Source organism: Erwinia artemisiae, assembly GCF_051400835.1.
Classification (GTDB): Bacteria; Pseudomonadota; Gammaproteobacteria; order Enterobacterales; family Enterobacteriaceae; genus Erwinia; species Erwinia aeris.
In genome coordinates, this window is the sequence record NZ_JBLFFM010000014.1 from 1 (window position 1) to 57,671 (window position 57,671).

Consider the following 57,671-nt stretch of genomic DNA (forward strand, 5'->3'; position numbering starts at 1 on the left):
TTCATGCGCTGGGGTTTGGTGTCGAAATCTGGGGATGGGCCGGTAAAGACATTGATGCGCTGGCCGCCACCGGCGCGCGCTTCACCTCCATGACAGGCTATCTCAGCGGTAATCTGACCGATGACGACGATATCCGGCAGCTGCTGCAAAGCGCTGAAGCCTCGCTGGCGATCGCAGAGCGGCTACGGTGTCCGGCTTTAAATCTTCACGGAACCGGTCTGGATGACAAAGGATTACCGGTAAAACCGGTCGAGGTGGTGACTGGTGCGATGTGGCTTAAGGCTGTGGAAACCTTACGTCAGCTGGCGCGAATGGGCGAACGCGCCGGACGAATATTTACGCTGGAAAACCTCAATCTGCCCGTTGACCATCCGGGAACGCCGTTTGCGTTGGCGGCCGATACGCTGGCGCTGGTCAGCGCCGTTAACAGCCCCGCGCTGAAAATGAATCTCGACCTGTATCACGCACAGATCGGCGAAGGCAACCTGATTGAGCTGATCCGTAAAAGCCAGAAACATATCGGTGAGATTCAGGTAGCTGACGTACCGGGCCGTAAAGAGCCCGGCACCGGTGAGATCAATTACAAGGCGGTGGCGCGAGCGCTTCGGGAGATTGACTATCACGGCACGGTCGCGCTGGAAGGCTGGGCATCGGATGATTCGGCAGCGGCGCTGGAGGCCTTCCGCGAGGTCTTTACGCAGTAGTTTTCGCGGTAACTGGCGCTCTGTGAGCGCCTTTTACTCAAAAATTGCGATATGCTCACCTCCTGCCCGTGCAGAGGCTTTAACGGCGCCGCAAGCTGCGTAATCCCAGCCAGGCCACGGCAGCAACGCCCAGAATGGTCAATCCGGGGTTGTTGACGTTCAGATTAAGCGCACGCTGCTCCGCTTTTTCATCAAAACGGCCGTGACTGCGGTGCAGTCCTTCGACGGACTGATGCAGGTTATCCGGCCGGCCAGCGACCTCCGGCTCCTCGGTAATCTGGCCGCTCCAGCCCTGTTTTGCCATCATACGATCCAGCAGGCCCGGGAACAGCATATTGCCCACGATGGACTGGAATGTGGAACGCCCGACCCACACTTCCCGCGGCGCATGGCGCGCGGCTTTAAGAATGGCTCTGGCGGCGACCTCCGGCTGGAAAATGGGCGGCATAGGCTGAACGGTGTTGCCCATTTTGTTACGCGACCAGTCAAACTGAGGGGTATTAACGCCCGGCAGATGCACCATAGTCAGCCGAATCGAACTGTTGTTATGCAGCAGCTCGCTGCGCAGCGAATCCGTAAAGCCCCTGATTGCCGCTTTGGCCGCGCAGTAAGCGGACTGTAGCGGAACCGAACGATAAGCGAGCGCTGAGCCTACCTGTACGATAATCCCCTCGTCACGTTCCCCCATCAGCGTTAGCGCAGTACGGGTGCCGTGAACGCAGCCCAGATAGGTCACATCGGTGACGCGCTGGAATTCTTCGTCAGTAATTTGCGTAACGGGCGCCAGCACGGTCAGCATGGCTGCGTTAACCCAGACGTTGATCGGACCAAGTTCGGCTTCGATTTTACGACCGGCCGCCAACAGCGCGCCGCCGTCTGCCACATCTACTGCCGCGCCCGATGCCTGTACACCAAACAGTTTTAACTCTTCAATAGTCTCTTTTACGCTTTGTTCACTACGGCCAATCACCGCTACCGCATAGCCTGCTTCAGCAAAGGCCTGTGCGCTGGCGCGTCCTACGCCAGAAGTCCCACCTGTAATTACCGCTACTTTTTCCTGCAACATATCTGGCCCTCATAAACCGCTGCGTCACAGCCGTCTGATAAATAAAAAATGATAAACGCACGAATTTTCGTTAACAGAGTATGGCAGGCTGCTGAAAAATAGCTGGTTGATTGCAGAACAGGGATCAATAAATGGAAGGAACGCCTGCTGTCCTGCCGCATTGTGCGCACGAAGATGACTGTAGTCAGCGAGCTCCCGAGAGCAGTCCATCTCGAGCGATATAAAGCATTAATATCATTTCGTAGGTGACCAACCGCCGCTCTCAGAATGAAGAAAACGCCCTTCCTGGTTTCTGCCGGGCAGTTTCCGCTTAACCACTGGAGCGAGTAAAAAGGCGTAAACGTTTGACCACTGCGGAAAGTAATAAACCACTATGGGGAGTAATAACCACTATAGTGAGTAAAACGGCGGTAAAAATGTACCCACTCTGGTGAGCGCGACCTTTAATAGCGAGGCGTACAGCGGGTCTGGCCAGAGTCATATTTTGGTAAAGCCAGGCAGGAAGGTATTTGAGCCAGCTTTTTGGTCAAATCTGGTTCAACAACCACTATAGTGAGATCCGTCTCTCATTATAGTGGTTGCTCATCTGACATAGCGGTAACTTACAGGAGCAAGCTGACACTCACCACAGCGGTTACTGACGCTTTTGCTCGCTACAGTGGTTAGGGCTTTTTACCGCTGCGGATCTTTTCTAACAGTTCCAGCTCTTCTCGCGAAAGCATAACCATTTCGCCCTGCGGCACGGTTTCCTCAATCTCGTCCTCAGGCAAATCGGGCAGGCCGAGCGGGATTTCTGCCGGTCTGAGCTTTGGCCGCCGGTAGTGGATGACGAAATAGACGATTTTGCCTCGCTTAATCTCCGTGTAGTCCAGGTAGCCGATCTCCCTCAGCTGCTCCATCGCTTTACGGACGGTCGCGTTTTGCGTGATGGTACGCGAAGTAAGGTTCAGGCGAGCGCGCAGGCGGGCCATGGATATGGGCGCTGGTGAAGGCGGCAGGCTTTCGATAAAAGTATAAAGGGCCTGTGCAGACTCTTTACGGGACAGCTCGTTGATGGCTCTGAGCTGAAGAAGCACCTTTTTATCGAACTGATAGAGCTCAAAAATCTTGGGATCGGCCTGGAGAGTAACACTGTCGGTTTTAGTGCTGTATTTGGCTGACTGCACCAGATGCGTGACGTAATACTCCCCTTCTTTGTTGCTGAACTGAATAGTATTGGTCGCAATGCGGGTCAGGGAAGCATCCAGACGGCTTCTCAGCTTCGCTGAGGAGCGTACAGAAGGGATACCGCACAGTTTAGCGAAATCAACGAACGGCAGCGTTACGCTGTCTCCCAGCACCTTATATTTGGCAAAGGCATGGATAATGCCGACCCAGGTTTTGAAATCGTTATCCATATCAAGCCGGGCGCCGGTTATCCTGATATTTTCATACCCTTCAGATTTAACGATCGACAGCTGTTTCAGCTCGTCAGTGACATCCATGGTCGACATCTGGTTTTTTCTGCCCCGCGCCGTCGATTTAAGCGTGGGTACAAACAGCCCAAGCCGCATCAGCGCCACCGGCTGAACGGTATTGTTACTGTTAGGAGTCAGGTTGATAACCTCTCCCGTCTTCTTGTCCGTTTCACAAAAAGCTGCATCTATCTGACTGATTTCTTGTTCTTTTTTCGGCATTTTACAAACCCGTGATATGAACAAGCGATATTCGCCGTTACTGGTTACAGTGGATACTAACACTCACCGTAGTGGTCAGGCTACTTGCTATAGTGGATTTGTTACTCTCTACAGTAGTTGTTTTACTTACCACAGTGGTTAACGATCCCTTCTCAGGCCAGTTACGGCAGGCCTTGCGAAGCGCGGGGATCTTTATGGGTCTTTCTGGTTCTTTTTGTGATCTGTTATTGGATCGAACCAGTGGATAAAAAAATCCTATTTTCAGGAACCTGTGGATAGCTATGAGTTAAAGCTGTATCCGGATAATACAAAGGTTCAGCAAACCCGCTACAGGCAATGCTACAGCGGCAACTGCTTAATCATCAGTTATCTACAGGCAAATTGGCATGATACTCACTACAGTGGTTTTTAACTACTGTCCAGCGTGGATGTTTTACTCGTTATAGCGGTTATTTAGCTTATTACAGTGGTTATTTTGCTCACCACAGTGGATAGTAACCCCCTTCCAGGACAGGCCAGATAAGGGCTGAGCGACTCCGGGGATCTCTTAGGGATCTTAGAAGGATCTATTCAGGATCGATTGATTGGATCTGGCCTGTGAATAATAAGGAAAAACTGGCTATCACTATTGGTACACTACGCCTCTTACCACCTTTTGATGTTCGATATCAAAACTAAGACCGCAGCATGGTCTGACTGATTTGAAAAAATAGATAAGTGCTTTCAACTGGCAGCGACTTTTCGCATATGCAAGGGGATCACAGCGGATAAAATGTACTAATAAACATTGGCTTTAGTTGCACATTAAGGCACCGCTAAAAAAGCAATATATGCATTGAGAGAACCCATGCCACAATAATCAGCTACGCTGACAATACTTCCCATGCCAGGATTTTAACCTTGCGCCCGGGAAACCAGACTCTCGTTTTTAATGCGTTATGCCCTGACTGACCGCCTCTGGCTAACCGCTTGTGACTAAAAGCTTATATTGCGGTTTGCTGAATAAACGGGAATTCAAAAAACAGGGTCTGATATACGCTCAACATGGGGAAGGCTTATGATTGTTGTGGATTCACTGGAAGCAGGCGAAGGCAACTGGATCAACGAGCCCGATAACTATTCACTGGAAAATGGAAAACTACAGTTAACTACCGCGCTCAACACGGATTTCTGGCGTCAAACCTATTACGGTTTTCAGCGGCATACCGGACATGCGTATGGATTTTACGTGGAGAACGACTTTACCCTTCAGGTAAAAATCATGGCGAATTTCTGCCATCTGTATGACCAGGCAGGTATTTTTTTGCAGGATGACGAACATCATTGGGTTAAAGCTGGGATTGAATTTAATGACGATCTGTCATCTATAGGGTGCGTGGTTACGCGTAAAACCTCTGACTGGTCAACCGGTCTTTTTCCCGGCGATCCGCAAACTTTCTGGATGCGCACTACGCTGGAAAACGAGGCCTTAAGGATCCAGTATTCGACAGATGGTAAAAAATGGCCGCTGCTGAGGCTATGTCACTGGCCAGATATAAAAAATCGTTTTATCGGCGTGATGGGCTGCACCCCGGAGAGAGAAGGACTTGAAATAACATTTGACGAGTTCAGGCTCGGGTCTCCTTTGAGTAAATCGCTTCACGATTTGACATGAATTCGTATCAGGATCCCGGCAAAAAAGCCATAACTTTGTTCAGGCTATAAGAGGCGAACAGAAAAAACTTACGCTAAGGCTGCAAGCATTTGCATTTAATGCAGGGTATCAAGTATTTCTTGGCTTAATGTTTGCCATTCTTTCTACCCTGGTCCGTTTGTGCTTCTGCAGGAAAGGTATCCCACAAATGATTTGAGTTCATTCTGCCGATCCTCCGGATGCAGACGGCAAGACTTACTCTCCGGCGCATCCGGAAGCTATTTCACCAGTCCAAACCCCAGCGGTTTCCTGAATTGCGGTAACTAACAGAACTTTCTACGCACGTTCATCGGATCTCTCTTAATGATATCGAGCTCCCAGAGGTCGTCGTTCAGCAGTTTGCAGGACAGGTTAACCCTGATGGAAAAGACATCATAACGAGGCGCATGCTCAACCACTCACTGTTGTGATGGACAACATTGAGCTTGCACCGGAAAGCGTGCCCACTATCGCTAACAACGTAACGCATGGAAAGGCGAAATGCCTTTTTCATCCTCATCACACATTCGCACCATTGTTTGCCCTACCCTGGATTCAATGATGCCGGTTTACGCCGGATAGCAAATCTTTCTATAGCGCTTCCAGGCCACCTGATTTCAGGTTGAGCGTCAATTAAAATGATTACGTACAATTTTTTTTTGCCTGGCTATTTTTTGTTGTACGTTGGCCGGGTGTATGTACAATTGTTTTTGCTGAGATGCCCGTTCAGGCAAGGGATTATAACCGAGGAATAATGATGAAACGCGATTACGGTGGTGTTGGTACGATAGCTTTGAGAGCAAGTTCTTTACTGCAGGCGATGAGCCGGGATATTGAGGAGCAGCGGAAAGAGTTTAACCTGACAGAGTACCATCAGACTTATACTCGCAATGCAGTGGCAAAGCTACCTAAACTGAGCCGCCGTATCGTCGAACAATCCATGAAAGAAATGGAAGAACAGGGTTATGATTTCAACAAAAAGCAGGTCGGTAACGTTGAACAATATGCATTAACAATTCAAAACGTTATAGATATCTATGCGCATCGCAAAATTCCTAAATACCGGGATATACATCAGGAACCTTATGTGATTTTTGTGGTAAACCTGAAAGGTGGGGTATCGAAGACCGTCAGCACCGTAACGTTGGCACATGCACTACGTGTACATCAGGATTTGTTGCGTCATGATTTGCGGATTCTGGTAATAGATCTCGACCCTCAGGCATCAAGCACCATGTTCCTGGATCATACCCACAGTATCGGGTCGGTTCTTGAGACTGCTGCGCAGGCTATGTTGAACGATCTTGATGCGGAAACATTACGCGAAACCGTCATCCGCCCGACGATCATCCCTGGCGTGGATGTGATACCGGCATCCATTGATGATGGTTTTGTGGCCAGCCAGTGGGAGTCACTGGTTGCAGAACATCTGCCCGGCTCAAAGCCTTCTGAAGTCCTCAGGAAAAAAATCATTGACCGTGTTGCTGACGACTACGATTTTATTTTTATCGATACCGGCCCTCACCTCGATCCGTTTTTGCTTAATGGCTTGGCGGCCAGTGATTTACTGTTGACGCCCACTCCACCGGCACAGGTCGATTTCCATTCGACGCTTAAATATCTGACCCGCTTACCTGAAATGCTGGAGCGCCTGGAAGAAGAAGGCGTCGAACCGCGTTTAAGCGCAAATATCGGGTTTATGTCCAAGATGACCAATAAGCGCGATCATGAAACGTCACACAGTCTGGCGCGGGAAGTTTATGCAAGCAGCATTCTGGATTCATCCTTGCCGCGCCTGGATGGATTTGAGCGCTGCGGTGAATCATTCGATACGATAATAAGTGCAAATCCGGTGTCTTATCCCGGTAGCGCAGAAGCACTAAAAAAGGCCCGTACAGAAGCCGAACGTTTCACAAAGGCGGTTTTTGACCGAATTGAGTTCATCAGGGGAGCCGCAGAATGAAAAAGGTATTAGCACGCGGGCGTGTACTGGGAAACAGCAGTTCTGAGTTTGCCAAAATGCTCGAAGGGGAAGGTAATTTCAGGACCTTTACGCTTAAATCAGGTAAAACCGCAAAATTTGTCAGTACCGTTGTGTTTAGCGGAGATATCGAGGCTAAAACATTTGTTGACTCAGCTGTTAACGGGCGTGATCAAACCATGCTTACGCCTGAATCAGTTAGTGATATCTCGCGTACCATTAAGCTGCAACAATTTTTTCCGGCTATCGGTCGCGAAGTCGGTGGGCGTATCGAAATATTGGACGGTACACGCCGGCGTGCCGCATGTATTTTTAGCCAGACAAAATTTGACGTACTGGTCACCAAAGACGAGCTCAGCATTGCAGACGCGCGCCAACTGGCTATTGATATCCAGACAGCACGGGAACACAGTTTACGCGAGCTGGGCAAACGTTTTGAGATGATGTACGACAAAGGTATGTCCAAGGACGAAATAGCACGAGCGGAAAATATCTCTCCAGCTAAAGTTACGCGCGCGTTCCAGGCTGCTGCGGTTCCTGATGAGATGGTCGCCGTATTTCCCGTGATCAATGATATCTCCCTGGCTGACTACCAGTTGCTTCTCAAGGTGGCTGAAGATGCTAAAAATAAAGGAATGCCTGTTGCTGAACTGATGAAAAAGGTCAGGCAGCAGATTGCAGAGACTGAGGGGGCAAGTACGGATAAAGCGAAAATTATTGCGATAATTCGTGCTGAAAGTAAGAGTTTAAAACAGGCAGTGGGTAAGCAGGTTGAAACAATAAAACTGCGCGAATTTGCCGATCGTCGTCAATATGCCAGAAAGAAAACTGACCTGAAAAAACGTCTGGTAGTCTACGAGTTCTCCCGAATTTCACCTGCTTTACAGGCGGAGATTGATGAGGCAATAAAGCAAATAATGCAAAAAATGCCTGGCGGTGAATAGAAAGTTTATCAAGTGCCGGGCGATCCCGGCATCGTCTGCCAGTCAAATTGTCCCGCCAAAAATTCGCATGTAACTGACTGAATTTTAATTTTTTTCTCGGATCCTTTCATACTGAAAGTCCCGAGGTTTTTTTCTGAGCCTACAGATAACTTCATCAGCGAAGAGGTTGAGCGGCGTGTATTTGGAAAGCATAACTGTCTTAAATAGTATCATTTATGCCGCGCCAGAATGCATCGCTCATTATGCAGCCACTCATAAAATTTTCCCGCAGAATTTATGTACTTAACTTTATGATAAATAAATTATTTTTTGATTTCTTTCATATTGAAAGTCCCACTATGATCTTCTGTTTTGGTTTGTAGATTTCGTATTAATCCTTGCCTGTAGTGCACTAGGTGCGGTTTCGACGCTGCGCCCTCTGCTTGCTGCGGGCAGATTTGTCGGCATCGCATAGGTCGGAACACAGACAACTTTAATCCGGCAGGATGTCTTTATGCACATCACACTTTTTCATGCATTGGCGCTTGTCACAAATATATCTGCGCTGGAGAAGCGGGCATTATGTGACTTAAGGGTGCAGATATATGTGCCTTCAATGTGGAACGAGCAAGCATCTGAGCTACACACTATGGGCATAAGAGGATACGTATTTATCTGGCAGCCAGGATAGTTGTAAGTTTCCAAAGCCACGACTGGCACAGAAACCGGGATCTAATTAAGCTCTGTCAGACGGGATATGTACTCTATACGCGTCACAACGATCCGGATTTCAAACCAAAACCGATGCGCATACGTGCGCGTTCTGAAAACCGCCAGGTGCTGGATGTCCTGTCCCACACACTGGTTGCAAACTGCGATTACAATCCCGACAGCGATTATCCGTCTGAAATCATGGCGCCATTGAAGCATATCGATGTGGCAAGGGGTATGCTTCAGGTTTATGAAAACGGACGTAAAGCCTGTAACAGCCCGCCTGAAGCTTTATCAGTACATGAACAGCTGCGCTACGTTATCGTGCTGCACGAGAAGGATAATGATAGCGGCCCGAACAAGCCATTGCGTCTTTGGTTGTCTGAAAAATTTTTGCGTTATGCGGCATCTCTGGAGAAGAGAGCCGTGCCTGACCTGGCCAGTTCCGCAACTAGGCTATCAGTACAGACCTGGCGAGGTAGGAGCAGGACAAAGTCATCAGGCAGGCGAGCCGGAAAAACGCAGCCGCCAGAACGGGGAACGTCTGGATGAACTGCTGAATGAAACGGCAGGGCAGGTTGGTTCCCTTGCGGTAGCCAAAGCGGGCAGAAAGAACGGCCATTACCATACTGGGTCGCCTGATCATCGAAAATAATGGTTCAGCAGGTCATCGCGCTGGAATCGGTGCTGAAAACCGAACAGCCGAGGCGCCTGAATACCGATCCGGAACCCTATACTGTCCTCCAGCCTTAACATTGCCCTTTATTAACTTACTGCAGTCGGGCGCGGTTTTGCGCTGGCACCGTAACATAAATTCAGCTTTGTCAGGTTTCACTAAACTAACCCCTTTTCTTATGCCTTTTACCGCATGAGTAGGTCATGTTGAAACCGAAAAATGGCGAAGGGGCATCTGAAAAGCACTTAACTTCGATACATGAGATTAGCGTCAAAAAGTAGGGCCGGTTAGCTATTAATTTCGAATATTAATACTTAACACAGCATGCCCTTCAAAAAGGGAGTATCTTTCGTGCGTCAGAGACAGCACTAAAAAGGTCGCTCTCTCCACTTAGTTACCGGCATAAAATCTCGCTCTATTAAAAAACTTTCGCAGTAGCTATGAAAATTAAGGTAGTAAACTGTATACGGATGGCATCGTCTATAACAGAATTAGTTACAGCATCCATAAAGTCTTTTGGTAACCTCTACGTACATCCCGATACCCGGATCCGCTTCTCCCCACTGAGAAGCCGTACCGCTCCGGGCCATAGGCTTGGGACAGACTTGGCTTTAAATAGGATGCTGTAACTAAAATCAGTACTGCTTTAAGATGGATAGAGGCCTTGCCATGATCACCCCGATGGCGCACAAGGGGTTCTTCACCGGTACTGGCAGCTCTGACTTTGCAGCGAGGAGGGTTGGTGAAATATGTCAAACCGTAGCCGCCTTTGCCGGGCTACGGTACTACTCACCGACAAAACGGCATTTAAAATCTCCTGACGCTTTCAGGCGACATCAATGGATTGGTATCGAAAGGCTTGTTATACCCGAGCGCTCCTCAGAAGCCTATACCAGACCTTATAAGTACCGCATCCGGGAGGACTGACAACGCCGCTGCCGGTCACGACAATGCGCTTTTGAATTTCAGGCGCCACAGGTTAAACCTCCTCACTAAATTCGATATAGTAAAGGGCGTGATCCCTTCTTCAGAGATCACGCCTGATTAAGCGCTATGGTCGCTTCAAGGCTTCTTCGTCAGCAGAGGTCGGTTTATCAGGACGAATGTTGAACCAGATTGCGTACATAGCGGGCAGGAACACCAGCGTGATGATGGTGCCGCCCAACGTACCGCCAATCAGCGTATAGGCCAGCGTTCCCCAGAACACGGAATGCGTCAGCGGAATAAATGCCAGAATGGCAGCCATTGCCGTCAGTAACACCGGGCGGGCGCGCTGTACCGTTGCCTCCACCACCGCATCAAAAGGTGCCAGCCCTTCCTGCTCATTATGGTGGATCTGTCCTGTCAGGATCAGGGTGTTACGCATCAGGATGCCCGACAGGGCAATCAGTCCAACCAGTGCATTAATGCCAAACGGCTGGTTAAAGAGCAGCAGCGTGGGCACTACGCCGACCAGTCCCAGCGGCGCGGTAAGAAAGACCATCACCATCGCTGACATCGACCGCACCTGCAAAATGATGATTAGCAGCGTCATGGCGATCATAATCGGGAACAGCGGCGCCATCGCTTTCGTCGCTTTACCGGATTCTTCAATCGATCCCGCCTGCTCAATGCGGTATCCGGCCGGAAGCTTATCGATGACCGGCCGCAACGCTTTCATCATTGCCGTAGAAACATCCGGCGGCTGCAGGTTGTCGGCGATATCTCCCCTTACGGTAATGGTCGGAGTACGATCGCGACGGCGCAGAACAGGATCTTCCATTCGTACCTCAACCTCGCCTGCCTGAGAGAGCGGAATGCGCTGGCCGGAAGCCCCCACTAAGGTAAAGCCCGCTATTTTTGCCGGATCGAGCCGGATATCACCTGCAGCCCGTCCCATCACCTGCACCGAACGGATATCCTCCCGCACAGAGGTGATCGGAACCCCTGAAAGCAGAAACTGAAGCTGCTGCGCAACCGCGTTTGTTGTCAGCCCTACCGCCTGAAGGCGGTCCTGATTAAGCGTGAAATGCAGCGTCGGTACCCGTGGCCCCCAGTCGGTGTTGACGGTTCTCATCATCGGGCTGGCCTGCATCACCTTCTCTACCTTATCTGCAATTTCACGCAGGGTGGCGGGATCCGGCCCCATAACCCGGTAGGCCACCGGATAAGGTGAATACGGACCGAACACCAGTTGCGTCACGCGTACGCGCGCCTCAGGCGCCAGACCGCCGGCTGCCGCTTCGCGCAGGCGGAACTTAAGCGCCTCACGTGCATCCTGGCTGTCCGTCAGCACGACAATTTTCGCAAACGACGGATCGGGAAGCTCGGGCGCCATGGCCAGATAAAACCGCGGCGGCCCCTGCCCGATGTAGGAGGTGACGATTTTTGTCTCTTTCTGCTTTCTCAGCCAGGCTTCAATTTTCGCCGTGGTGGCGCTGGTCTCCTCAACAGAGGTGCCATAAGGCATCTGAACCTCAATCAGCACCTCCGGGCGATCGGAAGTGGGGAAAAACTGTTTTTTCACCAGCCCCATCCCGAGAACAGCAACGGCAAAGAGGGCAATAACGGTGCCGGCCACCAGCCATTTTTGCGCGATAACGCGGGTCAGCACCCGTCGAAAGCGGTTGTAATGACGGGTGTTGTAGAGGGCCGTATGCCCTCCCTCTACCGTTTTGATTTGCGGCAGCATCTTCACGCCCAGATAAGGCGTAAACACCACCGCCACAACCCAGGAAGCAATAAGGGCGATACCTACAATCCAGAACATATTGCTGGTGTATTCACCTGCTGTGGACTGTGCAAAACCGTTAGGCATAAAACCAACGGCGGTAACCAGCGTGCCGGCGAGCATCGGGGCGGCTGTGTGGCTCCAGGCATAGGCCGAGGCTTTGATCCGGTCATAGCCCTCTTCCATTTTCACCACCATCATTTCAATGGCGATGATGGCATCATCAACCAGCAACCCGAGCGCAAGGATCAGCGACCCCAGGGTGATACGGTCAAAGTTTTTGCCGGAAGCCTCCATCACCATGAAGACAATAGCCAGCGTTAACGGCACGGCGGCCGCGACCACAATGCCCACGCGCCATCCCATACTGACGAAGCACACCACCATGACCACCAGCAGCGCGACAAAAAATTTGATCATGAACTCATCAACAGCGGAGCTGATGTTGACTGACTGATCGGTGACCTTGGTCAAGGTCATGCCGAGCGGCATACCCTCATTGATTTTGGCCGTTTCAGCATCCAGCGCGCTCCCCAAATCCAGGCCGTTCCAGCCGTCCCGCATGATGATGCCCAGCAGCAATGCCGGTTCACCCTGATTACGGATCAGGAAAGTCGCCGGATCTTCATAGCCACGCTCAACGGTTGCGACGTCAGAAAGTTTCAGGGTTCTGCCCTGCGCAACGATGGGTGTTTCCCGAATTTTTTCCAGTTTATCGAAAGCGCCATCAAGGCGGATAAAGACCTGCGGTCCCTGGGTATCAATTGAACCGGCGGGTGTCAGTACGTTCTGGCTGTTGAGGGCGGAGAAAATATCCTGAGGAGAAATGCCCAGCGTGGCCAGCCGGTCGTGGGAGAACGAGACAAAGATACGTTCCGCCTGCTCCCCGATAATATTGACTTTCTTGACCCCTGGGACATGCAGAAGGCGCTGGCGCAACGATTCCGCATCGCGGACCAGCAGTCGCTGTGGTTCCCCTTTTGCTTTCAGCGCAAAGAGCGCAAAGGTCACATCGGAAAATTCATCATTAACCATCGGCCCGATAACACCAGCCGGCAGGTTTTTGTTTTCATCACCCAGCTTTTTACGCGCCTGATAGAATTCTTCCTGCACTTGTGAAGGCGGCGTACTGTCCTGCAGTGACAGCAGGGTAAAAGCCAGTCCGGGACGCGTGTAGGTTTCACTCCGGTCATACCACCTGAGCTCCTGCATGCGTTTTTCAAGCGGTTCGGCCACCTGATCCTGCATTTCCTGTGCGGTAGCGCCCGGCCAGGCAGAGATAATCGTCATCTGCTTGACGGTAAAAGGGGGATCTTCAGCCCGTCCCAGTTCGAAAAATGAAAGAACGCCCGCGACCGTAATCAGGATGATCAGGAACAGGGTGATTGAGCGCTCACGAACCGCAAGCGCTGAAAGATTGAATCTTCCCTCGCTCATAGCTGGCTCCCGGCGACACGGGTGTCGCTTTGTTCCATGCGGACGGCCTCACCGTCATGCAGCAAATGCGCACCCAAAGCAACCACCTGCTCGCCTGGCCTGAGGCTACCCGTTATCCTTGCCGCATCGTCACCCAAACCCAGCACCTGAACGGACCGCCATGACACTTTGGCGGGTTTACCTGAAATACTCCAGACACCCGGCCCTTTTCCTGGATCATAGATTGCCGCTAAAGGTACCTGCATCACCTGCCGGGCTGCTTTATCTTCTGCAATATGGAGCGTAACGGTAGAACCCAGTGGTGCGCCTGCCAGCGTCCCTTCCAGCACATATCTCGCCTCAAAGGTGCGCGTCACGGGATCGGCCGCATCGGAGAGCTGGCGCAGCTTCGCAGGAGACGACTGTTTTCCACCACCGTATAACGTTGCATTAGCCTCGCTTCCGGGAGCCGGGCGTAACGTCTCGGGTAGCTGCACAACCGCTTCGCGCTGGCCTGCTCTGGCCAGCCTGACCACAGGCTGCCCTGCACTGACGACCTGGCCCGGCTCGGCCAGCGTATCCATGACCACGCCATCGGCGTCGGCCAGCAGCACGGCATAACCCGTTGCGTTTTGTGCCACTCTGGCCTGTGCCTGAGCCGCACTGAGCTCAGCTTTTGCCGTATCCGCTGCGGCTTTTATCTGGTCGTAGGCCGATGCCGATACGGCGCCTGTAGCGACCAGGCCACGATAACGCGCCTCATCATCAGCCGCCTGTCTGGCACGAGCCTGTGCAGCCGCGACGGTCTGAAGCTGAGCCTGTGCCTGCAGACGCAGGTCAACAGGATCCAGACGCATCAAGGGCTGGCCACGCTTAACGGTCTGGCCGGTATCAACCAGGCGTTCAAGGATCTTTCCCTGAACTCTGAAACCAAGGTCGCTTTGAACGCGTGCGACAACAACGCCGGTAAATGCGCGGGAGGTATCGACAGCACTCACTACGGTTGCGGCTCTGACCAAAGGGGGCTGAGTACGTGGATCGCTGGCGTCGGAAGGCTCGCCGCAGGCCACAAGGGCAAGCGGCAACAGGCATACGGCAAAGGTGGCAGGTTTAAGCCTGTGCATGGATTCCCTTTTTGATTTAACAGGACGGTGACGGCATTCTCAGGCTAGTGACCATTAATGTCAATAGTCACAAAATCAGGGGGCAGGCTTCTCAGTATCAGTGATGGCGGGAGCGCAGCAGCAGCCGGCGTCTTTTAGGGCTGAACCGGACAGATATAAGGCCGCACAACCGGATATATTGCATGTGCAGCCTCGTCCGGCAGCGTTATTCGTTAAAAATCTCCCGCCTGCCGCCCGTTAGCCATGATGTGCTCATTCAGTGGCCGCAGACGTGCTCAGTGTTTGCAATGCGGGCGCCTGACAGAAGATATTACCCACCGATTGCTACTCAACGGATTAAGGATTACGTGGAATATGCAGACTATAAGGATCCTGTCGGCCTGGGTGAGCTGGCGAAAAAATTTTATTGTTCTGGCATTTCAAACCGGAGGGACTGGCAATTCTTGCGCAGATGCAGGCTCTGATACCCTGGCATAACGCCTCTGATCCCCTTAATCAGAAAACCGCTACTTATCCCGAAAGCCAGGCAGAGAATAAACTTCTTTGCAGGACTGGCGGGATCACAATTAAGACGTTTAATGACGATATAAAACCCTTCACGGATTTTCTCGTCGGGGCTTCTCAGCCATCGGCTAAAAGAGATGAAACGGTTCAGGCCCTGGCCGGCAGCCATGGGTTCTGGAAGCATGATTTCAGCATTGCAGAAGACAGCAAAACGCATGAGCCCTTTTAATTATTACCCGGGATCCGGGGCTTTATCTTCCGGTTAAAATTTATGCAATGAACAAAAAGAGGTGGCAGAGGTAATTCTTTACGCCTTTAATATCAAAACCAGGTGCGAAAAAGGCATTAAAAATAAAACTACTTGTGACGATACAGGATTTTAAACAGGCCTCGAACGTACCAGCAGGACGGAAATACCATCAGCGATTTGTAGAATTCATGGTTATTTTCCGTTCCTGCTGTTCAGTCAGGCCGGGGTTAAATTACGCCAGCGTATCTTACGGCTGGCCTGTTTTTTTCTGGTATTGTGCCATTAAATATTTCTGCTATTTCGGAAAGATAGCAAATGAGCATCATGTTCGCTTTCCGTGATGGTTCCCGTTACGCTGCTGGAGACAGTTGCACCAGTAGTCAGGCCCAACAAGGCCATACCGGGATTATCTCATTACGCTACTCTGGCAGGCTTTTTTCAGGATTGCCCATCACCATTGCGACGACCAGCCGTACCGCATCTTATAGCGAATAGCGTTTCCGCCTGTGGCAGTGAATTAAGCAGTAATGCCTGTAAACCCTACAGCAATGTACTTTACGGCTACATTTATGCACCGCGTAGCGACAGGCAATAAGGAAAAACCTGAATCGAAACGAACTATAAGTAAGGCTGATTCTACGGTTCATCATTTCATGTTATGTTGCATTGCCTGCAAAAACAGAATTCGTAAGAATCAAAATGGATCTCTATGGATAAAACAATTTATCTTGTCGACGACGATGAATCCGTCATTAGCTCGCTGCAAAATCTTCTCAGGTCGGAAGGCTATCTGATCTCGGCCTTTACCCGCCCGTCAGATTTCCTTGAGCAGAGAGATTATCCTACGCCTTGTTGTCTGATAGTGGATTTGAATATGCCCGGATTTGACGGTTTTGATGTTTCCGTACACCTTACCGCTCGCGGCCATGTTATCCCCACCATTTTCCTGACCGGCTACGGCACTATTCCGCTCACGGTCAGGGCAATGAAGGCCGGCGCGTTTGAATTCCTGACCAAGCCCGTTATGCCGGACGATTTACTGCGGGTGGTTGCTGACGCGCTTGCGCTGTCTGAAAAAAGCGCGGTTATCTCCCAGGAAAAGCTGGAAATTACCGGTCGATACGCTTCGCTTACTCCCCGTGAAAAAGAGCTGATGCAGTTTGTTCTTCTGGGGCTGCTGAATAAACAGATTGCCGCGGAAATGGGCATCAGTGAAATAACGGCAAAAGTGCATAAGCGCAGGGTAATGGAGAAAATGAAAGTCCGGTCGGTCTCAGAACTTGTCAGAACGGCGGAAAAGCTGGGGCTGCTGCAGGAGATGTAGTCATCCCGGCCCTCTTAAGACGCTCCCGCACGGGGCGGGAGAATATTGAGGCTTACACAACCCCCTCAACCGGCAGGGTAAACCAGAACAGACACCCGCCATCCAGGCGGTTTTCCGCCCGTAGTTCTCCTCCGTGGCGTTTAATTATCTCTTTGCTGATAGTCAGCCCCATTCCCATTCCTTCCGCTTTCGTGGTGTAAAAAGAATCGAAAATCTTTCCTGTTACTTCTTCAGACAGGCCGATTCCGTTATCGGCAACCTCAATACGGATAAGATCGCTGGCGGGATGGGAAGAGGCGATCCGTAAAGTACGCGCGCCGGCATTATTGGCCATCGCTTCAATAGCGTTGATAACCAGGTTAAGCAATACCTGCTGAATTTGTACGCTCTCGCAAAAAACCTCGTCATTTCTGGCAGTCAGATCCAGCTCCAGGGAGACGAAACGGCGTTCAAGCTCGAGCCGGGAGAGAACAATAATGTCTCGCGTAAGGCGATGCATTTTTGCTGGCGCAAACTTTGCAACCTGATTACGTGTGAGCGCCTGAAGACCGTGAATAATATCACCGGCCCTGCGGCCTTCACGGATGATTTCATCAAGGCTTTTGCTGGCGTTTTCCAGATTAGCGGGGTCGCGTTTAAGCCACCGCTGGCTGGCACCGGCGTTGGCCACGATAGACATCAGCGGCTGGTTGATTTCATGTGCGATAGAAGAGGTTAGTTGCCCAACGGTGGTTGCGCGTGCGACGCGCGCCAGTTCCGCCTGAGCGATCCTGACCGCATCCTCTGACTGGCGCTGTGCGGTAATATCCGTAAGCGTGCCGAAATACTCCGCTACTTCCGGCCAGTTTTCATTCGGCTCGCCGATCCCTTTAATGTAACGGCACTCCCCATCATCGCGGACAATCCGAAACTCTGCCTGCATGGTAACGCCTTCACGCACGCTGGTTTCGATCAGCTCTCTGAGGCAGGCAATATCATCCGGATGTACGCGCCGCTGGAACTCGGCCATGGAGGTCGCGACCTGCTCCGCAGGCAGCCCCATGATGCGTTTATATTCATCAGAGATGTACTGGATATCGGGCTCCAGATGCCAGTGCCAGGTGCCGGTATGGCTGATTTTTTCCCCGAGCATCAGCGAGGTCTGGCTGGCGCGAAGCTGCTTTTCAATTTTGCGGCGCTGAATGTTTTCATCGACCAGTTCAGCGTACAGACGGGCCGTTTCCAGCGATACCGCAGCCTGTGCCCCGAGCATGGCAACGATCCTTGAGTGATCGGCGGTGAACACGTCGGGCATTAACCGATTTTCCAGATAAAGCACGCCTACCATCTGCGCCTGTCTGAACATCGGTACGCACATGACCGCCGCGCCGGACGCCACCAGATAGTTATCCTGGCTGAACGGGCTGAACACTTCTGGCTTACCGGTACGGATTTCCTGGCCGGTACGGATCACGGCAGAAAGCACCGAAAGCGGAAGGTCGGTTGCTACGGGCAGCTCCCGCACGATTTTAACCTTAACCCCTTCCGTGGTCGTGGAGGCTCTTGCCTGAATCTCGGGCACATTGCCGTCAATCAGGCGGATCAGCATGCAATGCTGCGCCCCGGCACGCTCCACCAGCATCATCATCAGGATATGGATAAGCCGATCCAGATTGATTTCTTCTGTGAGGGCCCGCATTACGGTCACCATGCTCTGCAAATCGCTTGTGACCGCACTCTGCTCAAAAGATACGGTGCTCAGCGCAGTCCGGGACGTGTGGCTGGCGAGGGCCGGATACTGCGCTTCCAGCTGGCGAACTTTGGCGCCTGCTCCCCAATGCTCCCAGGCCGCCATGGCGCCTTTAATATAGGCATCACCGGCAAACGCCATCTCCCGGGCATACGCCATACGCGCGGCCAGTTCGCAGGCAAGGCCGTTGATATGATGAAATTGCCCCTCATGGGACAGCGTGATAGCTCGTTCAAACTGCTCCGATGCCCGCGCCGTTTCACCTTCAAGGCGAAGCAGCTCCGCGCGCAGCAGCGCCTCCTTGTCTGAAAACGTTTTCGCGTTTTCATTTGACCATGTCACGATCCTGTCGAGGTGCTTCCCTAACTGTAGCCGTAACGCGTCGGTCACAGAGCCGGAGCTGAGCGGTATCGTGACCGAAAGCGCGCTGTAAAGATGAAAATCGAGCATATGCACATGCCCCGGGATCAGCGCGGTAAACGGCTCGGCCTCTTTAAACCACCGTTGTGCGTCGGCGTATTCGTTCGCAAAAAAATGCGCCATCGCTTTATAAAGACGCAACCAGAACTGCATCAGATACATGGGTTCAACGGCATTTTCAGGTTTAACCACCGCCAGCACCGGCGTGACGAAATGATTACCGGTGAAGAGGCCGTCCCTGGGCTTACGCAGAAAAAGAACGTAGTCCAGCTGCATCCCGAGGATCACTTCAACGTCTTTATACTGCGCCTTTCTGACAAACAGCAGTCCGCGCGTAATTGACGTATGCACCCCGTCAAGATGGTCGCCGCGGGCAAGATAGTTCATGATGAGATGGCGCAACGCCAGGCAGGCAGATGTGCGATCGCCCGTTTCCACCCCAACGTCGAAAGCGGCTTTTGCCCGTTCAATGGCATAGGTCAGCGGCATCGTCCAGACGCTGACCTGATCCAGCGGCAGCAGCGTACGGGCTTTAAAACTGACGAAGTCATGCTTATAGACCAGCTCCCGCGCCAGAAGCGTGCTGGCAAAGCCACGACTGTATTCATCATAGCGATCGCCACACACCACTCCGTACCAGGAGAGGGCCAGCGTCGAAGCTCCGCTCAGGCCGTGCGCCATCGACAAATGCAGCAGCCTGCACAGGATTATAAAATGCAGCCGCGGATTAATGAAGGCGGCAAAGGTGCTGGCGCTGGCCAGCAGATCCATCACGGCTTCCGTGTTTTTGCAGGTAACCAGCGGCAGAGAACGGAAACGGGTATAGGGATTTTTCCCTACGTCCTCCTTCAGGACGATCCTTGCTTCATCACACTCTTCCTGAGCCGGGTTGCGGTTCAGCTGGATGCCAAACACCGCAAGCCAGGCGAGCGCCGTTTCCAGCGCAAGCTTGCTGTCCGACTGGCGCATATGAATTTCGGCAATCAGGCAGGCGGCCTCCGCTTTGTCCGCGACTTCACCAGGCGAAGCGTGGATCGCCGCGCTTAATTTCAGCGCGGCTGGCAGATTACCGTTCAGGAACTCACACTCCGCTTCTTCAAGCAAAAATTCGCCGCTTTCTGCCTTACCCGCGCCCTGGTTAAGCAAACGAGCGGTTTGCAGGTAGCGCAGCGCTGAAATATAGTCGCCCATGGTTTTGGCGCGCCTGCCGGCTTTAAGCAGCAGCTGACAGAACCGCGCTGCATCTGGCGTAAGAAGAGAAAGCGTTTTGACAGCAAGCAGATGATGCGCCGCCCGGAAAAGCAAAGCGTTGGTAACATCAAGGCTGGATTCGTGAATGTAATAAAGCGCAGCAGCGCAATGGAAGCTGTCTTTATCTTCATCGTTCAGAAGATTAAGCGCCGCCTCGTGCATGGTGTCATGCATAAAGGCATATCCCGCCTCATTCAGCGTTATCAGCCGGGCCGTGACGGCCGGCAGAAGCGTTCGTTCTATTTCCGAAACGGGAACAGTGATAATCCTGCTCAACACGTCCAGCCCGCCAGCGCTGCCCAGCGACGCCAGCCTGCCCAGAAGATGCCGGGTCGGCAGCGGCAACGAGGTCAGATGCCGCAATACGCTGGCTGCAACGTTCGCCGTATAGTGGCAGTTTCTGAGGGCCTGCGGATCGCAGCTCCATTTTAATGGCGCATGATGGGTAATCAGCCCGTCCCGAACGGCCTGACGAAAAAATTCTCGGGTAGCGAGCGGATTACCGGCCGTTTTTTCGTGGATCACCCGGGCCAGTTCGCTTGTTGCCGAGCTGCGGGTATGAAAAAGTCCCGCAAGCCAGTCGGCGATGTTTTTTTCGGAAAGCGGTTCCGGCGTGATATCGGTAATGCGGACCGCACAGGCCCGTATACGATTCAGGTTGCCGGCGATGGTAGGACAGGGCAGCGAGACGCTGTCACGATAGGTAATCACCAGCAGCAGGGGAATATCTTCGCTTAAGCTCAGCAGATTCTGTAACAGGAGCAGCGTAGCCCGATCGGCCCAGTGCACATCGTCGATAAGCATGACCAGCGGCCGCCCGGAAGCCGTAAACGCCTTGACCAGGCTGCAGGCTACAAGATTGAAGCGATCTTTTGCATCAAGGGGATGCGAGTGCATCTGAACGGCGGCTTTCTGGTTGAGAAGGATGCCCAGCTCGGGAACCAGGTTAACAGCCAGGCCGGCATATTCTCCCAGCAGGCGCGTAATGTGGGTTTTCCAGCGCGTCATTTCCTGGGTGGGAAGGCCCAGCACATGGAGAGTCAGCGTCCTGAATGCGGCAGTAAAAACGGCATAAGGCAGGACAGGCGAATGCTGGTCTGCCTTCACGACGGTAAGCAGCGCTTTCTTATGGCGTAGTAATTTCAGCGCAGATCCGATTAGCGACGATTTCCCTGCGCCGGGCACCCCGCTTATCGCCACCAGACTGTGCTTGCCGCTGCTGCTGACCTCATCAAAAGCCGCCAGAATATCGGTTGCCTGCGGATGATCTGTACACAGGCTATCGGGTGAATAGTCCGCCGGCTGTGAATCTTGTAGCCCGAGCGTAAAAGATGCAATCATGCCGCCCGGCATCAGCGTGGCCGCACACCGGCCGAGATCGGCGAGGACGCCCTCAGCCGTCTGATAACGGTATTCCGGCGATTTGGCCAGCAGCCTGAGAATAATTGATGACAGAATAAGCGGGACGTCAGGACGAATAAGGTGGGGCGGTAACGCTTCCGAGGCAATATGGTGATGCACCCATTCGGCGTGCCTGCCTTCAGCGCTGCCGTAGGGCAGCCTGCCGGTCAGCAACTCATAAAGCACGATCCCCAGACTGTACAGGTCGCTTACCCGACTGACGGGATGGGCAGAGCGGGAAGTGTGTTCCGGGGACATGTACGCCAGCGTTCCACCTGCCACCGGCAGACGAGGATGCTGAAGTAGATCGTTGTCGATGAATGACAGCCCAAACCCGCCAAGATAAACGGTTCCGTTATCGTTATAAAAAAAGTTTGCCGGCTTGATGTCGCCGTGCACCAGCCCCTGCTGATGCATGCTGCCCAGCGTATGGCAGAGCATTGCGGCGCTGCCAAGAAAGTCGGGAATGCCGCCGGGCGGCATACACAGCATATCCGCCAGGGTACGATAATTAAACGTCCTGTAGATCAACGCATAGCGGCCCTTAAAAAGGGTATGCCGCTGGGGCTTCAAAGCCCAGCTTTCCGCCAGGCTGGCGCGAAGGGCATACTCGTTTTTAAGCAGCTGTGTGACGTGGAAAACCGCCTCTTCACTGGCTGCCGTGGCCAGCACAAAGGTTTCGCCGGTGGTGGCGTGTCGGCACAAAAGCCAGTCGATATTGCCCTCCTGCGCCAGCTGGCTAAAAGCAATATCCTCTGACAGCATCACTTCATCGCTTTCTGCGGCATTCAACTCCTGCGGATCCATACTCATTGAGGGGCAGCCTTTGAGGAGAACTCCTGACGGATGTGTTCAAACAACGTATCAATTTCGATGGGCTTTGGCAAAAACGCGATGGCGCCCAGATGAACCGCATACCGCAGCATGTTTTCATCGCCGCTGCCGGAAATGATAATACCCGGCGGCTTTTCCAGCCGCCGGGTAAGATTGATAAAAAGCTCAAAACCATCCATGCCCTGCAGTTGCACATCGATAATAAAAAGCGCGGCAGTCGCCATCGCTGCTTCATCGCCAAGAAGAGATTCTGCCGACTCGAAGGCATCGGTAAGATAACCTTCAGACTGAAGCAGGTTGGTCAGGCCATTGCGGACAGAACGTTCATCATCGACGACGACGATGCGCTGCGGCAGCTGCATGCTATGTTCCTTTATAAAGCTAAGGCCTTGGTGAGGCGCTTCCCTGGAAGGTTTAGTCGCCCGAAGACGGTGGGTTGTCGCCAATTTTATGGTGATACTCATGGCGAAACCAGCGCAGGTTAACGGGCTGACGGCTAAGCAGACGTTTTATCAACGGGATAATATGTTCGCCGATCTGCATGCCTGCCAGGCCTGCCAGCGCAACGAACGGCGGCGCCGGAGAGCTCACGTCCAGAACGGCGTAAATAACGCCTGCCAGAACGCCGACCGCCAGCGAAACAGAATAGGTCTTTAACATATCAGCCTGCCTGTTTTGCGATAAGGGATGGCGATACCGGGCTTTTCTCGGTGACGGCCTGGATGTGTAAGCCAGAGGGTGCCCGGGCTATTGGTACATTGTTCAGCAGCTTTCCGCCCAGCGTGCTGCCGATGACCATGCCCAACAACCCGACAAGCGCCACGGCAGGCGGAGCAGGAGAGCGGACTTTGAGCAGCGAATAAACCAGCCCAATCAGCGCGCCCGCGCCCAGAGAAATGATTAAAGGACTCACAGATCCTCCTTTCCAGGATAGCCGGCCAGCCCGGTAAGGGGCCAGCCGGATCGATTAACGTACCGGTGCGTGTACTGGCGCCAGGGTACGGTGCTCGCTCTTCTGACGAGAAGGCGCTTTGTGCACCATGGTGTAGGCGTAGTCGACGCCGATGCCGTAAGCGCCTGAATGCTCTTTGGCAATGTCCATAACGGCGTTGTAAGTGTCTTTGTGCGCCCAGTCACGCTGCCACTCCAGCATCACCTGCTGCCAGGTCACCGGGATCACGCCAGCCTGGATCATGCGCTGCATCGCATAGTCGTGCGCTTCTTTAGTGGTGCCGCCGGAGGCATCAGCCACCATATAAATTTCGTAATCGCCTTCCAGCATGGCGCACAGCGCAAAAGTGTTGTTACAGACTTCGGTCCACAGGCCGGAAACCACAATCTTCTGCTTGCCGTTGGCCGCCAGCGCATCACGAACTTTCTGGTCATCCCATGAGTTCATTGAGGTGCGCTCAAGAATGTCCTGGCCCGGCAGCGCGTCCAGCAGTTCCGGGAAGGTATGGCCGGAGAAGCTTTCGGTCTCAACGGTGGTCAGTACGGTCGGAATGTTGAAAACTTTGGCCGCTTTAGCCAGCGCAACGACGTTGTTTTTCAGCACCTGACGATCGATCGACTGGACGCCAAAGGCCATCTGGGGCTGCTGGTCGATAAAGATAATCTGGCAGTTCTGCGGCGTCAGTACTTCAAGTTTACGGTTAGTCATGTTTTGGCCCATTGAGGTGAGTGTTCCGAAGGAAATACGGCGGTTAATCAACGGCCCTGAAAACGTTATCAAATGCCGTCGTTACGCCGGGTAACTGTCTGCTCGCAGTGTAAGAACCTTTTTATTTTCAAACTATTATCTATAGGTATAACTATACGAACGTATACTTATCCCTTTGTATAACTAGACGCTCTCCTGGCCTCCTGAACATAATCCAGCCATCCCACCAGCCTGCTTTACGGCAGGAAAATTCTCTGTCCGCAGTGGTTACCGCCGCTTCGGCACTCTCATTCAGGAGCTTTTATGGTTACCCTTGGTAAAGCCGACGTCATTCTCACTAACGGCCGATTTCACACCGTCGATCGCGAAAATCCTGTTGCCGATGCCGTGGCCATCCGCGACGGTAAGTTTCTGGAAGCAGGCAGCCTGGCGGAAGTCATGCAGCATCACTGCGAAGGCACCAAAGTCATCGACCTGAAGGGCCACGTTGCCGTGCCGGGCCTGAACGACTCGCATCTGCACCTGATCCGCGGCGGCCTGAACTACAACCTTGAGCTGCGTTGGGAAGGCGTGCCTTCCGTTTTTGACGCGCTTCGTATGCTTAAAGAGCAGGCGCTGCGCACGCCGTCGCCTCAGTGGGTACGCGTAATAGGCGGCTGGACCGAGTTCCAGTTTGCCGAGCGCCGCATGCCAACGCTGGATGAAATTAACGAAGCGGCGCCCGATACGCCGGTATTCGTTCTGCACCTGTATGACCGCGCGCTGCTCAACCGCGCCGCGCTAAAAGTCGTGGGCTATACCAAAGAGACACCGAACCCGCCGGGCGGTGAGATCCAACGCGACAGCAACGGTAACCCGACAGGGATGCTGATCGCCCGCCCTAACGCCATGATCCTTTACGCCACGCTGGCAAAAGGGCCAAAGCTGCCTTTAGAGCAGCAGGTAAACTCAACCCGCCAGTTTATGCGTGAGCTGAACCGGCTTGGCCTCACCAGCGCTATCGATGCGGGCGGCGGTTTCCAGAACTATCCGGAAGATTATGCAGTGATCGCCGAGCTGCATGAGAAGCAGCAGATGACCATTCGCATCGCCTATAACCTTTTCACTCAGCGTCCGGGACACGAGCTGGAGGATTTTGAAAAGTGGACGGACATGCTTACGCCGGGCCAGGGCAGCGACTATTTCCGCCACAACGGCGCGGGTGAAATGCTGGTTTTCTCTGCGGCCGACTTCGAAGACTTCCTGGAGCCGCGTCCGGATCTGGCGCCGGGCATGGAGGATGAGCTGGAGCGCGTGGTTCGTCATCTGGTGGAGCACCGCTGGCCGTTCCGCCTGCATGCCACCTATGACGAGTCGATCGGCCGCATGCTGGACGTCTTCGAGAAGGTCAACCGCGACATTCCGTTTAATGGCCTGCACTGGTTCTTCGACCATGCCGAAACCGTCACCCAACGCAATATTGACCGTATTAAGGAGCTGGGCGGCGGTATCGCGGTACAGCATCGCATGGCGTTCCAGGGAGAATACTTTGCCGAACGTTACGGCATCGAGGCTACCCGGCATACGCCGCCGGTGGCGCGCATGCTGGAAACCGGCGTGCCGGTCGGTCTTGGCACCGACGCCACGCGCGTCGCCAGCTATAACCCCTGGACCGCGCTCTACTGGCTGGTCTCTGGCCGCACCGTGGGCGGGATGCAGATGTATGACGTCAATGCCCGGCTGGATCGCGACACCGCGTTAATGTTGTGGACACAGGGCAGCGCCTGGTTTTCTAACGAACAGAATAAAAAAGGCCAGATCAAAGCCGGCCAGCTGGCCGACCTGGTGGTACTGAGCAAGGATTACTTCAGCGTGCCGGATGAAGAGATCAAGGGCATTGAGTCGGTACTGACCGTAGTCGATGGCAAAATCGTTTACGCTGCCGGCGCTTTCAGCAGCGAAGCGCCGCCGTCGATACCGGTATTGCCCGAATGGTCGCCGGTGGTAAAGGTGCCGGGCCACTATCGCAGCGCGCCGCCAGCCACGACAGCGCGTGTGGGAATGCAGCAGATGCCTCATCAGTGCAGCGGCCCGTGCGGCGTGCACAGCCACTCGCACGGTATCGCCCGTGGCGCTAACCTGCCGGTATCCGAGGAAAACGCCTTCTGGGGGGCGCTCGGCTGCAGCTGCTTTGCGTTCTGATAATGATGAAACCTTTATTTTCTCAGCCGCCCCGCATCGATGCGGGGCTGTTCTTCCTGCGCCTTACCGGCTGCCTGCTGTTGCTGTATGTACACGGCCTGCCAAAGGTATTCCATTTCAGCGAAGAACTGACGCGTATCGAGGATCCCCTTGGCCTCGGTCCTTATATGAGCCTGCTGCCGGCTATTTTTGCCGAAGTGATTTGCCCGCTATTTATCCTGGCCGGCGTATTCACACTCCCTGCCTGCCTGGCCGTTATCGGCGTGCTGCTGGTCGCCATGGTGTTTGTTCATCCTGACTGGAGCATGGCGGAAGGTCAGTTTGGCTGGCTGCTGTTGATTATCTTCACCACGCTGGCCATAACCGGCCCGGGACGGTGGCGGCTCGGTGGCGGTACGCGAAGAGAGGTACGTTATGGCGCAGGTTAACGATATTAACGATGTGACCGGGAGCGAGGAGATCGCTCCCGCTCCGGCGATCGCGTCCCCCTGGCAGCCGCTGCGTCAGCCGGTGTTTCGCATGCTGTGGCTCGCCACGGTTGTCTCCAATATTGGCTCATGGATGAACGATGTGGGCGTCAACTGGACTATGCTGACGCTCAGCGCCGATCCGCTGAGCGTGGCGCTGGTTCAGGCGGCAAGCAGCCTGCCTATGTTCCTGTTCGCGCTGCCTTCCGGCGTGCTGGCCGACATTATCGATCGCCGTAAATACCTGCTGTTTTCTCAGCTCTGGGTATTCATCGCGGCTGCGGGTCTGACAGTGCTTTCGTTTACAGGGCACGTCACCCCACTGGTGCTGCTGATCGCCGCCTTCCTGATGAGCATGGGCGCCGCCATGAGTTCGCCGCCTTTTCAGGCCATCGTGCCGGATCTGGTGAAAAAGGCGGAGCTGGGGCCGGCTATCGCGCTGAACTCGCTGGGTATTAACATCAGCCGCGCCATCGGCCCGGCGCTCGGCGGGCTGATCCTGTCTTTTGCGGGGCCGTGGATGGTGTTCCTGCTCAACGCCCTCTCCGTGCTGGGCGTCGCCTGGGTGCTTTACCGCTGGAAAGAATCCCCCAACGTGCAGCGCCTGCCGCCGGAGCATTTCTTTTCGGCGGTGCGCGCGGGCCTGCGCTACGTGCATGCTGCGCCGGTGCTGCGTAACGTGCTGGTCCGCACCGTGGCGTTTTTTGTGTTTGGCAGCGCCGGTTGGGCTTTGCTGCCGCTGGTTGCCCGTCGCGAACTCGGTCTGGGACCCGGCGGCTACGGCATTATGCTGGCCTTTATCGGCGTAGGCGCCATCTGCGGGGCGGTGCTGCTGCCTCGCCTGCGCAAGCATTTCAGCGCCGATCGGCTGATGGTGCTGGCCAGCCTGCTGTTTGCCATGACCCTGCTGGCGCTGGCGTTTATCCGCCATTTCTGGCTGCTCAACGCCTTTGAGTTCTTTACCGGCTTTGCCTGGATCACCGTGCTCTCCACCCTGAATCTGGGGGCGCAGCGCAGTGCGGCAAGATGGGTTAAAGCGCGTGCGCTGGCTGTTTATCTGACCGTGTTCTTTGGCTCGATGACCGTGGGCAGCGCGGTCTGGGGGCAGCTGGCTTCGCGCTACGGCATTCCGCTTTCGCTGTGCACCGCAATGCTGGGGATGGTGCTGGCCAGCCTTACCGTGCTGCGCTGGCGACTGGATAAGGATCCGGATCTGAATCTGGACGTCAGCGAGCTCAGCGAGCCGGTTCCGACGCTGAACATTCATCACGATCGCGGGCCGGTCAGGGTGAGCTACGAATATCAGATCCGCGCAGAAGACGCGCACGCGTTTACGGTCTGTATGCAGGACATGAGGCGCGTTCGCCGTCGCGGCGGCGCCATAAACTGGGCGCTTTATGAAGATATCTTCCAGCCCGGCATTTTCGTTGAAACCTTTGTGGTCGGATCCTGGATGGAGCAACTGCGGCAGCTTGAGCGCTACACCATGAACGATCGCAAAATTCAGAGCCGTGTTTACGCATTTCACCAGGCCGAACAGACGCCCGTTGTACGGTATCTGATTGCGCCTGAATAACCGCTGCTTTTTCATTCAACATCGCAAGGAAAAGACAATGAGCACGATTAAAACTGCTGACGGTACGCAAATTTACTTTAAAGACTGGGGCAAGGGTAAGCCGGTGCTGTTCAGTCACGGCTGGCCGCTGGACGCGGATATGTGGGACAACCAGTTGAACTTTCTGGCTGAAAACGGCTATCGCGTCATCGCTTTCGATCGCCGCGGCTTTGGCCGTTCGGATCAGCCGTGGACCGGCTACGATTACGATACTTTCGCCTCGGATATCAACGAGCTCATCACCAGCCTTGATTTGCAGAAGGTGACGCTGGTCGGCTTTTCGATGGGCGGTGGCGACGTTGCGCGTTATATCAACAACTACGGCACCGCGCGCGTGGATGGCCTGGTGCTGCTTGGCGCGGTAACGCCCGCCTTCGGTAAGTCCGATGATTTCCCGCAGGGCGTCGACCAGTCCGTTTTTGCCGGCATCCTGGCGGGATTGCGCCAGGATCGCGCGCAGTTCATCAGTGATTTTGCCGTACCGTTTTACGGCACTAATGCCGGCCAGACGGTTTCAGAAGGCGTACTGACCCAGACGCTGAATATTGCGCTGCTGGCTTCGCTCAAGGGCACGCTGGACTGCGTTAAGGCATTTTCCACCACCGACTTCCGTCCGGATATGGCGAAAATCGACGTGCCCGCGCTGGTTATTCATGGCAGTAACGATCAGGTGGTGCCGTTTGAATCAACCGGCAAGCTTGCCGCGGAGATGATTACAGGCGCGCAGCTGAAAGTGTATGACAATGCGCCGCATGGCTTTGCGGTCACCCATTCCGACCAGCTGAACGCGAATCTTCTGGCATTCCTGAAATCCCTTTAAGGACAGCGTAAGGCCCTGGTTTTAGGCTTATACAGGAGCACAGACCGGCTTTTCAGCCGGTTTTTTGCTTCGTGCTTCTCTTGCACGGGCAGCTGCAGACCTGCAGTCGGAAACCGGCACATCCGGAAGGAAATCACCTGCAATAACGTTCAAAGCCAGCCTCGCGCTGGCTCAGAGATCTTCCTGCGAAGCGAATCTCTCCAGAGCCGGGCCGTCAAGCCGGTATCGAACCCATTCGCTCAGAGGAAGCGCATCAATACTGCGGTAGAAATCTTTGGCTGACTTATCCCACTCCAGAACGTTCCATTCGATCCGGTTACAGCGGCGGCTAACGGCCAGCTGAGCGATATACTGCAACATGGCTTTTCCTGCGCCTCGTCCCCGGTAATCAGGAGTCGAATAGAGGTCTTCCACGTTAAGGCTGTAGCGACCTGGCCAGGTTGAATAGCCCAACGAGATAACCGCATAGCCGGCAATATCCCCCTCAATCTCGCAGAGATAGGCCTCCGCTGCGGTATCGGCAGAAAACAGGAACGTTCGGATTTCGTCAACATCTGGCATAGCCTCCGGCGGGCTTTCGCGGTAAACGGATAAGCCATTTATCATATTACAGATAGCATCCATATCTTCCGGACCGGCCTGCCGAATAATAACGCTCATAAACTTTCTCTCACCAATATAGTTTGCTGCCTGCAAGGATAATCGGTATTGTTCGATGAAATAAGTGCAATAAAATCAATGGCAGGTGAATTTCATGCATCATGTACTACGGCGTCTTGATCTCAACCTGTTGCCGGTTTTCGATGCTGTTTACCGACACCGCTCGGTCAGGCTTGCCGCCGCTGAACTTGCCATGAGCACTTCAGCGCTGAGCCATGCTTTGACGCGCCTGCGTGAATTTCTCAAGGACCCGCTATTTTATCGTGAGGGGCATAAGATGTGCCCCAGCGTATTTGCCTGCCAGCTGGCGCCTTATATAGCGGGATCGTTATCCACGCTCAATCAACACCTCAGCCCGTTACAGCCCTTCGATCCGCTTGCAAGCACGGAAACGTTCAGAATTGCCGTGACGGATTACACCGCCTTTTGCATATTTCCCGGGTTAATGAAGGAAACAGAAAAAATGGCGCCGGGCATTACTTTCGAGTTGTGCCATTTGCCATATAACCCAGCGCTAAAGGAATTGCTGGCAGGCGAAATTGACCTCGCGTTGAGTTTCAGCGAAGCGAATGAGGGTAAACATCAGGATTTAGAAGAGGTTGATTTATTTAGCGATGAGTTTGTCGTTATCAGTAATATTAATCGACTCAGCATGACGCTGGAGGACTACCTGTCAGCAGGGCACGTAGTGGTCACCCCGTGGAATGAGAAAAAAGGTTTACTGGATGCACACCTCGCGCGTCTGGGGCTGGAACGCAGGATCTCCCTGAGAACGCCATCGATGCTTGCTTCGCCACATATTATTGCTGAGAGCGATCTGTTGATGGCCATTCCTGCCTTTGTAGCCAGCAAGATTGCCGAGCTGGCCAGTATTAAAACCTTTCCCTTACCTTTTTATGCGCCTCCTTTTACGGTAAAAATATATTCTCACAAACGAAGCGGTAAAAAATCATCTACCGACTGGCTTAAAAAAGTTATTTTGCAAAGCATAAAAGAGAAAAAATAGCTTAAAACCTTCCATACGAGGTTGATGGTTTAGCATTACCCTGACTTAATTTTAAGAGCCTGCTCTGATATCTTTTTCCCCGAGGCGGCGGAGTTAGTAGCAAGGTAAGGGTTTTCATTCCAGCAATAAACCTGGGGAATAGTGTATTACAGGAAAAACGGCCTGATTTTTATTACTATCCACCGTAAAACACCGGCCGTTTTTTTTTGCTTCTCTTTATTTAGAGGGCACCCGGGTTTTCTACGCAGATAGACGAATAATTAAGCCATGCGCATAAAACAACGTCAATCCGGTTTTGTTTGCTGCGCAAAAGCGTAACGGCAGGTAAGCAAGTTTTAGATTTATGCATTTTGACGACGCGGCGTGCGCGGATTGACTATGCTCAGAAGCGTTCAGGCTTCCTCCACTTACTCCAGGAAAAATATTATGAAAAAATTATCTGTAATCGCCATCACTGCCGGAATGCTTTTGGTTATGAGTTCACAGGCTGATGCAAAAGGGTGCCTGAAAGGAGCCGCTGCCGGAGGCGTGGCAGGCCACGTTGCCCATCATGGCGTAGCTGGTGCAGCAGCAGGCTGTGCGGTTGGCCATCATATGGCTAAAAAGAAAGAAAAAGAAAAAGAGGCAAACAGCAAGCAGGAGCAGAAATAACAGCCAGGCCGATCAGATGTTTTTCGCCATTCGGCGGCGATCGCATAACAACCGCGCCACAGCGGTGGCATTATCCGTCGCTTTCAGGCAACGGGTAATGCCAATGACATCCGAACCGACGCGTAGTTAGCTAATGCTGACGGCTGTCTGTCAGAGCTGCTTTGACACAGCAGCCAGACCGCCTTCTTTTCGAACCAGGGCGTCAGGGAAAAGGCCGCCCGCTCTGGGGGTAAGCGCGTCTTATGGCGCAGATATCAGCTTATCGGTAAAACATGCCTGAACACTCGCTGTGGTAAGCAGAGCGGCGGCCCGATCTGCCGGTACGGGCCGGCTGAAAAGATAGCCCTGGCCGTAATCACAGCGTCGTTTTTGCAGCCACTCGAGAGTAATAGCGTCTTCAATTCCTTCTGCCGTCACCGTTACCTTCAGCTCCTGACACAGCGCCAGCAGGGTTTCCACTACCTTTTGCTGCTGCGAGACGCTCACAACGGTGGAGATAAACGAGCGGTCAATCTTGATCCGGGTAATACCAAGGCCCAGCAGAACCGACATATTGGAGTAACCAGTGCCGAAATCATCCAGCACCACGCCAATACCGTCGTCCCGCAGGGCACGAATAGCTCGTCTGGCCTCTTCTGAAATGGTCATCACGTTCTGCTCCGTCACCTCCAGCTCCAGCTGTACCAGTGCCGCTTGCCGCATAATGCCGGACAGGCGATCCGTCAGCACCGGGTTGAGCAGCTGCTCCGGCGTGATATTCAAAGACAGATGCAGACCTGCCGGCCAGCCTGGGGTGATGCGAACGACGGCCTGCAGCAGTTCAACAGTCAGAGTGTCCATCAGGCCCAGCTTTTCCACTACAGGAATAAACACCGCAGGTGCAATAACCTTACCGGGGCCGGGTATCCAGCGCGCCAGGATCTCGAATCCGGTAATGCGGCCCGTTTGCAGGGAGACAATAGGCTGCAAAAAAGGGACGATGGTATGGCTTTTGATAGCCTCGGTAACGTCGTGCTCGAGCTTTTCCCTCTGGAGAAATCGTTGCTCCATATCCGGTGAGAAATGGGCCAGATGCAGCGTTTTGTCCCGTTTAGCTTCGTACATGGCCAGGTCCGCCGCCCGCACCACGCCAGAGCTTCCGCTACAGGTTGAGCAGGCTACGCCTACCGACAGGCCCAACATGGTATCAGGCCCGGTCCGGATCTCCGCAGCGCGCTGACGGAGGGTTGCAGCAGTTCTGACCGCCTCTTCAGGCTGCCCGCCCCCTGAAGTCATAGCAAATTCATCACCGCCGATGCGGAATACATGGGTTTCCGGGCCGGCAGCTTCTGCCAGCAGGCCTGCCAGAGAAATCAGCGTGGCATCCCCCTGATGATGCCCGTTCAGGTCGTTGATGCTTTTAAAGTCGTTGATGTCGAGTAATGTCAGAAAATAAGGCTGCCCGACCGCTTCAAGCTGGGCAATACGAGCGCTGAATGCTCTCCGGTTACCCACGCCGGTCAGCTCATCGGTATCGGCCAGCCGAAGGGCATTTTTTTCAGCGGCAAGCATTTTGCGTATGAGCCTGCCGATCAGCAGGCCAGGAATGATCATGGCCAGCAGAGCAAAGGCAGAGGACGTCAGGATAAACCTGAGCCTTTCGCTGGTTTCAAAATCGGCGCTATAGCCCAGACCGAGCAGCACGGAAATCTGCGCCTCAAGTCCGTACTCCCATAAGGTGGAAAGCAAAAATATGGTTACAATATTAAGCATTGCTAACCATAAAAGTTTCAGGTGCATCCGAGGACCCCGGCAATATAATTAGTTGAATATTCAGTAGTTATCACTAAAAAACGCAATTTAATTCTGCATAATATTGATGGCATGCCGAAAATCATGTTATTTATAATGAAATAAATCTATTGGAATAAGTATTTACCTCTGGCAAGTTGCAGACGCCCTGCCCATCCTTTGCCAGGTGCGATAAAAGAAACCCAATCCTATATCGGCAGAATTTGCCAAATTAACAGGCCATGTCGGTAAATTTTATTCACTATTGCAGATTGGCGCTGTAAATTTGCCTTATCAGGCGAAACGGCCATAGAAAAAGTCAGGCTATTGTCGTGAAGAAAATAACCGCTACCGACGACTTTTTCGGTTTCTTTTTCAGGCCCCGAGAAGGCGATCGGAGAAATATGCTGATGTAATCCGCACAGAGTTATAATGATTATGATTTATAACTCAAGAGACTGCTTAGATTTACCTTTAAAATGTCGATAAAATAAAAAGCAAAGGCCACCCTATTACCCGGTGATTTTAGAAAAACTTATCTTACTTCACCTAAGGGCATATTTAATTCTTGTTCAGGCCCTGAAATCCGCAATCCATTTTCAGGCCAGATTACGGATCCCACGCTTAAGCGGCCAATGCCATTTACTCTGGCCTATCAATAATGATGATGCGATGAGCAACGGCGATAAGATCTTTTTCAACAATATCAGGCTGTTTGCCAACGCGTAATACCGCATTGCCCGGACGAGCAACCAGTGCACCTTTCCAGCCGCAGGCTGTTGCGCCCAGGATATCCCAGGTATGCGCAGCGACAAGCCGCAACAAATCGGCATTCACGCCGAGCCTCTGTGCCACGCTGGTGTAATTCTCCGTGGCCGGTTTGAAACGTTTGACCTCTTCAACCGAGAACTGCTTTTCAAAAAAGTGAGCAAGGCCCGATTGTTCCAGTATCTTCTGGCCAGCCTGAGTGGATGAATTGGTGAGCGTCACCAGACGAAATCCGGCTGCCCGCAGCATTTCCAGCGCGGGCAACGCATCCGGGTGAGCAGGAAGCGTCGCCAGACGCTGCCGAAATTCATTTATGTCTTGCTCTGAAAGTATGGTACCTCTTATCTCAGCCACCATTTGCAACACGGCTACAGCAAGCTCGCCAAAGGGCATGTAACTGCCGCTGAGAGTAAGCGACTGGGAATAAATGATTAATTCAGAGAACCATTGGCGCAAAATTCGTTCGTCACCAAATACCCTTTTAAAAATGGGGTTCAGCGCCCCTGTATCCAGAAGCGTTTCATTGACATCAAAAACTATTATCTTATTGCACATTATTTCCCCCTCTGATTAAAGGTTAAGTGTAGATGCAGATTGCGTGATGGCAATATTTTGGAAGTATTGTATCGGTTGACAGGAATCTCTTTCCGCTTAAAAATATAAGTCACCCTTCCAATTTTCACTAAACATATATTAAGGATGTGTTTATAAATTATATTGTAGTTATTTTTATTTGGAAAATTACATCTGAACGAAGAAAGCGTTAATACCTATGGACGTGATTATCCTTTCCTGTTTGTTCAGAAAATCGGACATCCTGAATACAATGGTTTTATGTAAATCGCCATAGAGATTTATTATTTTCATGCATTTAAAATTTCTTATTTTACCTGTTATCGGCTGCTCAAAAAAAGCAACGCCGACTGTTGATATTTACAGGAATGCGCTGACAGATAACGGGATTATAAATCCGTTAGTTAACGGCATTGCCAGCATGGTGGAATCAAGAGCAGAGGGTAAAGTGCTATTACCTCCATTCAAATCCAAATCATGAAATTGAAACCTATAATTACTTTGTCGGCCAGGATAATCAATCTGTTAATCTGCATTCTGGCGGGCACCAGCGTATACAAAAGGTAATTAAATAAAGCTCGTTCACTCTGATGGTGGCAGAAAAACATCAGGATAGCAACATCTCATTTTCATAGATAAAAAATCAAATAATTCATGATGTTATTTTTTTATAAAGTTAAAAAAAATAAAATTAAAGGGTAGTTTTTAGAAAAGACGATTTTCTTGCCGACCTGACTATTCCTGTTTATAAAAACCTGCCCAGGTATACAGAGGAATGGGATGATAATCATGTCACAAAAATTGAGATCGTTCACAAAAAATAATGGCGAAGCCTTTTTATACTTAGCAACCGATGCAAACTGGCATCATCTTTATAATAAGATGCACTGGGAAAGCGATACATTACCTTATCAAAGCTAAGCTTATTCTGAAAAAATCAGATTTTTTAATCATCCTTATCATGAGTCCTCTGTACCAATGGCTATCCTGCTTTAGCCCAACGAATGACTATTGTGGGAAAAACCGGCTCCGGCATTAACGGCAACAGGCTATCAGCGGTAGCGCCTGTTTTAACCAACCGTTACCACTTTGGGTGATTTTTAACCTTTCAGCCGCATTCAGCCGTAAATTAATGACTTTATATAATGGGACTTATATAAAGTCAGGACATCAGGCCCGGAAGCAGGTATGCTTTTCTTCCAGGCGGGTTCACAGCAAAAAGCGACTGTGTATCTCTCGGCATACGTGATTGAAATGCAGCCTGTAAACTGGCATCGCTACGTAAATTATTAGGGGATTAGCCCCTCTTACTCATGCAGAATTCACGTAGCGCGATCGGAAAAAATTGAGGAGATTATCAGACGAAAATGGGTGAAATCATAGCCAACGGTATGGTATCGGCCCTTACCGCCGATGAAGATATTGCAGCACGGCTAAAGGAGTTCGTGCAGGACAAAGATGCCTTTTCATCCAATACCTGGCGGCAGCTACTTAGCGTGATGCGTGTCTGCTATCGCTGGGCCAGGGAGAATGCACGCACCTTTTTGCCTATGACTGACGCCGATCTTCGCGATTATCTCAATTTCCTACAGCTGACAGGGCGAGCTTCTTCGACGATTGCTACTCATGCTTCACTGATTTCGATGTTACACCGTAACGCCGGATTGACGCCACCAAACACTTCGCCGATCGTTTTCCGTACTATCAAAAAGATTAACCGCGTGGCTGTCGTAGGCGGCGAGCGTACCGGTCAGGCGATCCCTTTCCGACTCGCTGACCTGATGAAGCTTGATAGCCTGTGGTTTAATTCCTCTTTACTGAGGGAGAAACGCAATCTGGCTTTCCTCCATGTTGCGTATAATACACTGTTGCGCGTCAGCGAACTCTCCCGCCTTCGGGTCCGCGACGTCACCTTTGCCGATGACGGACGCATTATTCTTGATGTGGCCTGGACAAAAACTATCGTACAGACGGGCGGACTGATTAAGGCACTCAGCAATCTTTCTACCCGGCGGCTGATGGAATGGATTGCGGCTGCGGGGTTGGCCGCAGAACCGGATGCTTTCCTGTTCTGTCCGGTTCATCGTTCTAATAAAGCGGTAATTATCGCCGAGCGGCCGCTCAGCACCCCCTCTTTTGAAACTATTTTCGCCCATGCCTGGCGAACGGCAGGGCATTCAAAATCAGCGAAGCTGAACAAAAACCGCTATGGCGGCTGGAGCGGCCATAGTGCCCGCGTCGGTGCGGCGCAGGATATGGCGAAACAGGGCTATGCCGTGGCGCAAATAATGCAGGAAGGAACCTGGAAAAAACCGGAAACGTTGATGCGCTATATCCGTAACGTTGATGCTCATCAGGGAGCCATGGTGGATTTAATGGAGAAGAAGCCCTGATTTGCCCGCTATGCAGTTGCGCCGCTCCCCTGACGCTGGCGCATAAAATGCCCGTTAGCGGTCCGATCCTGACAGGCATTTTATCCACAGAAAAAGTGGATAGCCTGTGCACAGAAAAGTATGGTTTTATGCCAGCGGTCGATTCTTTACAGTAATCCCTGCGGATGGCCCAGCCCGACAAAGAGTTTGAGCTACCGCCTTTTAAGCCAGCTGTTGTACCAGCCAGGAGGCGACTGTATTATTCAACCGGTTAATTAACAGGGATTTTTCAATCAAATAAGGGAGAGGGCTGATGAAAGCTTTACGGTCAATGTGCAGCCAGTCCGTTCACCACGCATGCAGTAAAAACAACTATGTCTGATAAAAAAGCAAAGGGCGGAAAGAAAACCTCGCCAACGCCACACGACCTGGCATTCAAGCAGTTCCTGACCCATCCCGATACCGCGCGGGATTTTATGCAGCTGCATCTGCCGTCAGAACTGCAGGCCGTTTGCGATTTCAACACGCTAAAACTGGAGTCCGGGAGTTTTATTGAGGAAAACCTGCGTCCCTATTTTAGCGATGTGCTTTACAGTCTGAAAACAGCTGCAGGTGACGCCTATGTGCATGTTTTGATTGAGCATCAGTCCACACCGGACAAGCACATGGCCTTCCGGCTTTTCCGCTATGCAATAGCGGCTATGCAGCGCCATCTGGACGCCGGTCATAAAAAGCTGCCGCTGGTGATCCCGGTTTTATTTTATACCGGCCGGCGCAGCCCCTATCCTTACTCCACACGCTGGCTGGATGAATTTGCCGATCCGGTGCAGGCTGAAAAGCTCTATAGCGGTCATTTCCCCCTCGTCGACGTTACGGTTATACCTGACGACGAGATCATGGAGCACCGCAGTATGGCGGCCCTGACGCTGCTGCAAAAACATATCCACCAACGCGATCTGGCCGAGCTGCTGGATCGGCTGGCGACGCTTCTGCTGAAGGAACATGTTACAGGACAGCAGCTGGCATCGCTGATAAACTACCTTATACAGGCAGGCGAAACTTCAGACGCAGAGGCCTTTGTACGTGAACTGGCACAACGGGTGCCGAAACATGAGGATGCACTGATGACCATCGCGCAACAGCTTGAACAGAAAGGCATTGAAAAAGGGCGGGCCGAAGGTATTCAGCTCGGCCGACAGGAAGGCAGATATGAAGGCAGGCTTGAAGGAAAGCTCGAAGGCAAGCTAGAAGGAAAGCTTGAAGTAGCCCGCACTATGCTGCAAAACGGCCTCGATCGTAACACCGTGATGAAAATGACCGGTCTTGGCGAAGAAGAACTGGCGCGGATCAGGCATTAATGGTGGCAGGTGCTTAGGCCAGGGTTACGATCGCTGCGGGTGCCGAAAAAATGTACCCTGTTGGCTGGCTGTGCAATACGCCAGGCCGCGTTATTATACCTGGCTCCGACGTATTGCATTGAAAAGTATGCAGAAACCGCACCTGAAATCACTTTTCGATTTAAATTATTCCACACATCCCGCATGCTATACCTGCCTTCAGCACCCGATTTTCCCAATGACCAAATCCAAACGGGCACGTAGGTTTGTATAGCCCAATCCGCCCTTACTAAACCTCTTATAGCGTTGCAATATATCGCGAGAGAAAACGGCGCTGCCTGTCGATAAACCCAGGCTCAGACGGGACCAATAATATCCAGACGCAGCCCCTGCGCCTGAAGAATTTCTTTGCAGGTATCGGGTAAATCAGTATCGGTGATGACGTGACTAAAAGGGTGTTCAGGGGCGAGCGGATACGGATGGATCTGACCAAATTTCGACGAGTCGGTCAGCGCAATAGTATGGGTGTTTTTAGCCATCAGGGCGTTAACGACATCGCAGCGCAGCATATTACGACCGGTAAAACCGGTCAACGCGTCCCAGCCATCTATGCCGATAAAGACCTTATGGAAGTTGAGGTGCTGGATACAAAGTCGGGTCAGCGGCCCTACCACGGATTCGCTGCTTTTTTGATACAGGCCGCCAAGAATAATAACCTCCCCACCCGTCTCCCTGAGTAATCCGGCAATATAGTGGCTGACCGTAATAATGGTAATGTCCCGTCTTTCACTCAGCTCCCTGGCCAGCAGCGCGTTGGTACTGCCTCCCTCAATGAAAACCGCCTCTCCGGCATTCACCAGTGAAGCCGCATGCTCTGCGAGACGTTTCTTGACGGCATAGCGGGTGCGCATCCTTGCGCCCACATCATCACTTTCAGGCGCAACGGCCGATCCGTGCACGCGACGCAGAAAACCGCCTTTTTCCAGCACGTTCAGATCCTGACGTACCGTTACCTCGGAAACACCAGTGATTTGAGAAAGTTCGCTGACGCTGACGCTGCCGCGTTCACTGACGAGCTGAATAATATTCTGATGACGTACGTTCATGGTGCCTGCCGGTAAGCTTTTTTAGCAAGCTTACCAGAAAGACAGGCCGCTACAAATGCTGCCGATCCGCCGAAAGCGGGTCGGCAAGGGTCTCATTCCAGTCCGAGACTGCGGCGCCCGTTCGCGTTCAGCTTTTCAGAGGTGAAGCGACCTTTCCAGGTGACTTCATAATCTTCCTGTGGAAAATCGGCGGGCGATTCGCCTGATGCCAGCGCCTGCGCAACGGCGGCCGCGCAGACGGCGTTCTTGTCACAGAGAGGCGCGGCCGGGATATACATTACATTTCCCCAGCCCTGCTGATTTTCTACCGGGGCAACGGAATGAATAACATCACAATGCCACCAGACTGAATCCCCTGCCTGGAGTGAAGGTATTGAGCACAATCCCTGAATCAGTTCAGGATGCCATTTTTCCGACACCGGCAGCACTTTCCCGGGCGCAACGCCGCACAGTTCCTCCTCCGGGACATCTTTCAGTAGCGGGCGCAACAGCAAATAAGCCATTGCTTCGGGCACCGGCACGACATGCAGCAGCCCCTGCCCGACCTGCATATCAGAAAGCGCCGTCCAGCCCTGAAAGGTACGAAATGCCGAACATTTTGTTGTGGTGCCGGCCTGGTACTCATAAACATCGGTACGCCAGGCTGCGTCCCACGGATCGTATTCATTAAAACGGTTCGAGAAAATTTTGCGGAACACTTTTTGATAAGCAGGAAGCAACCACCGCTCCAGCGCGCCTGAATCTGTATGCGCACCCAGCCCTTTTGAGGTTGTGCCCGGCAGACGACGTCGTATGCGGTCGGGATAGATGATGTTCACATCAGGCTCAAACCAGCGTATACCCGCCGATTCGAATTTCCAGAGCCGGTTCAGGAAAGCCTGAGTTTGCGCCATGGCGTCGCTCTGCCGCGCTTCCATCTGAGCCGGAGACCAGTAAACAGGGTAGATTTCAGGGCGTGAAGCGTCGAGGCTACCGAAAAAGTTGTCACCAGGCCCCTGGTACACGCCATCGAAATCGTTGGCGTCCAGGTAGTCGAGCATCGATTTATCCCATCCCAGCGCCTGCTCACGGTTGAAAGTTTGCCTGACCACCACACACCCCCTGCGGCGAATATAATTCTTGGTCTCTTCCGAAACACGTCCTGCGGCAATCTCTTGCAGGCTGACTTCCGGCCATGCGGAGCCCTGCTGCTGTTCTTCGGTACGTGCCGCCTTGAGCTCGCCGACAATCTTCGCTCTTACCTGTTCGAATAATCCTTCCACATCGCCAATTTCTTCCCTGAGCGCCTTTTTCATCAGGCGTATATTTTGCTTAGCGTCTTCTGGTTGATCGACTGAAGTGAAGCTGGTGTCCATGGTGCTCTCCGCTGCTTTCGCCATCTTTGTTTCGAGTGAAACAAATATAACCTTCATTCACAATAAAGGACCAGTATTCAACATCTGTTTAACAATGAAAGTCTGATGAAGATCACATTAAAGGGCTTAAAAACAGCGCAAGGGCATTTGGATGAAGGGTAGTCAGTAATAAAGAAGGGTTATCGGCCGTGTTTTAAGAGCATTTTTCACTGTTGTGCACGGCCGAAAGGCCCATAAGCGGAGGCATAAATGAACGCGCTGTCATAAGCATGGATCGGGGAAGCTACGAAGAAAATTCATCAGTTGATAAGTCTGGTTCTGGAAACTGACCCATTATTTTCTTATCAGGCTGGTGCCCATTTATTATCTCTTACCAGTGCGGTGTTGTCAGATGACAGCCAGTGGAAGGCGCGGAGGTTTAAAGGATCTTCAGCCGGGAGGGAGAGCGAGGGGGAGCCATTGTCTGTAACATCGGCAGGTGCGGAGAAGATTAAACAAATATTTTCGACGGTTTGTACTGCTCAGCATAAAGAAGTCTGTCAGGAAAAATCTGTGTCACAGCGTGGTCCTGGCAGCCCACGCTATGATCCTGTAAATATTTTTCCTGGCCCGAAGGCTTATATATTGCAAATCCAGAACCGGCGTTAATTTTTAGCCAGAACGTTCTTATCGTCTTCATCATAATTAAATGATATCCGGGCACCGTGTTCGTTCGGCAACCTGCGCGCTTCCAGAAATACCGATTTCCAGTAAACGTTATCCAGTGACGATCGCATTACGCCACGGCTGGCCGAAGCGTGAAGGAAATGCCGGTCCGTATCATAAAAGCCTACGTGCATCTGCCGGTTAATACGGAAAAAGACCAGGTCGCCAGGCTGCAAACGATCGGGCTGGATACGTTTTCCCATATGGATCAGCTGGCTGGTGGTGACTCGCTTCATGGGTAAATTGAACCGGTCTTTAAGGGTTCGCCAGACAAAGCCCGAACAGTCTACGCCGGAGAGTTCCGTACCGCCCCACTGGTAAGGCGTACCTTCCCATGCGTACATCTGGTCATGTAATGCCGCGATAACAGGGATAAGATCGGGTTCGCCAGCGCGATGGGTGGTATTGAGACTATTATCGTTTGCTTCATCGGGCTTATGGGAAGAACAGCCCGCCACAATCATCAGCGCCAAAACCGTTATTGTGCGAAGGGGGAGTAATGGTGGCATCTTTTCCTGTCCGGATCCTGAATTTTAGCCCTGAATAACGGGGTAAATAACGGTTAAATTTGGCTTAATATCATCGGTTCGTTATTGTTATAAATCATTCGTTTTTACTTAAATTTACAGCGATTTATTTCCGATAAATATTATCACACAGGAGTACTAATTTTCGCTCAGTAAAGTTATCTGAAAAAATTGCTGCCGACACAGACAAGCAGCCTTAACGGCTGCTGTGACAAAACTACTCGTTGCCCCACTGATTAAGAAACGAAGCGATATCATCGATACGGCTCTCGTTGATACCGGCTTTTTTAGCCATCTCTTTCTGCGCGTCCTCACCAATCTCTTCATTATTTGATAAGCGATCGAGCAGCAGCTGGAAATAGTGCGCCAGAGATTTACGCTCTGCCTCAACCACGGGTGCTGCGCATTCTGTCGAATACTCATCCACGATGTCGTAGTATTTAAGCGGGATTTCATCGTTCATAAGCTACTCCAAAAATTTAATTTAACGTCAATTTTAGCTGCTTTCTGCATCGTCCGGGCCGATTTCATCGCTGCGGTCAGACGACAAATGTAAGAATGGCATCACCAGGCACCGGCCCGGCCCGGCCTTAAAGATTGCTAAGATTAACACGTAGCATCCTGTTTTATATTAATAATTTTACTGCGTTCGTCCAGCCTGTACACCGGCATTGATAGCGCGACACAGGGCAGCCTTGCGCGATCGGCTCCGGTTTCAGGCCCGGCATTGGATATCCTCTTGAGAGGCGTCATGACCCGCCGTGCACGCAGTCAAAGGACAGAAGAAAAGCGTCGGGGATGGTTTATCGGTTGCATAGCGAGCCAGCCGGGAGCGGCTTTTTAGCCTGCTCCCGGGGCTCTCCTCTTCAGACGCGGAAGGTATCCACCATTCCTCTCAGGGCATGAACCTGCTCCGCCAGCGATTGGGAAGCGGTCGTGGACTCTTCTACCAGCGCGGCGTTGCTCTGAGTTACACCGTCCATCTGGCCAACGGCCACGGTCACCTGAGAAATGCCCTGCATCTGCTCGTTTGAAGCCAGCGCGATTTCATCCATTGCCTCAGCCAGCTCGCTGACCTTCCCGGTCACGTTCATGATATTTTCCGCAGTGCCGTCGGCCACTACCACGCCAGCCTCCACCATGGTCACCGCGTTTTCAATCAGGCCTTTGATGTCCCGTGCTGCCGTCGCGCTACGCTGCGCCAGCGTACGGACCTCGCTGGCTACCACGGCAAACCCCCGACCCTGTTCGCCAGCGCGTGCGGCTTCAACCGCCGCATTCAGCGCCAGAATATTCGTCTGGAAGGCAATGCTCTCAATGGTGCCGGTAATATCGCGAACCTTCGCCGCGCTGGCAGAGATATCGGCCATCGTTTCGGTCATCTGGCGCACGTTCTTTTCACCGTCACGGACAAGCGCGGCCGCCTCCCGCGCCGATCCAGCCGTATAAGTGGCGCCCGCCGTGTTGCTTTTCACCGTCGCGGTTAACTCTTCCATGCTCGCGGCCGTTTCCTGCAGCGCAGCTGCCTGCTGTTCAGTACGGGCCGAGAGTTCGGTATTCCCTCTGGCGATTTCATCAGAGGCAAGGGCTACGGAAGCCGAAGCGTCCTTAATCCTCGATACCAGTTCGCCCAGGCGATTCTGCATTCGGGCGAGCGATGCCAGCATGCTGGTATTATCGCCGGGACGAAGCATGACCTGAGACGTCAGGTCACCGTCGGCTATCGCTGCCGCCAGTACCTGCGCCTGCGTCGGTTCACCGCCCAGCTGGCGCATCAGGATCCGTATAGTCATGAAACCGGTGCAGGCAGCAAGCAGGACAGATACCAGCACCAGGCCGACCAACAGGAGCCCGGCGCGACGGCTTTGATCGCTGCTGCTTTCCACGGCGCCGCGGGCATTTTGCATCTGCACCTCTGTCAGGGTATTGAGGGCTTCCTGCAGCGACCGCTGCGCCGGACGAGAGACGGTCATCAGGTAAGTCACGGTCTCCTGCTGCAGATTCTGCAATCCAAGCTGACCTGCCTTTTCAAAGCTTGCCAGCGCCGGTCCTTCTCTTTCCATTATTTTCCGGTATGCCTCCCGGCCCGCCGGTACCGAATCCGTTTCCATCAGCCGACCCAGCTCCTCACGATTTTTGAGGAACAGGCGTTTCTGGGTCTGCACGCGCTCCCATTCGGGCGCCATTTCCTTCGGGTCGGTCAGCAGCGCCAGGTTTCTTACCGCGATAGACAAATCACGTACGCTGGCGCGCATATCCAGCGCAAGCTGGAACTTTTTCATTTTGATGTTTACCACGTCACCCATATCGTCCCGGGCGTGGTTAAGAGCATTGATAGCCACGCCGGCGCAAATGACCAGCAGCAGTACCATGAGGCCGAAGCCTCCGACAATACGGGTTGAAACTTTCATGGGAGAATACCGAAAGGCAGATGATTACTGTTTGTATCGTCACCGTGAAGAAACTCTTGAGAGTACCGATTAAATTATGTGGTGTATTTCACAATGCGCAGGTAAAGGTTGCGGACAGGGAGCGCTGAATAATCCGGGATGAACAGGAGATAGCTGGAAGACATCCTGACAGGGAATAACGTTGCTGAATACGGTATTTATCACTCAGTCCGGCTGGCATGGCCCAATCCGGACTGAGTTTTCAGAAGATTAGCTGGTCAGCAAAGTTACCTGGCCAAAATTTCTTTACGAACGATTTCGGCGCCGGCGCTGAGGGCATTCAGCTTGCCCCTTGCTACCTGACGGGATAAAGGCACCATGCCGCAGTTGGTGGAAGGATAAAGCTTGTCGGCATCGACAAACTGGAGCGCTTTACGTAGCGTACTGGCTACTTCCTCAGGCGTTTCAATGGCATTGGTCGCCACGTCGATAGCCCCAACCATTACCTTTTTACCGCGGATCAGTTCGATAAGATCCATTGGCACATGAGAGTTCTGGCATTCCAGCGAAATGATATCGATAGCCGACGTTTTCAGCTTAGGGAAAACCTCTTCATACTGTCGCCACTCTGAACCCAGCGTTTTTTTCCAGTCCGTATTGGCTTTAATGCCGTAGCCATAGCAAATATGCACGGCGGTTTCACATTTAAGCCCTTCGATAGCTTTTTCCAGCGCGGCAATTCCCCAGTCGTTAACCTCATCAAAAAAGACATTAAAAGCAGGCTCATCAAACTGGATAATATCGACACCGGCCGCCTCTAACTCTCTGGCTTCCTGATTAAGAATTTTGGCAAATTCCCAGGCCAGCTTTTCGCGGCTTTTATAATGGCTGTCGTAAAGCGTATCGATCATGGTCATAGGGCCGGGCAAGGCCCATTTAATAGGCTGTTGGGTTTGCTGACGTAAAAATTTAGCATCTTCAACAAATACGGGCTTTTGCCGGGTCACCTCGCCCACGACCGTAGGAACGCTCGCATCATAGCGATCGCGGATTTTGACGATCTGACGTTTTTCAAAATCCACGCCGCTGAGGTGCTCAATAAACGTCGTGACAAAATGCTGGCGCGTTTGCTCGCCATCGCTGACGATATCAATGCCTGCCTGCAGCTGATCGTCAAGGCACAGGCGAAGGGCATCCTGCTTGCCCTCAATCAGTTCCCGATCCTGCAATTTCCAGGGTGACCAGAGCGTCTCCGGCTGCGCAAGCCAGGAAGGTTTAGGTAAGCTGCCAGCAGTGGATGTCGGTAAAAGCTTTTTCATAAAAGATGACCTTATATTTTCGGTTTATCAAAGAGCGGAATTGGCAGACCACTGCTCAAGAATAGTCTGGTAGGGTTTAATGAAGTGCTCTTCAGTAAACCTGCCCTGCTCAACAGCCAGCTGGCTGCGCTCTTCTCGATCATAAACAATTCGGGTTAACGAATAATCCTGGTGTGTCAGGTTGGGCTGATACAATGCCCCTGCGGCGGAATTAGCATTGTAAATCTCAGGCCGGTAAATTTTTTGGAAGGTTTCCATCGTGCTGATGGTGCTGATTAGCTCAAGATTGGTGTAATCACTGAGCAAATCACCATGAAAATAAAAGGCCAAAGGCGCAACGCTGTTGGGCGGCATGAAATAGCGCGCCTGCAGCCCCATTTTGGCAAAATAGATATCGGTCAGAGAAGGCTCATCCTGCTGATATTCAAAGCCTAATACAGGATGCTGATTCGTCGTGCGGCAATAGGTGTTTTTAGTGGAAACGCTCAGGCATATCACAGGCGCTTTATTAAAATTTTCCTTGTAGGCTGCAGAATTAACGAAGCGTTTAAATATATTACCATGCAGCTTGCCAAAGTCTTCGGGGATAGTAAATTCGGGCTGGCTTTTATTGTACTCCGGCAGCCAGACGCTAAAGTCGTAATCGCGTACGTAAGAGGAAAAGTTATTGCCTACGATACCAGCGATACGTTCACTGGTGCTTTTATCAATAATGGTAGGTTTTAATATTTCAATCACCGGAAAGGCATTGCCTTTCACTTCAACGTTTAACTCAGCGGAAATAATTTCAAGCTCAACGGAATAGCGATCCGCTTTGGGATTATCCCAGTGCGCCAGCGCATTGAAGCGATTATCAATCATCACTAAAGCGTTACGCAGATTCTCCTGACGTCTCTCACCTCTCGCCAGATTGGCAAAGTTGGTGGTGATGCGCGTACTCCCGGAGGGGTTATAGTTTTCGTCGAAACGAAGGCTTTTAATGGTAAAGGTAAACGCGTTGTTCATGGCCGTCTGGTATCCTGGTTTGTTATAAATCTGATTTATTTGTTGCCTTTCAGGGCATCCCAGATTTCATATTATCTAAAGTTATTAACAATCCATACTTTATGCCTGAGTCGCTGGTTGAGGAAAAGTGATTTGTTTTCAATGAACATGAACCTTCTTCATGATCAAACCTGAGACAGGACTACCGTTGCGCAAAGATCCCTGTCAAAGAGGATGTACAGCTGGCAGCCGGGTGGCGGCCCGCTAAGCATGTACCGCATTTTTTCTGGTTCACCTTCTTCTCGCTGCCGCCCTGGAGAGAAACAGAGCGTTTCCGTGTGCAAGCTACAATATGGGGCATGGTAATAAGCAAAAAACCTTCCTGTCGGCCGGTCTGCGAGCCAGGCATCCAGCCTTCATTAAGGCGATATCCAGGCAATGGGGAAGAGCAAACATGCAAAAAGTAACGATTGTTGCAGTGGCCTGCGCGCTGTGAAGCGGAAAGCTTGCTGCTACAGATAACGCTGAATAACGTCATTGCGCAGATCCATCACATTGGCAGCACGTCAGTACCGGGTTTAGCCGCTAAATCCGTTATAGATATATTGCTGGAGGTGGCCGGACGGACAGCTTAAACGCTTTTTATAATTCCACCAGTGTAACAAAAGGCCCTCTTCGACAGCGTGACCCTGTAATTATGTTTAAACTGGGTTATTACATAAAACGCATGCCCAAACAGGAGATCCCCGATGAAAGCAATACAGCTTAAAGCCCCCGGCGGCCTGGATAACATTATCGTGTCAGATATTGACGATCCGGGCAGGCCCGGCAAAGGTGAAATTCGGGTTGCGGTTAAAGCCAGCTCGCTAAACTTTCATGATTTAATCGTCGCAACCGGGCAGTTTCCTACTGAAGATGGACGGATCCTGCTGTCAGATGGTGCGGGAATAGTAGAGGAGGTTGGAGAAGGCGTTGAAGCGTTTAAAGCAGGCGAACACGTGGTTTCTACATTTTTTCCCAACTGGCTGGCCGGCAAGCCTGTACCCACCGTGGGCGGCTTTGCGCACACGCCCGGCGACGGTGTGGATGGCATGGCCAGTGAATACGTTGTACGTTCGGAAAACGCCTTTACCCATGCGCCGAAGGGGTGGCGCCATACAGAGTCAGCCACCATCACCACCTCGGCTTTGACGGCCTGGCGGGCGCTGGTAACAGACGGGCACCTTAAGGCAGGAGAAACGGTGCTGGTTCAGGGAACCGGCGGCGTCTCCGTCGCTGCTTTACAGATAGCTAAAGCAATGGGGGCCAAAGTCATTGCTACCTCATCCTCCGATGAAAAGCTCGCCTTTGTGCGCGAACTGGGCGCTGATGAAATTATCAATTACAGAACAACGCCTGCATGGGGAGATAAAGTTCTTGAGCTGACCCAAGGGTTTGGCGTAGACCATGTGGTCGAAGTAGGCGGACCGGCAACCCTGAATGAATCCCTGAAATCGATCAAGGTAGGCGGTCATATTGCGCAGATTGGTATCCTTTCAGGCGATGAGGCTGCCTTGTCTGTCCTTTCCCTTCTGGCGAAGCAGGTGCAAATTAAAGGCGTGATTGTGGCAAGCCGCCAGGATCAGTGTGATTTTGTTAAAGCCCTTGAGATAATGAACAAGAAGCCGGTAATCGATCGTGTTTTTAAATATGAGGAGCTTGGCGAGGCTTTCTCTTATCAGCAAAGCGGCGCTCACGTGGGTAAAATCTGCGTTGAATGGTGACGTTGCTGGCCGTAAGGAAGCCATTTCCTTACGGCCGTCACCTGAAACACTGACTGATGCCGTGAATAACCGCGCGTTGGCGCAGGCAGTCAGGCTACTGCGGGCGCTCTAGATGTATAACAGGCTTGCCGCCACGCGCGTGCGGTAAACGGCATAATTTTTTCTTGCGTTACTTTACCCAGGCGTCAGTAGCCCGAAAGATGCGGTGGCTGCCACTCTGGCGCCTTAGCGGACACAGAGGCAGGGCAAGAAGCGCCTGCCAGCTGGGTGAGTTGAAGCAAAAGAGAGTATCGTGGCAGGCTTAAAATATTATCACCCAAGCTCAAGCAGCAGCAGGCCTGCCGTAATCATAAGCAAGCCAGCGCACGCTTTGCGATCAGGAGGTTGCCTGAAAATAATCCATCCGGACAGTGCGGTTAAAAGAATGCCGCAGCCTCCCCATATGGCATACGCAGTGGCCATCTCCAGGCCTTTCAAGGCCTGCGCTAACGCAGTAAAGGATGCAAGAATAAGCAGTATGCCCACTGCGCCCGGAATCTTTTTGGCCATACCGGCCGAACGCTGAAGAAAGACGTTAGCCGTTACTTCAAGCAGGATGGCTATCGCAAGATAGTAATAGGGGATAAATATCGACATTTATTCATTCTGCGCATTTTCTGCGATATTAAAGACTACAACGCCCCCCAGCAACAGGCCAATTCCCGTAAGCTGAAGTACGCTCAGATGCTCTCTGAAGAAGAAGCTGCCAATAACGGCTATCGCGAGCAGACCCAGTGATTCCCAGGTTGCGTAAGCTACCGCAAGTGAGATTTTTTTCAGCGCAAGCGCCATAAAAGTAAAAGACAAACCGATGGCGAAATACATGAACAACATGCCCGCGAGATTGCCTTGCTTTGAATATAATTTCATCAATATAACGCTGCTTACTTCAGACACTATTGCCATTAAAAGAAAAAACCAGGCCCGGGGCACATACACTCCATATTATGGTGATTTGAATCCAGCTCGTTAGTGTACACCGCAACGGCACGCTGATGGCATATCCCTGAAAATTATAAATCAGACACAGGACGAAAGGTTATTCAGCAGAAGCGGCGAACGTGATAACAATTTTTTATAGAGCATCAGCAATTCTGCAGGACTGCCGCAAACTGCCACTCCTGCCGTATGCCCTTTTTGACAGCTCTGTAATACCACCCGATCCCGCTTTTGCAGAAATGCGTGACTGGTTTCCCTCTGTCCCGCTGCGAACCGGGCCAGCGCTAAGGATCATCATGATAAAGAGGCTTCAGGATCAAGATGCAGTGCAGGGTACTGTAGCAACATAATGGTTTTGGCGTCCGCTATTTCCCCGCTTCGTATTGCGGCCAGCGCGCGCGCCAGAGGCCATTCCAGCACCTGAATGTCCTTGCCTTCTTCGGCCAGTTCGCCGCCCATGCTGCGCCGATCGTCATCGTCGTATTCCGCGATAAAAAAAGTTTCTCTGCCACCGAGCCCGGGTTCATACAGGCTTCCATCACTTTCTCTGTCTGCTTTACCCTATATCCTGTTTCCTCCTCAGCTTCAGCAACAATGCGCGCTTCGGGCGTTCTGCGTTTGCTATTGGCGACCTGGCGCTAGCGCTGGCAAGCACGCCGATCACAGATGGTGAGTCTGATAAACAAATGCTTGAGGTTTTACGGCAAAAACACATTACGGTGCTTTAGCAGGATGATGAATTGCTTCAGGTTGATTACGGGGTGTATCCGTACAGAAGGCCCGGTAGGGCGTCCATGGGCCCTTTGAGGTTATTTTTTCCGATAGTAATAGTTGATAAAGGAACAAAATAAACTTTCCAACCACTCTAATAATCCTCACCAATATGAACAAAGAAAGCCATGTATATTTCCGGACATAAACATACTCATAATCAGCCTCCTGTCGGTGACTCACCTTCCAGTAATACGTCTGCAGATGAAGGTCGCCTGACAGCGGGCGCGGCCTCCGCCCGTGACAGCGAACCGCCTACAGAGCCCTCCTCTGAGGCGAAACAGCACGATCATCACCCGGAAGCAGACAAGGGGATCTCCGGCGACAGAAAGTTGCTTGTGGGATACAAAGATGCACTGTCCCGTAGCATGGTGGAAGGCGATAAAAAACATCTGGCCAGGTTTGACAATAATCTCCGTCCCCCATCGGTTTTGCTGCCGCGCGCAGCCTCGTCACCAGATGTCATTCATGACAGCGATGTCCTGAATGATTTTCGCAGACAGGCTTCTGAGCGTGGAAGACGTTATGGTGCCAGTGCAAAGACCGTTGGGAAAAATCAGGAAGCCTGGATCGATAAAAAAACAGGGAAGGGAATACTCAGCGGCACACTCTGGCCCCATGATGAAGCGGTATGGAACACCATACCGGATATCAAAAATCAGCCTTCCGCTGTATTCATGCCGGGTTATGCCGTGGGCGATCGGTATTCTGCCATTCTGACAATGCTGACGTATCCGGAAATGAAGCTCACCATCGGCTACAGCGAGAAGCAACCGGTACTGCCTGCTGAAAAAAAATACGCCATGGAAGCATTTGAAATCATTACGGATGCCCTGAAAAAGTCTGGCGTGAGTCAGGAAAATATCAACAAACGGCTTTCCGTAGTGCGCTATGACGGTGAAACCCCGCTGAACCACATTAGCGGCAGTTTTAACGATCCGGAGAACCGGAAAAATTTCACCACGGTACTGGGAGAAAAATCCGCCATTTGTGAACCACAGAATGCCTCACCCGACAGCCATCTCTTCCATATCTCCGCAACGACGGTAATGATGGCAAAACACTGGGAAGACAATGATGATCCGGTGCGTTCCGGCGCTGAAATCAGAAAGCTGGTTTATGGCCTGGTTAATGAAGAGGCCCGGGCAGAGCTTGACAGCCTTGTTGACAGCACGATTAAGGAAACGGGCCTGAAAGATAACTCCGTCTTATTATGGAAAACAAACAAGCCATTTGAGACGCCGGTTCGTGACGCCGCCTCTGCCCGTCAGAAAGAGGCGTTTGCCAATCCCCGTATGTTTGAGCTTATCCACGCTGCGCTGGAAAAGCAGGGAACGCCGGTAGCCTATATCGGGGACGGCTTCCGAAATGAGTACAAAAATCGCATTGAAGATCGCCATCCCTGGGAAAATCGCAGTACGCCCGACCTCAGCAAATTCTGGCAAAAATCTGCGCTTCTGAAAGAGCGTGTCAATCAGTGGTATTTTCTTGATCGGATAATGCAGAAATCAAACGGGAAAGCCTTCATCGGCGTGCGCAGCGGCGCGCTTGAACCGCTGAGTCTGTTAGGGCATAACGTCGTTTACCTTGAACCTAAATCCCTGTTCACGCCTGAACGCCATGCTCCCTGGCAGGGACGTATCCCCTATAACCGTCTGATTACAGAGGCATCAGCGGGGTATATTGATAATGACACGGAGGTGGAGCTGAAGAATCTGGGTAAGGAAATTGTTGCTGACAACCTGAGGGCCAAACTTTCTCTTGGGCCGGGTGACGGCGATCGGCAAGCCCTTGTCAAAAGCCTGTCGGAAAATAATCTTGCTGGCAGGGAGAAAATTGACCGGCATGACCGCATTGAAAATAATATCGCACAAGGCATTCTTTCACCGGCAGAGCTCAGCCTGATGTTGCGTATGGTCGAAACCGGCCAGCCTGCGCATTTACTTATGGACAGTGAGAAAAGCGGATAGCCGTCATCTTTTATTTGCCGGGTCTTATAAGCAGGCTGACTGCTGAGCTGCCGACGTAAAGTGATGACGGCGCAGCTGCGTGTACCCGTCTACGGGACGGCCAGAATATAAGCCTGCCGAAAGTGAGTAAACAGGCGTGAAATCAACTGCGTATTGACAAAAACGCTACCTGAGCTCGCCGAAATAGCCCTCGTCGGCTTTTTTCAGCAGTTCGTCCACAATAATCCGGACTTTCGGAATGAGATGGCGCGTCCGGGGCCAGACTACGCTAAGCGCAACCGGAACCGGCATGTGATCGGCCATGATGGTAACAAGATGGCCGGCGGTGATATGGCTGCCCACCATCGACTCCGGAAACTGCGCAATCCCCGCCCCTGCCAGACAGGCCAGCAGCATGGCATCGCCGTCGCTTATCTGATGCGCCGTACCGGATATAAACTTTATTTCCCGCTCTGCCACCGGACGTAGCCGCCAGGCAAGGGGCGCCCCGCGCCGGAAGCCCATTATGCAGCGGTGCTTTTTCAGCGCTTCAATGTCGTCAGGCACGCCGTGTTGTTCAAGATAACCGGGGGACGCGCACAGGAAAAGACGCTGCCGGCTCAGGCGCCGGGCAATCAGCTCATCCGTGCTCTGCAGTTCGCCCAGGCGCAGCACCAGATCCACCCCCTCCTCAACCGGATCGATAAGACGGTCATTAAAGGTCAGCGCCAGCCGCAAAGCCGGATAGCGGGCTGTCAGCTCCAGCAGTATCGGCATCATCAGGTTGCGACCAAATGATGCCGGCATATCGATACGAACCGTGCCCGCAGGGTTGTCCTGACGTCTGCTGAGCATGTTTTCAGCAGAGTCCAGGATTTCCAGCGCCGACAGGCAGCTTGTCAGATAGGCTTCTCCATCGCTGGTCAGGCTCAGTTTACGGGTTGAACGGTGGAACAGCCGTGTACCCAGCCTTTCCTCCAGCCTTGCCACGCTCTTGCCGACCGCGGATTTTGTGATGCCCAGCTGCTCTGCGGCCTCGGTAAAACTGCTCGATTTTGCCGTGATAACAAAATTCGTGATCCCCCGCAGGGATTCGGCCGTTAATTCGGTAGACATAAAGTTTACTCACTGGCGACTTATAGCGTGTTTATCGATGTTTAATTCTATACCAGACTGAAGTCAGCATATAAACACACGACCGGCCACGGCCGGAAAATTCGTCTGAACCGGGAAATCGTTATGTCACAGACAAAACCCCTTACGTTCGTGTCCCTGCTGGGCAGCCTTCGGGCAGGGTCTTTCAATGCGGTTGTGGCGCGAAATCTTGCTGCGCTGGCGCCGCCAGGCGTGGACATCAGCCCGCTCGGCTCTGTGGGCGATATCCCGCCCTATGATGCCGATCTGCAAGCCCAGGGATTTCCCGAGACCGTGATGGCAATGGGCAAAGCGATCTCGGCAGCGGACGCGCTGATTATCGTCACGCCTGAATATAACTATTCCGTGCCGGGTGCCCTTAAAAATGCCTTGGACTGGCTTTCACGCCTGTCCGACACGCCGGTTGCCGGCAAACCCGTCGCCATACTGACGGCCTCGCCCGGTGCCATAGGCGGCGCCCGGGCACAATATCATCTGCGTCAGATCCTGGTCTTTCTGGACGGCAGCGTCCTGAACAAGCCTGAAGTGATGATTAGCCAGGCTTCATCCCGGCTCGATCCGCAAAGCTGCACCATAACGGATGCGGATACCCGCAGCCTGATTGCGGCTCAGCTCAGCGCGCTGGCAGAAATGGCGGTAAAGCAGAGCTGAGCAACACCTTTACCCTGTCTGTAAAATCTTTGGAGGAAATTATGTCTACCGGCACCGTTCGCGGTATGGACCATGTTGGCATCACCGTTTCTGATATTGAAGAAGCAACCCGCTTCTTTTCAGAAGCTTTTGGGGCTGAAGTTATCTACGACTCCGTGTCGCCCTCGGACGACGACGTGAAAGGCGAAGAGACGGAAAGTATCCTGAACCTGTTTCCGGGAACCAGAATCACCACGGTCAGGATGATGAAACTACAGCACGGCCCCGGCCTTGAGCTGTTTGAAATGCAGGGGCCGGAGCAGCATCAGCCCGTACGGCCCAGCGATTACGGCATCCAGCATTTTGCCGTTTACGTTGATGACATTAACGAAGCCATCGGCCTGTTTGAGCGTGCCGGCGGGAAAATGTTTACGTCTCCGCAGCCGCTGATGTTTCCGACCGAGGCAGGAGACAATAACTTTTTCTGCTACGGCCGGACGCCCTGGGGCAGCGTAATTGAATTAATCTCACTGCCTTCCAGGCTTCCCTATGAAGAAAGTACTTCCCTGCGACGCTGGAAGCCGTAAATATCGTGGTTGCGCAGGCCTGACTTTTTCTAAAAGCCAATAACGAGGGGCAATTCACCGTTGCCCCGACTCCCGCCGCATCTCTCTGCTGAGCGCTTTTAAGGTCTGTCAGCGCCTCTTGACGCAGCCTGGCCGCGCTGGCTGTCGCCATGCGCGGTCAGCAGGCAGGCGGGCAAAAAGGGATCGGGCCAGCGCATAAGTTATCTTATTTAATAGCAGCATAAGTGCGCCCTTCTCTGAGCCATGCCTCAAAAAATAGGCAATCAAGGCGCAAGGCTTCTCAGCACCAGCGCAGCCAGGCGGCTGGCATCTTCTTTGGCCGTATCAAGGGCGGCCTGCAGCTGCACCGGATCGGCGTAGGGCCTGAGCACCAGATAAACAGCGGCAGCCGTTTCGTCCAGCGGCGTTTTACGCTCAAACTCTCCCGCCTCGCGCCCCTCGCGCAGAATGGCAACGGTGGTTTCGCGCAGCCAGGCTTCATACCGCTCTGCCGACGACCAGCGATCGCGCGAAGCCGCAGCAGCGATATCAAAAAGGCGGCGTTCCCGAAAAAACAGCTCGCTCCCCGCCACCGTAAGCGTCTGAAAAAGGCACTGCATTTTCTCCGTGGCCGAAGGCGCCTCTTCCAGCGCGGCGTTCAGACGTTGGGTTATCTGCGTAAGGCAGCTGGCGCAGATGACTTCACCTATCTCCTGTTTTGAACTGAAGAACTTATAGATATACGCCTTGGAGAAGCCCACCGAGCGAGCCAGATCGGACACGGTGGTTTTCTCAAAGCCGTAATGGCTGAAGTACTCCATGGCGGCATTGACAATCTGGTCACGAAGGGTGTGATCGGACGGGCCGCGCGTGGCGGCAGGAAGTTTTTGTTCAGTCATTTTTTTTAGCTTCGCTCAGTGAGCTCCCGTTAACGAAATGTGACCGCAATATAGTCTGGTCACCATTTTAACGCACATCGGGCCCGCTTAGTGTTTTTCCGGCACTGACGTTGTACGCGCTGTGCAACTGTGCCGTCATGCTTCACCAGCCTACACCGGGCTGCGCATGTTTTTGCGCAGGGCAATGAGATCCACCTGCCACTGATTTAATTTATTGTAAAGCGCAGTGCGTGAAATTCCCAGAAGCCGGGCCGACTGACGCATATTTCCCTTATTTGCACTCAACACCTCGAGCACGTGCTGGCGCTCTTTTTCATGCAGCGAAGCCTGCCCGGACGCTGGCTGAGCAACAGGATCTCCCTGTCGCATCTCCTCGGGCAGATCCTGCTGGCTGATTTTCATCCCCTCGCATAAATTCACCATCCGTTCGACCAGGTTTTCCAGCTCGCGCACGTTGCCGGGCCATTGCCAGGCCTGTAAACAGGCCATCGCCTGCGGTGAAACAGCCGGGGCGATGCGCTTCAGCCGGTTACAAAGCGCCTGAATGAAAGTATTTACCAGGCCCGGTATGTCTTCACGTCGCTCGCGTAGCGGGGGAATATTGAGGGAAACAACATTGAGGCGATAGTACAGATCGCGGCGGAAAGCGCCTTTCTCCACGGCATCGGACAAATTACAGTGGGTGGCGACAATAATACGGACGTTGACCTTAAGAGGATGCGCGGCGCCAATACGCACCACTTCGCTTTCCTGGATCACCCGAAGCAGGCTGGTTTGTGCTTCCAGCGGCATTTCGCCAATTTCGTCGAGAAACAGCGTTCCGCCGTCGGCAAGCTCAAATTTTCCGGCCGATCCGCCTCGCCGCGAGCCGGTAAATGCGCCATCAGCGTAGCCAAACAGCTCGCTCTGTACCAGATCACGCGGCAGCGCGCCACAGTTCAGCGCCACGAAAGGCTCCTGCTGGCGCGGGCCGGCATTATGGATCGCCTGGGCAAACAGCTCCTTACCCGTGCCGCTTTCACCCGTCAACAGCACGGTGCTGTCGGTGCGGCTACTGGCCCTTGCCTGCTGAATAGCCTGCTGCAGCGGCAGCGAATAGCCGCGGATCATATCGAACGTATAGCTGGCGCTCACGCCCATCACCCGCCGGGTAATGGCGCGGATACGCTGGTTTTCGCGCAGAGACAATACGCGCCCGCCGTCAGGCGCGGGCATCAGTGAAACCAGGCAGGAGACCGGCTCTTTGCCGCCGGGCATAAAAAGCAGCTCGCGATCGTTACAGAAAGGCAGGCTGAGCAGCGAGACGTCCTGCGGACGCAGCAGCGCATCAATGGATCCCGCTTCCGGATCGAGGCCACAAAAAATCTGGCGGGCATAGCGATTAAGCGTTTTGATGCTGCCGTGGCGGTCACAGACGATTACCCCTTCATTCAGCGTTTCCAGGATAGATTGCTGCTCGGCGAGCAAATGACGCAGCTGCAGCTGTTGGCCTATCGTCTCCGCCGCTGCCTGAACGGTGCCCAGCGTGTGCGTGTTGAACTTATCCGGCGTGGCGGTAAGCGTCAGTACGCCAGCCAGCTTGCCGTTCTTATCGCGCACCGGCGCGGCGGCGCACTGCCGATGCCTTCTACGCAGATCCAGCTTCCAGTTTTCACCGCTTAACACGTATACCAGCCGCTGTTCGATCAGGCAGCGCGCGGTACAGTTGGTGCCCAGCACCTCCTCACGCAAAATGCTGCCAACGGGCGTCAGATCGGCACCGCAATAATACAAGGTTACCCCGTCAGCATCCGTCAGGTTGATATGGCCGTCCGGATTATAGGCCAGCAGGTTTTCCATAATGCTGCGCGCAACCTGAATCATCTCTGCATTTTGTTCCAGGATAGCGGCCAGTTCGTCTGGCGATGGGGAAATATAGCTGAACGTTTCCGGATCGATATTAAGCGCCCGAGAACGCTGCCAGGAATGCAAAATGCTTTGCCGCATCCAGCCCGGCTGTTTGCCGCCCGTAAAGCTGTGCCAGCCTTGCCACAGCAGGCTGTCCCACTCCGTGACTTCCGTGCTGTCCGGCAGGCTGAAGATAGGATCGCTCTCGTCTTTAAAGGGTAGCCGGCTCAGGTTTTTCATCTACACATCCTTTCAGGTCTGGAATGTCCATTTTATTTACATGTTAAGTTGACATGTAAATTTTGTTTCCAGTTTGTGATCTCTAACTGTGTGGTACTTCACATTACAGGCCCCTACCGGTTGGCATCCCCTTTGCAATACCTCTTACAGACACGTTGAAAGCGTTAAAAGGAAAGGGGTTGTGATGCGTAAACA

The 57,671-nt window shown here is 52.6% G+C and carries 44 protein-coding genes and 3 pseudogenes (1 of these 47 running past the window's edge); 21 read left to right on the top strand and 26 right to left on the bottom strand.

The genetic code is table 11. The annotated features are described in order from the left end of the window. Window positions 1-704 (top strand): TIM barrel protein (locus ACMGEE_RS20620; protein ID WP_436830565.1); only part of this gene is annotated, 704 nt, incomplete at its 5' end. 79 nt (window positions 705-783) lie between these two features. Here ACMGEE_RS20620 and ACMGEE_RS20625 read toward each other — a convergent pair. Together ACMGEE_RS20625 and ACMGEE_RS20630 are read right to left on the bottom strand one after the other, a co-directional pair. Next, complete coding sequence (locus ACMGEE_RS20625) at window positions 784-1,770, bottom strand: SDR family oxidoreductase (protein WP_253461358.1); 987 nt, start codon at window positions 1,768-1,770, stop codon at window positions 784-786. Window positions 1,771-2,432: 662 nt separating this feature from the next. Further along, window positions 2,433-3,446 carry a RepB family plasmid replication initiator protein gene (locus ACMGEE_RS20630; RefSeq protein WP_301253031.1) on the bottom strand — a complete coding sequence of 338 codons (1,014 nt, stop codon included), beginning with the start codon at window positions 3,444-3,446 and terminating at the stop codon, window positions 2,433-2,435. Between the two features lie 1,057 nt (window positions 3,447-4,503). Between ACMGEE_RS20630 and ACMGEE_RS20635 the strand changes: the two genes are divergently transcribed. From ACMGEE_RS20635 to ACMGEE_RS20650, 4 genes are all read left to right on the top strand, one after another. Then, window positions 4,504-5,100: a DUF1349 domain-containing protein gene (locus tag ACMGEE_RS20635; protein ID WP_436830566.1), complete on the top strand. Its 597-nt coding sequence runs from the start codon at window positions 4,504-4,506 to the stop codon at window positions 5,098-5,100. Window positions 5,101-5,875: 775 nt separating this feature from the next. Further along, window positions 5,876-7,081: an AAA family ATPase gene (locus ACMGEE_RS20640; protein ID WP_253461364.1), complete on the top strand. Its 1,206-nt coding sequence runs from the start codon at window positions 5,876-5,878 to the stop codon at window positions 7,079-7,081. Continuing rightward, on the top strand, window positions 7,078-8,043 hold the full coding sequence (locus ACMGEE_RS20645; protein WP_436830567.1) for a ParB family protein: 966 nt from the start codon (window positions 7,078-7,080) through the stop codon (window positions 8,041-8,043). Before ACMGEE_RS20640 ends, ACMGEE_RS20645 begins: the two co-directional genes overlap by 4 nt. An 816-nt stretch (window positions 8,044-8,859) precedes the next feature. Beyond that, window positions 8,860-9,285, top strand: coding sequence for a hypothetical protein (locus tag ACMGEE_RS20650; protein ID WP_370735134.1), 426 nt, complete (start codon window positions 8,860-8,862; stop codon window positions 9,283-9,285). Window positions 9,286-10,260: 975 nt separating this feature from the next. On the opposite strand, the pseudogene ACMGEE_RS20655 reads toward ACMGEE_RS20650, so the two are convergent. From ACMGEE_RS20655 to ACMGEE_RS20665, 3 genes and pseudogenes are all read right to left on the bottom strand, one after another. Next, window positions 10,261-10,373: pseudogene (locus ACMGEE_RS20655) on the bottom strand (hypothetical protein); the annotation flags it as partial. Between the two features lie 87 nt (window positions 10,374-10,460). Beyond that, window positions 10,461-13,556, bottom strand: coding sequence for an efflux RND transporter permease subunit (locus tag ACMGEE_RS20660; RefSeq protein ID WP_436830568.1), 3,096 nt, complete (start codon window positions 13,554-13,556; stop codon window positions 10,461-10,463). Continuing rightward, window positions 13,553-14,659, bottom strand: coding sequence for an efflux RND transporter periplasmic adaptor subunit (locus ACMGEE_RS20665; RefSeq protein ID WP_436830569.1), 1,107 nt, complete (start codon window positions 14,657-14,659; stop codon window positions 13,553-13,555). The genes ACMGEE_RS20660 and ACMGEE_RS20665 overlap by 4 nt, the downstream gene beginning before the upstream one ends. Before the next feature lie 406 nt (window positions 14,660-15,065). Between ACMGEE_RS20665 and ACMGEE_RS20670 the strand changes: the two genes are divergently transcribed. Together ACMGEE_RS20670 and ACMGEE_RS20675 are read left to right on the top strand one after the other, a co-directional pair. Beyond that, window positions 15,066-15,392 carry a hypothetical protein gene (locus ACMGEE_RS20670; RefSeq protein WP_436830570.1) on the top strand — a complete coding sequence of 109 codons (327 nt, stop codon included), beginning with the start codon at window positions 15,066-15,068 and terminating at the stop codon, window positions 15,390-15,392. A 730-nt stretch (window positions 15,393-16,122) separates the two neighbouring features. After that, window positions 16,123-16,737 (top strand): response regulator transcription factor, encoded by a 615-nt coding sequence (locus tag ACMGEE_RS20675; protein WP_253461377.1) that lies wholly within the window; start codon window positions 16,123-16,125, stop codon window positions 16,735-16,737. 52 nt (window positions 16,738-16,789) lie between these two features. On the opposite strand, the gene ACMGEE_RS20680 is transcribed toward ACMGEE_RS20675, so the two are convergent. The 5 genes from ACMGEE_RS20680 to ACMGEE_RS20700 are packed head-to-tail and all read right to left on the bottom strand — an operon-like array spanning window position 16,790 to window position 24,032. After that, a complete protein-coding gene (locus tag ACMGEE_RS20680) occupies window positions 16,790-22,351 on the bottom strand; it encodes an ATP-binding sensor histidine kinase (protein ID WP_436830571.1) in 5,562 nt (1,853 codons plus the stop codon). Then, complete coding sequence (locus ACMGEE_RS20685; protein ID WP_253461381.1) at window positions 22,348-22,734, bottom strand: response regulator; 387 nt, start codon at window positions 22,732-22,734, stop codon at window positions 22,348-22,350. The genes ACMGEE_RS20680 and ACMGEE_RS20685 overlap by 4 nt, the downstream gene beginning before the upstream one ends. Before the next feature lie 52 nt (window positions 22,735-22,786). After that, window positions 22,787-23,032 carry a DUF1427 family protein gene (locus ACMGEE_RS20690; RefSeq protein ID WP_253461383.1) on the bottom strand — a complete coding sequence of 82 codons (246 nt, stop codon included), beginning with the start codon at window positions 23,030-23,032 and terminating at the stop codon, window positions 22,787-22,789. 1 nt (window position 23,033) lies between these two features. Continuing rightward, window positions 23,034-23,285, bottom strand: coding sequence for a DUF1427 family protein (locus ACMGEE_RS20695; RefSeq protein WP_253461385.1), 252 nt, complete (start codon window positions 23,283-23,285; stop codon window positions 23,034-23,036). Between the two features lie 54 nt (window positions 23,286-23,339). Continuing rightward, window positions 23,340-24,032, bottom strand: a complete 693-nt coding sequence (locus tag ACMGEE_RS20700; protein ID WP_253461387.1) for a hydrolase — start codon at window positions 24,030-24,032, stop codon at window positions 23,340-23,342. A 303-nt stretch (window positions 24,033-24,335) separates the two neighbouring features. On the opposite strand from ACMGEE_RS20700, the gene ACMGEE_RS20705 reads away from it, so the two are divergent. From ACMGEE_RS20705 to ACMGEE_RS20720, 4 genes are read left to right on the top strand one after another with little or no spacing between them, the layout of a single operon-like run. Next, window positions 24,336-26,213, top strand: coding sequence for an amidohydrolase (locus ACMGEE_RS20705; RefSeq protein ID WP_253461389.1), 1,878 nt, complete (start codon window positions 24,336-24,338; stop codon window positions 26,211-26,213). Between the two features lie 2 nt (window positions 26,214-26,215). After that, a complete protein-coding gene (locus tag ACMGEE_RS20710; RefSeq protein WP_436830572.1) occupies window positions 26,216-26,641 on the top strand; it encodes a DoxX family protein in 426 nt (141 codons plus the stop codon). Continuing rightward, on the top strand, window positions 26,628-28,256 hold the full coding sequence (locus tag ACMGEE_RS20715; RefSeq protein WP_301253007.1) for an MFS transporter: 1,629 nt from the start codon (window positions 26,628-26,630) through the stop codon (window positions 28,254-28,256). Before ACMGEE_RS20710 ends, ACMGEE_RS20715 begins: the two co-directional genes overlap by 14 nt. 37 nt (window positions 28,257-28,293) lie before the next feature. Next, window positions 28,294-29,115, top strand: coding sequence for an alpha/beta fold hydrolase (locus ACMGEE_RS20720; protein WP_436830573.1), 822 nt, complete (start codon window positions 28,294-28,296; stop codon window positions 29,113-29,115). A 171-nt stretch (window positions 29,116-29,286) separates the two neighbouring features. Here the strand turns inward: ACMGEE_RS20720 and ACMGEE_RS20725 are convergent, their stop codons facing one another. Next, a complete protein-coding gene (locus ACMGEE_RS20725) occupies window positions 29,287-29,775 on the bottom strand; it encodes a GNAT family N-acetyltransferase (protein WP_253461395.1) in 489 nt (162 codons plus the stop codon). A gap of 94 nt (window positions 29,776-29,869) precedes the next feature. Here ACMGEE_RS20725 and ACMGEE_RS20730 point away from each other — a divergent pair, with 94 nt between their 5' ends. Both ACMGEE_RS20730 and ACMGEE_RS20735 read left to right on the top strand, forming a co-directional pair. Further along, window positions 29,870-30,781 (top strand): LysR family transcriptional regulator, encoded by a 912-nt coding sequence (locus ACMGEE_RS20730; protein WP_436830574.1) that lies wholly within the window; start codon window positions 29,870-29,872, stop codon window positions 30,779-30,781. 426 nt (window positions 30,782-31,207) lie between these two features. Beyond that, the gene (locus ACMGEE_RS20735) at window positions 31,208-31,432 is read left to right on the top strand and encodes a hypothetical protein (RefSeq protein WP_301253013.1); all 225 of its coding nucleotides are present in this window, start codon (window positions 31,208-31,210) and stop codon (window positions 31,430-31,432) included. Between the two features lie 240 nt (window positions 31,433-31,672). On the opposite strand, the gene ACMGEE_RS20740 is transcribed toward ACMGEE_RS20735, so the two are convergent. Continuing rightward, complete coding sequence (locus ACMGEE_RS20740) at window positions 31,673-33,184, bottom strand: putative bifunctional diguanylate cyclase/phosphodiesterase (RefSeq protein ID WP_436830575.1); 1,512 nt, start codon at window positions 33,182-33,184, stop codon at window positions 31,673-31,675. Window positions 33,185-33,844: 660 nt separating this feature from the next. Next, window positions 33,845-34,525 carry a haloacid dehalogenase type II gene (locus ACMGEE_RS20745; protein ID WP_436830576.1) on the bottom strand — a complete coding sequence of 227 codons (681 nt, stop codon included), beginning with the start codon at window positions 34,523-34,525 and terminating at the stop codon, window positions 33,845-33,847. Window positions 34,526-35,910: 1,385 nt separating this feature from the next. Between ACMGEE_RS20745 and ACMGEE_RS20750 the strand changes: the two genes are divergently transcribed. Next, complete coding sequence (locus tag ACMGEE_RS20750) at window positions 35,911-36,936, top strand: tyrosine-type recombinase/integrase (RefSeq protein WP_436830577.1); 1,026 nt, start codon at window positions 35,911-35,913, stop codon at window positions 36,934-36,936. A 353-nt stretch (window positions 36,937-37,289) separates the two neighbouring features. Beyond that, window positions 37,290-38,273 (top strand): Rpn family recombination-promoting nuclease/putative transposase, encoded by a 984-nt coding sequence (locus ACMGEE_RS20755; RefSeq protein WP_253461407.1) that lies wholly within the window; start codon window positions 37,290-37,292, stop codon window positions 38,271-38,273. Between the two features lie 335 nt (window positions 38,274-38,608). On the opposite strand, the gene ACMGEE_RS20760 is transcribed toward ACMGEE_RS20755, so the two are convergent. The 7 genes from ACMGEE_RS20760 to ACMGEE_RS20790 all read right to left on the bottom strand — a co-directional run bounded on the left by ACMGEE_RS20760 (window position 38,609) and on the right by ACMGEE_RS20790 (window position 46,659). After that, window positions 38,609-39,358, bottom strand: a complete 750-nt coding sequence (locus tag ACMGEE_RS20760) for a DeoR/GlpR family DNA-binding transcription regulator (RefSeq protein WP_253461409.1) — start codon at window positions 39,356-39,358, stop codon at window positions 38,609-38,611. Window positions 39,359-39,450: 92 nt separating this feature from the next. Further along, window positions 39,451-40,713 (bottom strand): YbiU family protein, encoded by a 1,263-nt coding sequence (locus ACMGEE_RS20765; RefSeq protein WP_436830578.1) that lies wholly within the window; start codon window positions 40,711-40,713, stop codon window positions 39,451-39,453. A 644-nt stretch (window positions 40,714-41,357) separates the two neighbouring features. Then, entirely contained in the window at window positions 41,358-41,927 is a 570-nt protein-coding gene (locus ACMGEE_RS20770) for a C40 family peptidase (protein ID WP_436830579.1), read from the bottom strand. Window positions 41,928-42,162: 235 nt separating this feature from the next. Beyond that, window positions 42,163-42,408, bottom strand: a complete 246-nt coding sequence (locus tag ACMGEE_RS20775; RefSeq protein ID WP_436830580.1) for a YmjA family protein — start codon at window positions 42,406-42,408, stop codon at window positions 42,163-42,165. A gap of 403 nt (window positions 42,409-42,811) precedes the next feature. Then, window positions 42,812-44,356, bottom strand: coding sequence for a methyl-accepting chemotaxis protein (locus ACMGEE_RS20780; protein WP_436830581.1), 1,545 nt, complete (start codon window positions 44,354-44,356; stop codon window positions 42,812-42,814). A gap of 266 nt (window positions 44,357-44,622) precedes the next feature. Continuing rightward, window positions 44,623-45,654 carry a methionine synthase gene (locus ACMGEE_RS20785; protein WP_436830582.1) on the bottom strand — a complete coding sequence of 344 codons (1,032 nt, stop codon included), beginning with the start codon at window positions 45,652-45,654 and terminating at the stop codon, window positions 44,623-44,625. Window positions 45,655-45,681: 27 nt separating this feature from the next. Next, window positions 45,682-46,659, bottom strand: a complete 978-nt coding sequence (locus tag ACMGEE_RS20790) for a DUF1852 domain-containing protein (protein ID WP_436830583.1) — start codon at window positions 46,657-46,659, stop codon at window positions 45,682-45,684. Window positions 46,660-47,108: 449 nt separating this feature from the next. On the opposite strand from ACMGEE_RS20790, the pseudogene ACMGEE_RS20795 reads away from it, so the two are divergent. Both ACMGEE_RS20795 and ACMGEE_RS20800 read left to right on the top strand, forming a co-directional pair. After that, window positions 47,109-47,258, top strand: a pseudogene (locus tag ACMGEE_RS20795) (GrpB family protein); the annotation flags it as partial. A 129-nt stretch (window positions 47,259-47,387) separates the two neighbouring features. After that, window positions 47,388-48,401, top strand: a complete 1,014-nt coding sequence (locus ACMGEE_RS20800; protein ID WP_436830584.1) for a zinc-dependent alcohol dehydrogenase family protein — start codon at window positions 47,388-47,390, stop codon at window positions 48,399-48,401. Window positions 48,402-48,713: 312 nt separating this feature from the next. On the opposite strand, the gene ACMGEE_RS20805 is transcribed toward ACMGEE_RS20800, so the two are convergent. The 3 genes and pseudogenes from ACMGEE_RS20805 to ACMGEE_RS20815 all read right to left on the bottom strand — a co-directional run. After that, window positions 48,714-49,037 carry an SMR family transporter gene (locus tag ACMGEE_RS20805; RefSeq protein WP_436830585.1) on the bottom strand — a complete coding sequence of 108 codons (324 nt, stop codon included), beginning with the start codon at window positions 49,035-49,037 and terminating at the stop codon, window positions 48,714-48,716. Beyond that, on the bottom strand, window positions 49,038-49,379 hold the full coding sequence (locus tag ACMGEE_RS20810; protein ID WP_436830586.1) for a DMT family transporter: 342 nt from the start codon (window positions 49,377-49,379) through the stop codon (window positions 49,038-49,040). It lies immediately after the preceding gene. A 294-nt stretch (window positions 49,380-49,673) separates the two neighbouring features. Next, window positions 49,674-49,990: pseudogene (locus tag ACMGEE_RS20815) on the bottom strand (NUDIX hydrolase); the annotation flags it as partial. Window positions 49,991-50,278: 288 nt separating this feature from the next. On the opposite strand from ACMGEE_RS20815, the gene ACMGEE_RS20820 reads away from it, so the two are divergent. Continuing rightward, window positions 50,279-52,120, top strand: a complete 1,842-nt coding sequence (locus ACMGEE_RS20820; protein ID WP_436830587.1) for a hypothetical protein — start codon at window positions 50,279-50,281, stop codon at window positions 52,118-52,120. Window positions 52,121-52,285: 165 nt separating this feature from the next. On the opposite strand, the gene ACMGEE_RS20825 is transcribed toward ACMGEE_RS20820, so the two are convergent. Next, window positions 52,286-53,215: a LysR family transcriptional regulator gene (locus ACMGEE_RS20825; protein WP_253461429.1), complete on the bottom strand. Its 930-nt coding sequence runs from the start codon at window positions 53,213-53,215 to the stop codon at window positions 52,286-52,288. Window positions 53,216-53,338: 123 nt separating this feature from the next. On the opposite strand from ACMGEE_RS20825, the gene ACMGEE_RS20830 reads away from it, so the two are divergent. Both ACMGEE_RS20830 and ACMGEE_RS20835 read left to right on the top strand, forming a co-directional pair. After that, entirely contained in the window at window positions 53,339-53,905 is a 567-nt protein-coding gene (locus ACMGEE_RS20830) for an NADPH-dependent FMN reductase (RefSeq protein ID WP_436830588.1), read from the top strand. Window positions 53,906-53,946: 41 nt separating this feature from the next. Further along, window positions 53,947-54,471, top strand: a complete 525-nt coding sequence (locus ACMGEE_RS20835; protein WP_253461432.1) for a VOC family protein — start codon at window positions 53,947-53,949, stop codon at window positions 54,469-54,471. Between the two features lie 263 nt (window positions 54,472-54,734). Here the strand turns inward: ACMGEE_RS20835 and ACMGEE_RS20840 are convergent, their stop codons facing one another. Beyond that, window positions 54,735-55,349, bottom strand: coding sequence for a TetR/AcrR family transcriptional regulator (locus ACMGEE_RS20840; protein WP_253461434.1), 615 nt, complete (start codon window positions 55,347-55,349; stop codon window positions 54,735-54,737). A gap of 150 nt (window positions 55,350-55,499) precedes the next feature. Beyond that, on the bottom strand, window positions 55,500-57,476 hold the full coding sequence (locus ACMGEE_RS20845) for a sigma-54-dependent Fis family transcriptional regulator (RefSeq protein WP_436830589.1): 1,977 nt from the start codon (window positions 57,474-57,476) through the stop codon (window positions 55,500-55,502). A 184-nt stretch (window positions 57,477-57,660) separates the two neighbouring features. Between ACMGEE_RS20845 and ACMGEE_RS20850 the strand changes: the two genes are divergently transcribed. Further along, on the top strand, window positions 57,661-57,671 hold the 5' end (the start) of the coding sequence (locus ACMGEE_RS20850) for a sugar porter family MFS transporter (protein WP_436830590.1). The gene runs 1,438 nt beyond the window's last position; the window shows 11 of its 1,449 coding nt (coding positions 1-11); it begins with the start codon at window positions 57,661-57,663; the stop codon falls past the right edge of the window.

Coding starts and splice junctions, on each gene's coding strand:
- ACMGEE_RS20625 (WP_253461358.1), bottom strand. CDS start 1,770: ATGTTGCAGGAAAAAGTAGCGGTAATTACAGGTGGGACTTCTGGCGTA.
- ACMGEE_RS20630 (WP_301253031.1), bottom strand. CDS start 3,446: ATGCCGAAAAAAGAACAAGAAATCAGTCAGATAGATGCAGCTTTTTGT.
- ACMGEE_RS20635 (WP_436830566.1), top strand. CDS start 4,504: ATGATTGTTGTGGATTCACTGGAAGCAGGCGAAGGCAACTGGATCAAC.
- ACMGEE_RS20640 (WP_253461364.1), top strand. CDS start 5,876: ATGAAACGCGATTACGGTGGTGTTGGTACGATAGCTTTGAGAGCAAGT.
- ACMGEE_RS20645 (WP_436830567.1), top strand. CDS start 7,078: ATGAAAAAGGTATTAGCACGCGGGCGTGTACTGGGAAACAGCAGTTCT.
- ACMGEE_RS20660 (WP_436830568.1), bottom strand. CDS start 13,556: ATGAGCGAGGGAAGATTCAATCTTTCAGCGCTTGCGGTTCGTGAGCGC.
- ACMGEE_RS20665 (WP_436830569.1), bottom strand. CDS start 14,659: ATGCACAGGCTTAAACCTGCCACCTTTGCCGTATGCCTGTTGCCGCTT.
- ACMGEE_RS20675 (WP_253461377.1), top strand. CDS start 16,123: ATGGATAAAACAATTTATCTTGTCGACGACGATGAATCCGTCATTAGC.
- ACMGEE_RS20680 (WP_436830571.1), bottom strand. CDS start 22,351: ATGAGTATGGATCCGCAGGAGTTGAATGCCGCAGAAAGCGATGAAGTG.
- ACMGEE_RS20685 (WP_253461381.1), bottom strand. CDS start 22,734: ATGCAGCTGCCGCAGCGCATCGTCGTCGTCGATGATGAACGTTCTGTC.
- ACMGEE_RS20690 (WP_253461383.1), bottom strand. CDS start 23,032: ATGTTAAAGACCTATTCTGTTTCGCTGGCGGTCGGCGTTCTGGCAGGC.
- ACMGEE_RS20700 (WP_253461387.1), bottom strand. CDS start 24,032: ATGACTAACCGTAAACTTGAAGTACTGACGCCGCAGAACTGCCAGATT.
- ACMGEE_RS20705 (WP_253461389.1), top strand. CDS start 24,336: ATGGTTACCCTTGGTAAAGCCGACGTCATTCTCACTAACGGCCGATTT.
- ACMGEE_RS20710 (WP_436830572.1), top strand. CDS start 26,216: ATGATGAAACCTTTATTTTCTCAGCCGCCCCGCATCGATGCGGGGCTG.
- ACMGEE_RS20715 (WP_301253007.1), top strand. CDS start 26,628: ATGGCGCAGGTTAACGATATTAACGATGTGACCGGGAGCGAGGAGATC.
- ACMGEE_RS20720 (WP_436830573.1), top strand. CDS start 28,294: ATGAGCACGATTAAAACTGCTGACGGTACGCAAATTTACTTTAAAGAC.
- ACMGEE_RS20725 (WP_253461395.1), bottom strand. CDS start 29,775: ATGAGCGTTATTATTCGGCAGGCCGGTCCGGAAGATATGGATGCTATC.
- ACMGEE_RS20730 (WP_436830574.1), top strand. CDS start 29,870: ATGCATCATGTACTACGGCGTCTTGATCTCAACCTGTTGCCGGTTTTC.
- ACMGEE_RS20735 (WP_301253013.1), top strand. CDS start 31,208: ATGAAAAAATTATCTGTAATCGCCATCACTGCCGGAATGCTTTTGGTT.
- ACMGEE_RS20740 (WP_436830575.1), bottom strand. CDS start 33,184: ATGCTTAATATTGTAACCATATTTTTGCTTTCCACCTTATGGGAGTAC.
- ACMGEE_RS20745 (WP_436830576.1), bottom strand. CDS start 34,525: ATGTGCAATAAGATAATAGTTTTTGATGTCAATGAAACGCTTCTGGAT.
- ACMGEE_RS20750 (WP_436830577.1), top strand. CDS start 35,911: ATGGGTGAAATCATAGCCAACGGTATGGTATCGGCCCTTACCGCCGAT.
- ACMGEE_RS20755 (WP_253461407.1), top strand. CDS start 37,290: ATGTCTGATAAAAAAGCAAAGGGCGGAAAGAAAACCTCGCCAACGCCA.
- ACMGEE_RS20760 (WP_253461409.1), bottom strand. CDS start 39,358: ATGAACGTACGTCATCAGAATATTATTCAGCTCGTCAGTGAACGCGGC.
- ACMGEE_RS20765 (WP_436830578.1), bottom strand. CDS start 40,713: ATGGACACCAGCTTCACTTCAGTCGATCAACCAGAAGACGCTAAGCAA.
- ACMGEE_RS20770 (WP_436830579.1), bottom strand. CDS start 41,927: ATGCCACCATTACTCCCCCTTCGCACAATAACGGTTTTGGCGCTGATG.
- ACMGEE_RS20775 (WP_436830580.1), bottom strand. CDS start 42,408: ATGAACGATGAAATCCCGCTTAAATACTACGACATCGTGGATGAGTAT.
- ACMGEE_RS20780 (WP_436830581.1), bottom strand. CDS start 44,356: ATGAAAGTTTCAACCCGTATTGTCGGAGGCTTCGGCCTCATGGTACTG.
- ACMGEE_RS20785 (WP_436830582.1), bottom strand. CDS start 45,654: ATGAAAAAGCTTTTACCGACATCCACTGCTGGCAGCTTACCTAAACCT.
- ACMGEE_RS20790 (WP_436830583.1), bottom strand. CDS start 46,659: ATGAACAACGCGTTTACCTTTACCATTAAAAGCCTTCGTTTCGACGAA.
- ACMGEE_RS20800 (WP_436830584.1), top strand. CDS start 47,388: ATGAAAGCAATACAGCTTAAAGCCCCCGGCGGCCTGGATAACATTATC.
- ACMGEE_RS20805 (WP_436830585.1), bottom strand. CDS start 49,037: ATGTCGATATTTATCCCCTATTACTATCTTGCGATAGCCATCCTGCTT.
- ACMGEE_RS20820 (WP_436830587.1), top strand. CDS start 50,279: ATGTATATTTCCGGACATAAACATACTCATAATCAGCCTCCTGTCGGT.
- ACMGEE_RS20825 (WP_253461429.1), bottom strand. CDS start 53,215: ATGTCTACCGAATTAACGGCCGAATCCCTGCGGGGGATCACGAATTTT.
- ACMGEE_RS20830 (WP_436830588.1), top strand. CDS start 53,339: ATGTCACAGACAAAACCCCTTACGTTCGTGTCCCTGCTGGGCAGCCTT.
- ACMGEE_RS20835 (WP_253461432.1), top strand. CDS start 53,947: ATGTCTACCGGCACCGTTCGCGGTATGGACCATGTTGGCATCACCGTT.
- ACMGEE_RS20840 (WP_253461434.1), bottom strand. CDS start 55,349: ATGACTGAACAAAAACTTCCTGCCGCCACGCGCGGCCCGTCCGATCAC.
- ACMGEE_RS20845 (WP_436830589.1), bottom strand. CDS start 57,476: ATGAAAAACCTGAGCCGGCTACCCTTTAAAGACGAGAGCGATCCTATC.